This window comes from Mucilaginibacter sp., assembly GCF_028287845.1.
Taxonomy (GTDB): domain Bacteria; phylum Bacteroidota; class Bacteroidia; order Sphingobacteriales; family Sphingobacteriaceae; genus Mucilaginibacter.
In genome coordinates this window covers 1-49,701 of record NZ_JAQBOW010000132.1, presented here as the reverse complement: position 1 = coordinate 49,701, position 49,701 = coordinate 1, and the positions used below count along the sequence as shown (strand labels likewise).

The 49,701-nt window shown below is 37.9% G+C and carries 44 protein-coding genes; 21 read left to right on the top strand and 23 right to left on the bottom strand.

Features of this window, described 5'->3' with window-relative positions:
- The 3 genes from JWP71_RS13375 to JWP71_RS13365 form a co-directional block, all read left to right on the top strand.
- The coding region (locus JWP71_RS13375; RefSeq protein ID WP_299500849.1) for an electron transfer flavoprotein subunit beta/FixA family protein at positions 1-728 on the top strand (728 nt) is incomplete at its 5' end.
- A gap of 23 nt (positions 729-751) precedes the next feature.
- Complete coding sequence (locus JWP71_RS13370) at positions 752-1,729, top strand: electron transfer flavoprotein subunit alpha/FixB family protein (RefSeq protein WP_299500846.1); 978 nt, start codon at positions 752-754, stop codon at positions 1,727-1,729.
- Positions 1,730-1,757: 28 nt separating this feature from the next.
- Entirely contained in the window at positions 1,758-2,357 is a 600-nt protein-coding gene (locus JWP71_RS13365; protein WP_299500844.1) for a bifunctional nuclease family protein, read from the top strand.
- A gap of 112 nt (positions 2,358-2,469) precedes the next feature.
- Here the strand turns inward: JWP71_RS13365 and JWP71_RS13360 are convergent, their stop codons facing one another.
- Positions 2,470-3,189, bottom strand: a complete 720-nt coding sequence (locus JWP71_RS13360) for a pseudouridine synthase (protein ID WP_299500842.1) — start codon at positions 3,187-3,189, stop codon at positions 2,470-2,472.
- Between the two features lie 565 nt (positions 3,190-3,754).
- Here JWP71_RS13360 and JWP71_RS13355 point away from each other — a divergent pair.
- Positions 3,755-4,231, top strand: coding sequence for a hypothetical protein (locus JWP71_RS13355; protein ID WP_299500840.1), 477 nt, complete (start codon positions 3,755-3,757; stop codon positions 4,229-4,231).
- A gap of 49 nt (positions 4,232-4,280) precedes the next feature.
- Here JWP71_RS13355 and JWP71_RS13350 read toward each other — a convergent pair whose 3' ends face one another.
- The 4 genes from JWP71_RS13350 to alaS all read right to left on the bottom strand — a co-directional run bounded on the left by JWP71_RS13350 (position 4,281) and on the right by alaS (position 10,896).
- Positions 4,281-4,970 (bottom strand): response regulator transcription factor, encoded by a 690-nt coding sequence (locus JWP71_RS13350; RefSeq protein ID WP_299500838.1) that lies wholly within the window; start codon positions 4,968-4,970, stop codon positions 4,281-4,283.
- A 97-nt stretch (positions 4,971-5,067) separates the two neighbouring features.
- Complete coding sequence (locus JWP71_RS13345; protein ID WP_299500836.1) at positions 5,068-6,198, bottom strand: TlpA disulfide reductase family protein; 1,131 nt, start codon at positions 6,196-6,198, stop codon at positions 5,068-5,070.
- Positions 6,199-6,259: 61 nt separating this feature from the next.
- A complete protein-coding gene (gatB, locus tag JWP71_RS13340; protein WP_299500833.1) occupies positions 6,260-7,726 on the bottom strand; it encodes an Asp-tRNA(Asn)/Glu-tRNA(Gln) amidotransferase subunit GatB in 1,467 nt (488 codons plus the stop codon).
- Between the two features lie 485 nt (positions 7,727-8,211).
- On the bottom strand, positions 8,212-10,896 hold the full coding sequence (gene alaS / locus JWP71_RS13335) for an alanine--tRNA ligase (RefSeq protein WP_299500831.1): 2,685 nt from the start codon (positions 10,894-10,896) through the stop codon (positions 8,212-8,214).
- Between the two features lie 185 nt (positions 10,897-11,081).
- Here alaS and JWP71_RS13330 point away from each other — a divergent pair, with 185 nt between their 5' ends.
- The 4 genes from JWP71_RS13330 to JWP71_RS13315 all read left to right on the top strand — a co-directional run bounded on the left by JWP71_RS13330 (position 11,082) and on the right by JWP71_RS13315 (position 16,270).
- Positions 11,082-11,417: a MerR family transcriptional regulator gene (locus JWP71_RS13330; RefSeq protein WP_299500829.1), complete on the top strand. Its 336-nt coding sequence runs from the start codon at positions 11,082-11,084 to the stop codon at positions 11,415-11,417.
- Positions 11,418-11,512: 95 nt separating this feature from the next.
- Positions 11,513-13,618, top strand: coding sequence for a ComEC/Rec2 family competence protein (locus JWP71_RS13325; RefSeq protein ID WP_299500827.1), 2,106 nt, complete (start codon positions 11,513-11,515; stop codon positions 13,616-13,618).
- Between the two features lie 76 nt (positions 13,619-13,694).
- Positions 13,695-14,333, top strand: coding sequence for a DUF4412 domain-containing protein (locus JWP71_RS13320; RefSeq protein WP_299500825.1), 639 nt, complete (start codon positions 13,695-13,697; stop codon positions 14,331-14,333).
- Positions 14,334-14,446: 113 nt separating this feature from the next.
- Positions 14,447-16,270, top strand: a complete 1,824-nt coding sequence (locus tag JWP71_RS13315) for an LTA synthase family protein (RefSeq protein ID WP_299500823.1) — start codon at positions 14,447-14,449, stop codon at positions 16,268-16,270.
- A gap of 90 nt (positions 16,271-16,360) precedes the next feature.
- Here the strand turns inward: JWP71_RS13315 and JWP71_RS13310 are convergent, their stop codons facing one another.
- The 4 genes from JWP71_RS13310 to JWP71_RS13295 form a co-directional block, all read right to left on the bottom strand.
- The gene (locus JWP71_RS13310) at positions 16,361-16,966 is read right to left on the bottom strand and encodes a hypothetical protein (RefSeq protein ID WP_299500821.1); all 606 of its coding nucleotides are present in this window, start codon (positions 16,964-16,966) and stop codon (positions 16,361-16,363) included.
- A gap of 270 nt (positions 16,967-17,236) precedes the next feature.
- The gene (gene bioA / locus JWP71_RS13305) at positions 17,237-18,502 is read right to left on the bottom strand and encodes an adenosylmethionine--8-amino-7-oxononanoate transaminase (protein ID WP_299500819.1); all 1,266 of its coding nucleotides are present in this window, start codon (positions 18,500-18,502) and stop codon (positions 17,237-17,239) included.
- The gene (locus JWP71_RS13300) at positions 18,499-18,939 is read right to left on the bottom strand and encodes an NUDIX domain-containing protein (protein WP_299500817.1); all 441 of its coding nucleotides are present in this window, start codon (positions 18,937-18,939) and stop codon (positions 18,499-18,501) included. Before JWP71_RS13300 ends, bioA begins: the two co-directional genes overlap by 4 nt.
- A complete protein-coding gene (locus tag JWP71_RS13295) occupies positions 18,939-19,910 on the bottom strand; it encodes a cation diffusion facilitator family transporter (protein ID WP_299500815.1) in 972 nt (323 codons plus the stop codon). The genes JWP71_RS13300 and JWP71_RS13295 overlap by 1 nt, the downstream gene beginning before the upstream one ends.
- A gap of 160 nt (positions 19,911-20,070) precedes the next feature.
- Here JWP71_RS13295 and JWP71_RS13290 point away from each other — a divergent pair, with 160 nt between their 5' ends.
- Positions 20,071-21,264 (top strand): pyridoxal phosphate-dependent aminotransferase, encoded by a 1,194-nt coding sequence (locus tag JWP71_RS13290; protein ID WP_299500813.1) that lies wholly within the window; start codon positions 20,071-20,073, stop codon positions 21,262-21,264.
- A gap of 80 nt (positions 21,265-21,344) precedes the next feature.
- On the opposite strand, the gene JWP71_RS13285 is transcribed toward JWP71_RS13290, so the two are convergent.
- The 4 genes from JWP71_RS13285 to JWP71_RS13270 form a co-directional block, all read right to left on the bottom strand.
- A complete protein-coding gene (locus JWP71_RS13285; RefSeq protein ID WP_299500811.1) occupies positions 21,345-21,905 on the bottom strand; it encodes a hypothetical protein in 561 nt (186 codons plus the stop codon).
- A 387-nt stretch (positions 21,906-22,292) separates the two neighbouring features.
- Complete coding sequence (locus JWP71_RS13280; protein WP_299500809.1) at positions 22,293-25,463, bottom strand: multidrug efflux RND transporter permease subunit; 3,171 nt, start codon at positions 25,461-25,463, stop codon at positions 22,293-22,295.
- Between the two features lie 28 nt (positions 25,464-25,491).
- Complete coding sequence (locus JWP71_RS13275) at positions 25,492-26,634, bottom strand: efflux RND transporter periplasmic adaptor subunit (RefSeq protein WP_299500806.1); 1,143 nt, start codon at positions 26,632-26,634, stop codon at positions 25,492-25,494.
- A gap of 65 nt (positions 26,635-26,699) precedes the next feature.
- A complete protein-coding gene (locus tag JWP71_RS13270) occupies positions 26,700-28,028 on the bottom strand; it encodes a TolC family protein (RefSeq protein WP_299500804.1) in 1,329 nt (442 codons plus the stop codon).
- A 356-nt stretch (positions 28,029-28,384) separates the two neighbouring features.
- Between JWP71_RS13270 and JWP71_RS13265 the strand changes: the two genes are divergently transcribed.
- The 12 genes from JWP71_RS13265 to JWP71_RS13210 all read left to right on the top strand — a co-directional run bounded on the left by JWP71_RS13265 (position 28,385) and on the right by JWP71_RS13210 (position 40,905).
- Entirely contained in the window at positions 28,385-29,593 is a 1,209-nt protein-coding gene (locus tag JWP71_RS13265) for a pyridoxal phosphate-dependent aminotransferase family protein (protein ID WP_299500801.1), read from the top strand.
- A gap of 80 nt (positions 29,594-29,673) precedes the next feature.
- Positions 29,674-30,792, top strand: coding sequence for a GNAT family N-acetyltransferase (locus tag JWP71_RS13260; protein WP_299500800.1), 1,119 nt, complete (start codon positions 29,674-29,676; stop codon positions 30,790-30,792).
- A complete protein-coding gene (locus JWP71_RS13255) occupies positions 30,789-31,775 on the top strand; it encodes an NAD(P)-dependent oxidoreductase (RefSeq protein WP_299500799.1) in 987 nt (328 codons plus the stop codon). The genes JWP71_RS13260 and JWP71_RS13255 overlap by 4 nt, the downstream gene beginning before the upstream one ends.
- Before the next feature lie 29 nt (positions 31,776-31,804).
- On the top strand, positions 31,805-33,127 hold the full coding sequence (locus JWP71_RS13250; RefSeq protein ID WP_299500798.1) for an inositol-3-phosphate synthase: 1,323 nt from the start codon (positions 31,805-31,807) through the stop codon (positions 33,125-33,127).
- 3 nt (positions 33,128-33,130) lie between these two features.
- Positions 33,131-33,595 carry a phosphatidylglycerophosphatase A gene (locus tag JWP71_RS13245; protein ID WP_299500797.1) on the top strand — a complete coding sequence of 155 codons (465 nt, stop codon included), beginning with the start codon at positions 33,131-33,133 and terminating at the stop codon, positions 33,593-33,595.
- Between the two features lie 207 nt (positions 33,596-33,802).
- A complete protein-coding gene (locus tag JWP71_RS13240; RefSeq protein WP_299500795.1) occupies positions 33,803-36,361 on the top strand; it encodes a DUF5686 and carboxypeptidase-like regulatory domain-containing protein in 2,559 nt (852 codons plus the stop codon).
- A gap of 25 nt (positions 36,362-36,386) precedes the next feature.
- On the top strand, positions 36,387-37,103 hold the full coding sequence (locus JWP71_RS13235) for a CDP-alcohol phosphatidyltransferase family protein (protein ID WP_299500794.1): 717 nt from the start codon (positions 36,387-36,389) through the stop codon (positions 37,101-37,103).
- Positions 37,104-37,115: 12 nt separating this feature from the next.
- Positions 37,116-37,685, top strand: a complete 570-nt coding sequence (locus JWP71_RS13230; RefSeq protein ID WP_299500793.1) for a DUF4833 domain-containing protein — start codon at positions 37,116-37,118, stop codon at positions 37,683-37,685.
- A gap of 7 nt (positions 37,686-37,692) precedes the next feature.
- Positions 37,693-38,313 (top strand): sterol desaturase family protein, encoded by a 621-nt coding sequence (locus JWP71_RS13225; RefSeq protein WP_299500791.1) that lies wholly within the window; start codon positions 37,693-37,695, stop codon positions 38,311-38,313.
- A 2-nt stretch (positions 38,314-38,315) separates the two neighbouring features.
- Positions 38,316-39,254, top strand: a complete 939-nt coding sequence (locus JWP71_RS13220) for a phosphatase PAP2 family protein (RefSeq protein ID WP_299500789.1) — start codon at positions 38,316-38,318, stop codon at positions 39,252-39,254.
- A gap of 116 nt (positions 39,255-39,370) precedes the next feature.
- On the top strand, positions 39,371-40,204 hold the full coding sequence (locus JWP71_RS13215; protein ID WP_299500787.1) for a hypothetical protein: 834 nt from the start codon (positions 39,371-39,373) through the stop codon (positions 40,202-40,204).
- Positions 40,205-40,338: 134 nt separating this feature from the next.
- Positions 40,339-40,905 carry a CAP domain-containing protein gene (locus tag JWP71_RS13210; RefSeq protein ID WP_299500785.1) on the top strand — a complete coding sequence of 189 codons (567 nt, stop codon included), beginning with the start codon at positions 40,339-40,341 and terminating at the stop codon, positions 40,903-40,905.
- Between the two features lie 3 nt (positions 40,906-40,908).
- Here the strand turns inward: JWP71_RS13210 and JWP71_RS13205 are convergent, their stop codons facing one another.
- The 10 genes from JWP71_RS13205 to JWP71_RS13160 all read right to left on the bottom strand — a co-directional run.
- Positions 40,909-41,115 carry a DUF1456 family protein gene (locus tag JWP71_RS13205; RefSeq protein WP_299500783.1) on the bottom strand — a complete coding sequence of 69 codons (207 nt, stop codon included), beginning with the start codon at positions 41,113-41,115 and terminating at the stop codon, positions 40,909-40,911.
- A 24-nt stretch (positions 41,116-41,139) separates the two neighbouring features.
- Positions 41,140-42,441: a DEAD/DEAH box helicase gene (locus JWP71_RS13200; protein WP_299500780.1), complete on the bottom strand. Its 1,302-nt coding sequence runs from the start codon at positions 42,439-42,441 to the stop codon at positions 41,140-41,142.
- Between the two features lie 147 nt (positions 42,442-42,588).
- The gene (locus JWP71_RS13195; RefSeq protein ID WP_299500778.1) at positions 42,589-43,959 is read right to left on the bottom strand and encodes a putative oxidoreductase C-terminal domain-containing protein; all 1,371 of its coding nucleotides are present in this window, start codon (positions 43,957-43,959) and stop codon (positions 42,589-42,591) included.
- A gap of 13 nt (positions 43,960-43,972) precedes the next feature.
- A complete protein-coding gene (locus JWP71_RS13190; RefSeq protein WP_299500776.1) occupies positions 43,973-44,521 on the bottom strand; it encodes a DUF4337 domain-containing protein in 549 nt (182 codons plus the stop codon).
- A 78-nt stretch (positions 44,522-44,599) separates the two neighbouring features.
- On the bottom strand, positions 44,600-44,884 hold the full coding sequence (locus JWP71_RS13185; protein WP_299500773.1) for a hypothetical protein: 285 nt from the start codon (positions 44,882-44,884) through the stop codon (positions 44,600-44,602).
- Between the two features lie 48 nt (positions 44,885-44,932).
- Complete coding sequence (locus JWP71_RS13180; RefSeq protein WP_299500770.1) at positions 44,933-45,610, bottom strand: pseudouridine synthase; 678 nt, start codon at positions 45,608-45,610, stop codon at positions 44,933-44,935.
- Positions 45,611-45,613: 3 nt separating this feature from the next.
- Positions 45,614-46,084 (bottom strand): nucleoside triphosphate pyrophosphohydrolase family protein, encoded by a 471-nt coding sequence (locus JWP71_RS13175; RefSeq protein ID WP_299500768.1) that lies wholly within the window; start codon positions 46,082-46,084, stop codon positions 45,614-45,616.
- 92 nt (positions 46,085-46,176) lie between these two features.
- A complete protein-coding gene (locus JWP71_RS13170; RefSeq protein ID WP_299500766.1) occupies positions 46,177-46,413 on the bottom strand; it encodes a hypothetical protein in 237 nt (78 codons plus the stop codon).
- 207 nt (positions 46,414-46,620) lie between these two features.
- Positions 46,621-48,786, bottom strand: coding sequence for a DUF5703 domain-containing protein (locus JWP71_RS13165; RefSeq protein ID WP_299500764.1), 2,166 nt, complete (start codon positions 48,784-48,786; stop codon positions 46,621-46,623).
- 234 nt (positions 48,787-49,020) lie between these two features.
- Positions 49,021-49,701 (bottom strand): DUF1080 domain-containing protein (locus JWP71_RS13160; RefSeq protein ID WP_299500762.1); only part of this gene is annotated, 681 nt, incomplete at its 5' end.

The following is a 49,701-nucleotide window of genomic DNA, read 5'->3' as shown; positions in this document are numbered from 1 at the left end:
TACTTGTTTGTATAAGTAATGTACCTGATACCACGACAAAAATAACCTTTACTGATAACAACACCCAATTTAATACAAATGGGGTGCAATTTATATTAAACCCTTATGACGAAATAGCCCTTGCGCGTGCTATTGAGTTAACCGAGGGCACCGGTACAGTAACCGTTATAAATGTGGGCGAGGCTAATACAGAGCCCACTATACGCAAAGCGCTGGCTATTGGCGCTACCGACGCGGTACGTATTAACGCAAAACCGCACGATGCCTGGTATGTGGCTTATCAAATAGCGCAGTATATTAAAGCAAATCCTTTCGACCTGGTTTTAACCGGGCGCGAATCTATAGACTATAACGGATCAAAGGTTGCCGGGATGTTGGGCGAATTGTTGGACCTTCCGTCGGTTTCTATCATCAAAAAACTGGATGTGGATGGCAATAAAGCAATCGTTGAGCGCGAAATTGAAGGCGGCAAAGAAGTATTAACTATCCCCCTCCCTTTTATAGCCGGTACTGCCGAGAGTGTTGCCGAACCTAAAATACCTAATATGCGGGGCATCATGTCTGCCCGTACCAAACCGTTGACTGTTATTGAGCCTGTTGAAGTAAAAACAAATTCAGAGATAATTAGTTATGAAACACCGGCACCCCGCGGACAAGTAAAGCTTGTACCGGCAGATGATGCCGCTAAACTGGTAGAATTGCTGCATACAGAAGCAAGAGTTATATAATTTATTAATAAGATAAGTAAACTATGTCAGTTTTAATATATGCGGAAAATGCCGGCGGAAAATTCAAAAAATCAACTTTTGAAGCAGTAAGCTACGCCCGGGCAATTGCCGACCAGAATAACACCGGCCTTATTGCCATTTCTATTGGCGATGTTAGTGCCGACGAATTAAATGCATTAGCAAAATATGGGGCCGAAAAAATATTAAATGTATCTAACGCCAAACTAAAAAACTTTGTTAACCAGGCTTACGCTTCTGTTATTGCCGAAGCTGCGAAAAAACAGGGTGCAGATATTGTAGTACTATCAAATTCATTTTCGGGCCGTGGCTTAGCGCCAAGATTAGGTGTTAAGCTGGAAGCAGGGATAGTTGATGGCGCTGTATCATTGCCAGATCAGAGTGGTGGCAAATTTCATGTTAAAAAAACGGCATTTTCGGGTAAAGCGTTTGCAATGGTCGAATTAACATCGGCCAATAAAGTAATAGCGCTTACGCCAAATTCTTATAAAATAGTTGAAACCGCAAAACCCGCACAGGTTGAAGATTTTAGCGTGGAAACTAAAGAATCAGACTTTAAAGCAATGCTGAAAGAGATAGTACGCTCTACAGATAAGGTTTCTTTGCCTGATGCCGAAATAGTAGTATCAGGCGGGCGCGGCTTAAAAGGACCTGAAAACTGGGGCATGATAGAGGAATTAGCCGATCTGCTAGGCGCTGCCACTGCCTGCTCCAAACCGGTATCAGATGCCGGATGGCGGCCGCATAGCGAACATGTTGGGCAAACCGGCATAGCTGTCAGTCCAAATTTGTATATTGCAATAGGAATTTCGGGCGCTATACAGCATTTGGCGGGTATAAGTTCATCAAAGGTGATCGTAGTTATAAATAAAGATGCAGAGGCTCCCTTTTTTAAAGTAGCCGATTATGGCATAGTTGGTGATGCCTTTGAAGTGGTACCAAAATTGATAGCAGCAATTAAAGAACATAAAACCTTAGCATAAAATAGGATCTGTTGTGATGGGTAATAATATGAAAAAAATAAAGCTCGATATTGTGGGTTTGTCGTACAGTCAAACCCAATCAGGGGCGTATGCACTGGTTTTGGGGGAAGTTAGCGGAAGGCGCAGGCTCCCTATTATTATAGGAAGCTTTGAGGCGCAGGCTATTGCTATTGAAATAGAAAAAATGACCCCAAGCAGGCCGCTCACGCATGACTTGTTTAAAAGCTTTGCCGAGGCCTACCATATAATGGTTCAGGAAGTTATTATATATAATTTGGTTGATGGAATATTCTATTCAAAATTGATCTGTTCTGACGGGAAAAAGTCAATGGAAATTGATGCCCGTACATCTGATGCCATTGCTATAGCGGTAAGATTTGACTGCCCTATTTATACTTATGAATTTATTCTGTCAAGCGCGGGTATTGTAATTGAGGGTAATGATTTTGTTTACCTGGAAAATATCACAGAGACGCCCGAGGAGGTTAACCCTGTTACATCAGCTTCGGGCTTTTCTTCTTTAAGTACCGACGAATTAAAAACCAAATTACAAGAGGCCATCACAGAAGAATCATACGAAAAAGCCGCTAAAATACGCGATGAACTAAATCGCCGTAAAGCGTCGTAACCCTGTCAGACTTGCGAAGCTCATTAAAAACTTCGCAAGTCTTTAACGTCATTTCATCTTCAGAATTTCGTGAAATTTATACTAAGATAGTGACGTGGTGGTTTATTTTGGTCTAACTATCAAACTTCTCCAACAACTTCAGCAACGTTTCAAAATCCTTTGGATATGGAGCATGAATGGTGACAGCGGTGCCATCCATTATTTTAAAGGTAACCTCATAAGCGTGCAGCGCAAAACGCTTCATAATGGGCAGCTCTTCCTGATCCTTCCCTAAATGGTATTTGCGTTTGATAGAAGACAGAAAAACCGGCTTGCCTTTATACATTTCATCACCTGATATGGATGCACGCTGTGTAGCTAAATGTATACGTATTTGGTGCATACGGCCGGTTACAGGCCGGCATTCCACCAAGGTATAATGTTTAAAGTATTTTATGGATTGGAACCAGGTTTCGGCACGCTTACCTTCCTGCCTGCTTATAGTTACATTGCCTTTACCTACGTTAAGTATCGGCAGATCGACCAATAATTTTTCGAACACATGCGTGCCGTCAATTACAGCATGGTATACTTTATTAACCTGTCGCCTCTCAAACTGCATGGACACAGTACGATATGCTTCCGGGTTTTTAGCTATAATTAAAGCCCCTGAGGTTTCTTTATCTAACCGGTGGCATATCTGCGCATCTGCCGAATAATCTTTAGCTAAACGCAGTATATTGATCTCGCCGCCTTCACGTTCATCAAGCGAGCTTATAAAAGCTGGCTTGTTTATTACAATAAGGTCATCATCTTCAAAAAGTATCAGGTCGGCAAATTTGGGAATCTTCATGTATTAAATTGTAGGCGGCAAAAATACGGTTTTTAAATTTAAGGGTTAGCACCCCTATTCCGAATTGTCATTTAGGAGCGTTCGGAAGATTTTAGTTTTTTTTTAAAAAAGCCATCGGCTCGGATAAATCTTGTAACAACGGGTTTTAACCCGTTGGCAACTGATCCCACATGGGCAACGAGTGCAGTAGGCACGATACATATTTGATTTTAAATGGGCCGAACCTATGGTTCTTTACTTATGTGTTTTTTCATACCCAACGGATTAAAATCCGTTGTTACAATATAGGCCGAGGCTATGCCTCTGATTGCAATGTCCTTATTATTTAAACGATGCCTGTTGAGAATTATAAATCTTTCGAACACATCTGATTGTCATTCCAAACGAAGAGAGAAGTCTATATAAGGCAAGGTGGCCCAACTTGTGTATAGATTTTTTCGCTATCGCTCAAGAGATAGTTCTCCTCGTTCCTTCGAAATGACATTAAATTTTTTACGCTCACAAACAAACTTAAACTGGTTCGGTTATTATCTGAAACAATACAATAAACTAATTACTGAACATTATGAGTAATAACGCAACCAAACCTGAAGAAAAAGGATTTTTCGAAAAGGTAAAAGAAACAATTGAAGAGCTTTGGGATGGTACCAAAGACAAAGCCGAAGACATAAAAGATACAGCCGAAGATAAATTCAAAGATCTGACAAAAAAAACAGCACCTGCTAAAAGATCAGCAGCTAAAAAAGCAACTACTGCTAAAGCAGCGGTTAAAAAAAATGCCGCAAATACTACTGCCAAAGCAAAAACTGTTGCAAAAGATGCAAAAGCTAAAGTTGCTGATGTTAAAACAAAGGCCGATGCAAAAGCAAAGGATATCACCGCTAAAGCAAAAAAAGCAGCTGATGGTGTAAAAGCAAAAGCTGCTACAAAAGCTAAAGCTGTAACGGCTAATGCAAAAACCGAAGTTGCACATGCTAAAAAAGCAGTTGATGCAAAACCAACATCAACTCCAATTAAAGCCAAAAGAAAACCGGTATTCTAAATTTAAATTTCACAAAATAACAAAGGGCCCCAAATCGGGGCCCTTTGTTTTATGCTTCAAATTTGTAGCCTACACCTTTTACGGTGGCAACTATATCATCGCCCAGTTTTTCACGGAGCTTGCGTATATGTACATCAATAGTACGATTAGTAACTACTACAGAATCTTCCCAAATATTTTTCAGGATGATCTCGCGGGTATAAACCTTGCCGGGTTTTGATGCCAGCAGGTATAACAGTTCAAACTCTTTTTTAGCTAATACAACCTTTTCGCCTTTTTTGAAAACAAGATAAGCTTCGCGGTCTATAACCAGGTCGCCAATTTCCAGCTTGTTATCGGTCATATCTTCGGCAGGAGCATTTCTGCGTAATATGGCGTTGATGCGGCTAACTAATGCACGTGGTTTAATTGGCTTTGCAATATAATCATCAGCCCCAACGTTAAAGCCGGCAATTTCTGAATACTCTTCACTCCGTGCTGTTAAAAACACCATAAAGGTATTTTTAAACTCGGGCATAGTACGCATAATACGACATGCTTCGATGCCATCCATTTTAGGCATCATTATATCTAGAACAATCAGATCAGGTAATGATCTTTTAGCTTCGGTAACTGCTTCCTGACCATTACGTGCTAAAAACACCTGGTAGCCTTCTTTTTTTAAATTATACTCAATAAGCTCCAAAATATCCGGCTCATCATCAACTATAAGTATCTTCTGTTTTGTAGAGTTGTTCATGAACGATTCTTTTTTTGTTATAAAAGTATGTACTTAAAAAAAGCTTACAGTAAATTTAATATTAACAAATTGTTAAGTAGTGTTTTATCTTAACATTCTATTGAGGCTTTTTAAATGTTTTGTTTAAAAAATCTTCAAGCGCCGCACCTGTTAAGTTCTTTGCAACAATAATTCCCTCGGGGTTAATAATGAAGTTTGCAGGTATAGCTTGTATATGATACAAAGCTTCGGTGGGCCCGTCAAAACGTTTTAGGTCTGATGCATGGCTCCATGTTAATTTATCCGCAGTGATTGCTTGCTGCCATTCTTTTTTACCTACATCAAGCGATATGCCTAATATATTGAATCCTTTATCTTTAAATGCAGCATAAGCTTTAACCACATTAGGATTCTCTGCACGACAAGGGGCGCACCATGATGCCCAAAAATCAAGCATTACATATTTGCCTTTATAATCTGCTAATTTAACCGGCTTATCATCTATGCCAAGCGTTGTAAACTCGGGCGCTTTATGCCCTATTGATACCGGCTTAACTTCCATCATCTGGCGTATAAAACGCTGTACACCGGGGTTATCACTAAAAGTACCTTTGTCTTTTAACGTATCAGCATAAGCAACTAATTGCTGCTCATACTTCATCGGCTCTAATGATGACATGGCATAAAAACTCGCCAACGATGTTTTATTTGAATCAACAAAGCTTAAAATAGCATGGCTATAGTCTGACAAGTTTTTAAGGAAGCGCGGCATGTAAACTGCCATTAATGAATCTGATTGTTTACCCAACTGCCCTGCTTTAGCCTGATATTCTTCAACTACCTTGCTGTTTTTATCGCCATAAAAATTACTTAGCTTGTTGAATTGCTGTATTTTTTCGGAATTTTCAGACCCGCTGATCACATACGTATGTGCCTTATCATTCAAATCGGTTGTAAAATCTATAACATCTCCGTTTTTTGCTATCAGATCAAAAATATTACTGCTTACTCTTAATTTATATAAGTTGGTATAAGGGGCAGGATGTTTAAATTCAAACTTGCCGCTTTCGCTTAAATTGGTCGAATCAATAACGCTTACCTGTACGCTATCAGCTTCAAGCAGGTACACCTTTTTAATGTTTCCGGGATTTTTAACTGTGCCTGATATTTTGAATGCCGAATCATCTTTGCATGAAGCAATTAAAAGAACTAAGCCAATAAGGCTATAAACTACTGAACGTGTTTTCATTATTTATGATTTGCTTTTTAATGGTAATGAAGCTCGTTTTGAGCGGCTGCTCATTATGGTTTCATTTTGATTCCAACTGTTTAATTAATAACCGGTTTGTTGCCTGCGGATCTATTTTTCCTTTAGAGCTCTTCATGATCTCGCCCATAAACAAACCCAAAACGCCTTTTTTACCTTTTTGGTACTCTATCACCTTATCCGGAAACTTAGCCAACGCGTCTTGTATATATTGGTTCACGTCGTTACTATCTGTGGTAATTAACAAGTTAAGTTCGCCTGCAAGCACATCCGCGCTTTTGCCCGGAGATTTTAACATAGCAGGAAATAACTTATGTGAAGCTACAGAATTATTGACAGAACCGGCATCAACCAGCTTAATTAATCCGGCAAGGGTTGCGGGTTCAACAGGCAGGTTGGTTATTGGTAAACCGGTTTCGTTTAAATATGATTTAACTGCACCCATCATTAAGTGGGCCGCGGCTTTATAGTTTGCTGTATGTTTAATCAGTTCTTCAAAATATAGGGCCACTTCCTTATCGGCAGTAATTACCGAAGCATCATAATCTGATAAACCCAGGTCTGTATATTTTTTATAAAGCTGATTAGGCAAAGCTGGTAATGATTTTTGTATACTATCTACATAAGCCATATCTAATACTAAAGGTACCAGGTCGGGCTCAGGGAAATAGCGGTAATCGTTTGCCATTTCTTTTGAACGAAGAACAGATGTTTCGCCGGTATCAGCGTTAAAGTTTAATGTATTTTGGTCGATGTGTCCGCCGTTTTCAATAACTTTTATCTGGCGGGCAAATTCATGCTCGATAGCCCGTTGAACGTTACGTATAGAGTTTAAATTCTTCACCTCGCAGCGATTGCCATATTCTGTCGCTCCTTTAAGCCTTACGGATATATTGGCATCGCAACGCATGCTCCCCTCTTCCATATTACCATCGCAAATATCAAGGTAACGAAGCAGTTTACGTATTTCAGTTAAAAACTGACCTGCTTCTTCGCTGCTGCGCATATCAGGTTCTGATACGATCTCGATCAACGGCACTCCTGCCCTGTTCAAGTCGATCAAAGAATCTTCATGATGATTATCATGCATGCTTTTGCCTGCATCTTCTTCCATATGGATATGGTGCAGCGCCAGATTTTTTGTGCTGCCATTAGCCAATCTTACCATAACAGCCCCCCCTAAACAAATAGGCATCTGATCCTGGGTTATCTGGTAACCTTTGGGCAAATCAGCATAGAAATAGTTTTTGCGGGCAAAGCTATTTTTAAGGTTGATACTGCAATTACAGGCCAGGCCCATTTTAACGGCATATTCTACCATACGTTTGTTTATGCGTGGCAAAGTGCCCGGATGCCCTAACGATATAGCGCTAACATGATGGTTGGGTTCGGCACCAAAAGCTGCAGAATCTGATGAGAAAGATTTACTTAAAGTAGATAATTGAGCGTGAACCTCTAATCCAACAACTAACTCATATTTTTCACTGATTTCTTCCGATAGAAGTGTCATATACTAAAAGATCAACAATATTTGCGTTAACCAACGCCAAATATATAAACTATTTAGATTTGACAACTTTTTAAAAGTTGTCAAATCTTTATTACGCACAAAGCTTTTCGCTTTATTAATATCGCATCTAATTAAAATTACGCAGCAAATGGTGACGCTATATTTTGTCAGTAATTTTGTTTCATCTTGTCAAATACTTTGTTACACCACTTTTAAAAGTGGTGATTTGTAATTATTTGATTATCAATTAACAAACCTAAGATTACGCTTAAAAAAACTGACGAATAAGTTGTTACATTTTGTTACATCACTTTTTCATAAATTACTGTATTTCAATTTGTTAAGCCAAAATCTTGTTTCACTTGTTACATTTTGTTTCACTCTTGCGTGTAACAAACAAACACGTTATTAGCCCCCTCTAAATCTCCCCCGGTTGGGGAGACTTTTATTTTCCGCATTTTAAAGTCCTCCCTACCGGGGAGGATTTAGGAGGGGCTAATAAACGTTTTGGCCTTAACCAATACCGCATCCAATCCATTTACATCTTTGCCGCCAGCCGTAGCAAAAAATGGCTGACCGCCGCCGCCGCCCTGAATCTCCTTAGCCAGCTCGCGTATAATGTTGCCGGCGTTAAGGCCTTTTTCTTTTACTACGTTCTCGGCTATCATTACAGTGATGTTTGGTTTACCGTCAATAATGGCAGTGAGCACCAGGTAAAGATTGGGTACAATATCCTTTAACTGATAAGCCAGGTTTTTTACCGCATCAGCATTTGGCAACTCCACTTTTTGAGCGATGAAGTTTACGCCGTTAATAAATTCAGTCGTTTTGGCCAACTCATCTTTTAAGCCGTGTGTTTTCTCGAGTATGACCTTTTCTATTATTTTCTTTAAAAGCGTGTTCTCTTCTATCAGGCTTTCAATGCTTTTGGCAATGTCTTTAGGGTTCTTCAATAATTCTTTTACCTGACTAACCAGCTTGGTTTGCTCATTAATAAAATTCTCTGCACCTACACCGGTTATAGCTTCGATACGGCGCACACCTGCAGCAACGGCACTTTCTGATATGATTTTAAAGTAACCAATAGCGCCCGTAGCTTTTACATGCGTACCGCCGCAAAGCTCTTTGCTGAATTTCTCATCAAAGGTTATAACGCGCACAAAATCGCCATACTTCTCGCCGAACAACGCGGTAACGCCGCCGTTTATAGCTACATCATAAGGCACATCGCGTTCTTCTTGCAGAGCGATATTTTCGCGAACCTTTTCATTTACAATTGCTTCAATCAAAGACAATTCCTCATCGGTAACCTTTGCAAAATGCGAGAAATCGAACCGCAGGTAGTCACTGTTAACCAATGACCCTTTTTGATTAACGTGCGATCCTAAAACCTGTTTCATAGCGGCATGCAGCAAGTGCGTAGCACTATGGTTGTTCATTATATTATTACGGCGCTCATCGTCGACAATAGCTGTTAAAGCATCATCAATATCCTCGGGCAGTTTATCTACATAATGCACAATAAGGCCGTTCTCTTTTTTAGTATCGGTAACATTAACCACCTCGCCATCCGGGAAAACCAGCTCGCCGGTATCTCCCACCTGGCCGCCGCTTTCTGCGTAGAACGGCGTTTTATCCAGTACCAGCTGGTACTGCTCTTTGCCCTTTGCGGTTACTTTACGGTATTTGGTTACGTGGGCTATGGTTTCGGTTTCATCGTAACCAGTGAATATGGTATCCTCATCTCTTAGCGTAACCCAATCGCCGGTATCAACTATGGATGCAGCACGGGAGCGGTTTTTTTGGGCTTGAAGAGCGATTTCGAAACCAACGGTATCTACGGCAAATCCTTTTTCTCGGGCCATTAATTCCGTTAAGTCTAACGGAAATCCATAGGTGTCAGATAACTCGAATGCAAACCTTCCATCTATTACTGACCCTACTTTGTCCCCGTCTACATTTAAAAGCGCAAAAGGTTCCTGTGTTTTACTGCCCAAATATCTTTCAAAGCGAAAAAGGCCACTTGACAATGTTCTCAAGAAAGAAACCTCCTCCTCCAAAATCACCTTCTGCACAAAATCCTTCTGATTATACAATTCATTAAAAACACCTTTAAACTGTTCGGCCAATAAAGGCACTAACGTATTTAAAAACGGGTCTTTAAATTCCAAATATTGGTATTGATACCTAACTGCCCTACGTAATATCCTGCGGATAACGTAGCCTGCTTTATTGTTTGATGGCAATTGTCCATCTGCAATTGTAAAGCTTACCGCACGGATATGATCGGCTAATACACGCATGGCAACGGCTGTGTTCCAATCGGCATCACCGGGTGTGGCAGCGGCATTATATTTTTTTCCTGATTTTTGAGCGATGAACTCAATGGTAGGTGAAAACACATCCGTATCATAGTTGGATGATTTCCCTTGTATTACCCTTACCAAACGCTCAAAGCCCATGCCTGTATCCACATGTTGGGCAGGTAGCACCTGCAATGAACCATCTTTAAGGCGGTTAAACTGCATGAACACGTTGTTCCAAATCTCAATAACCTGAGGATCATCAGCATTAACTAAGTCAGAACCTTTTACCTTTAACCTTTCACCTTCCGTCCTGTTATCATAATGTATCTCAGAACACGGGCCGCATGGGCCGGTTTCGCCCATTTCCCAAAAGTTGTCTTTTTTGTTTCCTAACAGGATGTGAGCCTCTGGCACATATTGTTTCCAGAAGTCATAAGCTTCCTGGTCCTTAGGTAAACCGTCTTTATCGTCACCTTCAAAAACGGTAACGTATAAGCGGTCTTTATCTATCTTTAATACATCCGTCAGCAGTTCCCAGCTCCACTCGATGGCCTCCTTCTTAAAATAATCGCCAAAACTCCAATTGCCCAGCATCTCGAACATGGTATGGTGATAGGTATCAATACCCACCTCTTCCAGATCGTTATGCTTGCCTGATACCCGCAAACAACGCTGTGTATCAGCCACTCGCAGTGATTTTGCGGGCGCTTCACCTAAAAATATATCCTTAAACTGGTTCATACCTGCGTTGGTGAACATCAGCGTTGGGTCGTTTTTAACAACAATAGGTGCAGAGGGTACTATGGTATGCCCTTTAGAAGCAAAAAAATCAAGAAAAGCCTGTCGTATTTCGTTAGCGGTCATAAAGCAAAGGTAATTATTAGTCGGAAAGTCCGAAAGTTTGAAAGGCGGAAAGTTTGTCTGAACCGCTGATTAAATTGATTTTGGCATTTCGCTGGATAACAACTAAATTTATATCAATACGAATCAAAATAATATTACATCCGAAATTGAAAATCTAAATTCGAAATTAACCCCTACATTTGTACATGCCTCAGAAGGAACACGAGATTAATAAAATGTATTATACCATGGGCGAGGTAACGGCTATGTTTGATGTGAACGCATCATTAATACGTTATTATGAAAAAGAGTTTGATGTTCTACAACCCAAAAAGAACAAGAAAGGTAACCGACTGTTTACTCCAGAGGATGTCGAGAACCTAAAGATCATCTTTAACCTGATAAGAGACAAGGGCTACACCCTGCCTGGTGCCAAAGAATATTTAAAAAGCAACATGGCTAGTACTAAAGACAGCCAAAAGGTTATCAATTCGCTTGAAAATTTAAAGAAATTTTTATTAGAAGTTAGGGATCAACTATAACACGATTTTAGGATTTAAGGATTATTTTGATTAAATTAGTAGATCATAATCGTAATACAATCTAAACTTATAAATCCTAAAATCGTGTTCAGTCGGTGATAGCGAATCATAAAGGCGAAATACCATTTGTAATTCTTATCATTCCTTTTTTGTTAGGGATTACTGCGGGGCTGACCTTTATATTTTCATTACATTACTTCAATTGGCTAACTATAATCCTGCTGTTTTTTAGCTTAATCTTTATAATCCTCAATATTAATTATGCCCGCTTTGGGTTGTATAAAGTAAGATGGGTCGGCGGGTTATTAATGACCTTCATTTTATTTTTAACCGGATGGGTTAGCATTATCCGCTATAATGAATTAAACAACGAACAACACTTCTATAAAACACCTGCTCAATACCTTATCGTAAAGATCAACAACGAACCTACTATAAAAAACGGATTAGTACGGTTTACTTCAATTGTTGAACAACAAGTTAATAATGGCAAAAGTGTCAATACAACCGGCACACTGCTTATCGCCATAAAAGACACTTCGGCAAACAAGCTTTATTATGGTGATGAATTACTGATACCGTCGCGATATAATGTAGTTGAGCCACCCTATAATCCGGCAGAGTTTAATTACAAGCGATACTTAGCTAACCAAAATATTTACCATCAGGCTTTTCTTTATCCTAAACAATTTATTGTCCTGAACAGGAATGCAGGCAATTCAATTGTAGCTTATTCTTTACGATTGCGGCAACGACTTGTGGAGAAATTAAAGCAAAACATGCACGATACTTCGGCCATAGCTGTTGCATCAACCCTAATATTAGGTTACAAAGCCGATTTGAGCAATGATATATTGCAAGCTTATTCAAAAACCGGCACTATACATATACTCTCGGTTTCGGGTGGGCATGTGGCTATTATTTATTTATTGCTTAATCTGGCGTTCGGTTTTTTAGGGCGATACAGATATGGGAAGGTTTTTAAAGCTTTAATCATTATTTCACTTATCTGGTATTATTCATTACTTACCGGTTTTTCGCCAGCTGTATGCAGGGCCGCGGTAATGATATCCTTAATTATTATTGGCAAAACTTATAGCCGGTATATTAATACATTAAACATACTGGCCATATCCGCATTCTTCCTGTTATTGTACAATCCATTCTTTATTACTGATGTCGGTTTCCAACTCTCCTACCTGGCAGTTGTTGGGTTGATCGTTTTCCAGCCGGTGGTTTATAAATGGGTTATATTTAAAAATAAATGGGCCGATAAATTATGGGCGCTCTGCTCCGTATCCATAGCCGCGCAGGTGATAACCTTTCCGTTAAGTGCGTTTTATTTCCACCAGTTCCCTGTTTATTTTTTGGTTAGCAACTTATTTATAACGGTACCCATATTGATCATTATGTACACCGGTTTGTTTTATTTATTGATACCTCAATTGCCTTTTGTATCTGCAGCATTGGGTTATGTGCTGGAAAAATCAATTTTGATAATGAATAAGGTATTGACACTGATAGAGTACTCGCCATTTGCAAGCATTGGTAAACTATGGTTAACCACGGCCGAATATATACTGGCCTATATAATTATTATCTGCCTGTTTTATTTTTTGTTTGACAGAAAGACATGGCTGTTAAAAGTAAGCTTATTGCTTGTGCTTTTATTAGGAGTGAGCATTAGCGCGAAGCGCATTAATACTTTGCGGTCAGACAGTATCACATTTTTAAATCTAAAGAAACACCAGGGACTGGTATTTAAAACAGGCGATAAAGCTGTGATATTATCAGATATTAAAGCCGATGATAAGAACTATCAATACTCCATACAGCCTTACCTTGATAGCTGTAAAATAGCTGATACCGCTTTATATAATTTAAAGCAAAATATTAATGCCGCTTTTTTAATGAAAAACAAGAACCTTATTCAATTCAAAAATAAAAAAGTATTGCTATTTAATAAGGATATAGAAAGCAAGCAACTGGTTCATAAATTAAAAGTAGACTATCTATATATAACCGGCAATCCACATACAACTGTAAATGAGCTTAATAAAAACTATGATTACGCCATGCTGGTTATAGATGGCAGCAATACCAATAAACTGGTTAATGATTTAGAAACGCAAGCCCAATTAATGCAGATAAAATATCAAACAATAAAGCGTAACAATTCGTTAATGATATCATCTAACTAAAAATACATTAAAAAAACAGCGAAAATTTGCTTGATAAACGATAAACAAGTAAATATGTACTTATAAACAAATCAATATGAATATTAAATTTTTTAAAGTTGCATTAGGCCTGGCATTTGCAGCTATTGCATTTAACGCCAGCGCACAAAAAACTTATACACAAGGTATTGCTATTTATGGTTTAACAACAGCTGCAGGTGATGTAGACTCTAAAATATATTTTACTGCCGATTCAAGTGCAGCCGTTACAGTACAAGGCCCTGCAACTATAAAATTGCTTAGCAACAGTAAGGGTACTTATTTTGCTGTAGTAATTGATGTTCCGGTAGCGTCAATAAAAAAGGCAGCTATTTTAACTCCTGATGAAATAGATCAGTTTGCAGCTGCTGCACCAAAGTTCACCTTTACTGCAGGCACCGAAACAAAACAGATAAACGGTTTTAACTGTAAAAAAGTTACCGTAAAAGATTCTAAAAGCGGCAGTACTTCTACTGCATGGGTAACTAAAGATATAACTGCCCCGGTAAATAGTTTAACAAAAGCTTTTGCAGATGCAGGCGGGTTCCCTGTACAATTTACCACTACACAACAAGGGCAGTCTGTTGATGTTACCTTAAAATCAATAAGTGATACCAAACCACCTGTAGGGACATTTGGTATTGCAGGTTTTGAAAAAATATCACTTGATGATCTTAAAGCAATGGGCGGACGATAGGTCAATTATATAACATTTTTTAAAAGGCTTCTTAACCATACCGTGAAATATTTTACTTTTGCCACCCGATGTTAAGAAGCCTTTTTAGTTTTATAAGATTTTTTATTTTTTGGATGTTGTTCTTTGCAATAACAAGGGCCACATTTGAAATATATTTCAGGTATAAGCTTCATGGTGTTACCGTGGGCGATATAGTAAAAACCTTTTTATATGGCATCCGGATGGATGCATCTGCAACTGCTTATATTGCACTGATCCCCTTATTGGTATTTATAATTAACTGGTTCACAAGCAAAAAACTTTTTAAAACTATCTGGTTAAAAACGTACACCTGGTTCTGTTTATTTTGGATAAGCCTGATCTGTATTGTTGATTTGGGTTTGTTTACAGAATGGGGATCAAAAGTTAGTTTCAGGGCTTTTGATACTTTGTATAACTCTCCAGCAGAGTCTATGTCATCAACTGCCTCCTCGCCTGTTGCACTACATCTGACCATTGGAATATTCCTATTTATCATCGGTATTATATTATCAAATTTAATTATTGATTATTCTTTTAAAAAGCCTGCCGAGACTAAACAAAACAAAATAATCTATTCGGTTTTGTTAGTTGGAATTAACCTTATAATACTTCGGGGCACTTTATCTCCTGACCCGATAGATCAAAGCGCGGGCTATTTTTCTGATAATCAAATTTTAGATATAGCAGCACAAAATACCGAATGGAACCTGGCCAATAACGTGTTTGAAAATCTGCGTCGTCCGTATAACCCCTACATTTTTCTGCCTGCAGCTCAGGCAAAAAATATAGTAGATGAAACTTTCAAAGTTAAAAAGGATACTACCATACATGTATTAAATACCGATAAACCTAATGTGGTTATCATCCAATTGGAAAGTTTTACGGCTGATGTTATACAATCATTAGGCGGCGAAAAGGGCGATGCGCCTAATTTTGAAAAGTTTATTAAAAATGGCATCCTGTTCAATAACATCTATTCTGCCGGCGACCGTACCGATAAAGGTATAATTGCTATTTTAAGCGCGTTCCCGTCGCAAGCTATACGTACTATTGTCATTGATACAAATAAGCAAAAAAAACTACCATCGTTATTAACAGAATTTAAAGATAGCGGCTATACTACCTCTTATTTTTATGGCGGAACAAGTGAGTACATGGATTTTGATAATTATATGGCCGATCATAAAACAGACCATATAACAGATGAGCGCATAATACCAAAAAACGAGGTGGGCTCCACCTGGGGGGCGCATGATAATATTCTTTTTGCCAAACATGTGGAGTATCTTAGCAAGCAAACCAAGCCCTTCTTTTCGCTTATACAAACGTTAACTAACCATGAGCCATTTGTATTGCCTGTGCCACCGCATTTTAAAGGCAAAGACATAGCAGATCAGTTTAGAAGCACAACATGGTTTACTGATTCGTGCCTGAACGCTTATTTTGAAGATGCAAAAAAACACGCATGGTATAAAAATACGCTGTTCATTTTAGTGGCCGATCATGGGCACCGTTTGCCGCGAAAAACTTCCGCTGCTTATGACCCGGTTAAATATCATATTCCATTGCTGTTTTTTGGCGATGCTATAAAACCCGAATATCGCGGCACTACCATTACCAAATTGGGTAACCAGACGGATATTGCGGCAACCTTATTGGCCCAGCTTAATATGACGCAACAAAAATTTAAATGGTCTAAAAATTTATTAAATCCGTATGCGCCGGCATTCGCTTTTTTTGATTGGGACAATGGCTTTGGTTTTATGCTCCCGGAGCAAGCGGTATCTTTCGATAGCTCTGGTCAAAGGATGATATACACTAAAAATAAAAATGCCCCTAAAGCAGCAACCGATAATGCCCTGCTACACGGCAAGGCATTTATGCAACAGATATTTACAGAGTATTTGGCTTATTAGCCATCAAAGTGTCCCTGGGACAGGTGAATACACCTGGGACACCTGGGACATTTACAAAGTTTTAAAAAACATTGTAAGTCTAAATCTATTCTAATTAACTTCCTTACTCAACGCAACAACCCAATCATTAAATAGGCGTGTTTCCATTTTCACGGCTTTATCAGCATGTAGTTGCCATTGCGGAGAGAATTTTTGAAGCTGATTTACCATTTCTTCCAGATGTCCCTCCTCTTCTAAAATAATCGACTTTACATTTATTTTACTACCGGCATTATCAAGCGCATCTTGGTATATAGGGTAAAGCTCATCGGCGCGTACTTCAATAGCGTATGTAACCAGCAGATAGGCAGCAAAACGCAGTTCCTTACCTGCCAGGTGCAGGTCTTTTTTAAGGTAGCGGCATACTTCTACATCCAACATATTTAAATAGTACTTGCTATATGCTGATGCTACTAAATATTCATCAGCATAAGTGTGGCAATCTGTTCCTGTTTTCTCAATTTGTTTTTTTAGGTAGAATGCATGACGGTGCTCTTCGGCAGCATGTTTTAATATAATATAGGTAACGGTAACCGGGTCCTCGCTGGCAGATATTTTACGCGCACCGGTATTTTCCATCAAAGACAGGGTATTTAACCAACGTGCATGCAATTCATTATCAGCTATTATAGCAGGTAGTATGTTATTCAGATTCATAGTTAAATTATTATTCAAAAAATTCACACCCTCTACAGGGATATTATATTAACGTTTCCCTCCGGGTCAGGCTTTCCGCTCATACTGCACAAGGCCTTAGCCACGGGCCGGTATCCGCTGCAATCCTTAACGCGTCAACTCACCCGGTCATTGCTTCGCTTGACCACCCTCTTTTCGGCAAGCCGGAAAGAGGGCTATTTAAAAAACTTCCAACCCTCTTTCCGCCAAAAGAAGGTCGCGCACGAAGTGCCGCGGGGTGAGTAATCGTCGCTATATCTCTTCAAGCGCCTGCTCAATTTTGCTGTAAATGTAGCTCAAGTCTTCGGTGGTAATGCAATACGGAGGTAAAATGTAAATAATATTACCAAGCGGGCGCAAAATAATGCCTGCATCCAGGAAATATTGATACAGCTTATCGCGTAATGAACTAAAATAGGATGTATTACCCCCCGTTTCCCATTCCATTGCTATAATGGTACCGGTTTGCCTTACCTCTTTTATTTTTGGATGATCTTTAATTTTCAAAGCAAACTGAGTATGAAGACCCATTATTCTTTGTACATTCTTATTAGTATCTTCAGCTAAAAAAAGATCTAAACTTGCCAGCGCTGCAGAACATGCTACCGGGTTGGCGGTAAATGAGTGCCCATGAAATAAGGTCTTTAAGCGGTCATCAGATAAAAAAGCATCGAATATTCGCTGTGTACAGGTAGTTAACCCTAACGCCATAGTACCGCCTGTTAAGCCTTTAGAGAAGCACATAATATCTGGTTGCTCCATAACATGGTCGCAGGCAAAAGCTTTACCGGTACGGCCGAAACCGGTAAATACTTCATCAGCAATTAATAGCACGTCTTCTTTACGGCAATGTGCCATCAGTTCATTTAAATATTGTGCTTCATACATCAGCATCCCGCCAGATCCCTGTATCAATGGCTCGAATATAAAACAAGCTAATTCAGATTTGAGATTTGAGATTTGAGACTTGAGACTTTGTATGTTGTTAATATTGGGCAGATCAATAAATTCAACTTCGAACAATAACGAATCAAAAGCAGCCGTAAAAGCGCTGCGGCCACTCACCGCCATGGCACCAAAGGTATCACCATGATAAGCGTTTTTAAACGCCAGCATTTTTGTACGTCTGTTACCTCTATTGTTCCAGTATTGAAGGCACATTTTTATAGCAACCTCCACAGCGGTCGAGCCATTATCAGAGTAAAATGCTTTTTGTTGGTTAGCGGGTAATAACTTCAGCAGCCGCTCAGCCAATTCAACAGCTGTAGGGTGCGTAAAGCCTGCAAATATTACATGTTCTAACTTAGTTAACTGCTCTGCAACTTTTTGGGCAATGTAAGGATGCGAATGCCCGTGAATATTAACCCACCAGGACGATACCGCGTCTATATATTTTTTACCATTCTCATCATATAAACAGGCGCCTTCTCCCCTTATTATAGGTATAGGTGGCAACGCGGTTTTCATTTGGGTGTAGGGGTGCCATATTACTTTCAGGTCGCGCTCAACTAAAGTCATATACTATCAATTAAAAGTTGTGCAACATATTGATCTGTTGGGAAAGTGAAGTCTTCTGCTTTCAAATCAACTAATTTAATCCAACGAAAAGCTTGTAATACCGGGCCCTCGCCTTCAAAATCAAACGGAATTATTTTTATCGATAAATTTAAAGGCGAAGTGTTTTTAACCAGATAATACACACTTATTATTTGCGAATCGTTAAATGCTGACTTTACAAAAAAATCAGTTGTATAAAAATGACTAAGAACTTCAACATCTGCATCACATTCCTCAACAAATTCACGCTTTAGTCCGTCCGTCAATCCCTCACCATACTCTAAGCCGCCACCCGGGAACTTGGTAAATTGTATGCCATACTCCTGTTCGTCGCTTATCAGTATTTCCCTGTCATCATTAATTAACAGGCCATAAACACGTACATTGAACTGATACATTATTCGAAATGTTTTTTATTACGGATAACCTTGTCCAGGGTCCATATTATATCCTCGGTTTTAGGTTCAAACCTTACAGGGCAATTTGGCATGCTACAATAATGGCAGCAATTGGGCAGGCATGGATCGGCATGTATAAAAAGCTCTGTTTCGGTAACCTCCTTGTTTATCATTTTATCAACCAATGATACTTCTTCATGCACCCGGTTAAGGTCAAAATAATAAGGCAGCGTTAAATGGCAATCAATATGCAGTTCATTACCATATTTTTGAGCACGAAAATTATGAACATCTATCCATTCTTCACGCCGCTTATCATTTAAAATTTGCACCACTTGGGTAACAACATCAAAATCGGCCTCATCCATTAACCCCCCAACAGATTTGCGAACCAGTTTATAACCAGTAAATATAATATATAAGCCTACCAGTATAGATAATACACTATCAAGCATTAATATTTTAGTAAAATGTATTAATAATAAACCAACTACTAAACCACTGCTGGTAACCATGTCGGTTATCAGGTGCCTGCCATCAGCTTCAATGGTTATGGATGGCAGCGTTTTGCCTTTATTGATCATATAATAACCCAATGCGCCATTGATAACTCCGGTTATACCAATAATTACAGCACCAACTAACAGATCATGTATAGTGTTTGGATAAAATATACCATAAACAGATTTAATGATAATAACCGTGCCCGCAACAAATATTAATATACCTTCTACAAAAACCGAAAAATATTCAATCTTTCCATGCCCATAAGGATGATTCTCGTCTCTGGGTTGTGATGAAAGGTATATACTAAAAAAAGCAAATGAGCTGGCAATTACATTAACAATACTTTCGGCAGCATCTGTTAAAACAAAATTAGAGTTAGTTAAGATGTAGGCAACAAACTTCGTCAGCATTAATATAATGCCTGTAATAAGAGAAATAAGTATAATCTTTTTTTGTTCTTTCAAAGTAGCTTTATTATGCGCCAAATTTATACTAATTAAAACATAAAGGAGAAAGCAAAAAAACATAAAGTAATATTATACTTTTCTATAAAAGACTTCAATTTTAGACTGCCCACTTGGTATAGAATTTCTATATTTGCCACATTAACAATAAAAAACAACTATGAGTGCATTAAGTAACAGGATCAACAACCTGTCAGAATCAGCTACTATGAAAATGGCCAAATTGGGCCGCGAACTTGCCGCTAAAGGTGTTGATGTGATCAACCTTAGCTTTGGCGAACCGGATTTTAATACGCCTAAGTATGTAAAAGAAGCCGCTAAGAAAGCAATGGATGATAATTATACTTATTACACCCCTGTTTCAGGTTACCCGGAACTAAGAAAGACTGTTGCCGCTAAATTGAAAAAAGAGAATGGATTGGATTATGATTTTAGCCAGATAGTTATTTCAACAGGTGCCAAGCAATCAATAGCTAATGTTTTATTGTGTTTGGTAAACCCGGGCGAAGAAGTTATCATACCTACCCCCTATTGGGTTTCATATTCAGAACTTGTAAAATTGGCCGAGGGCAAAAGTGTTTTTATTGAAACAACTGTAGATACTGATTTTAAAATCACTCCCGAACAGTTAGAAGCTGCTATTACGCCAAAAACAAAATTATTTATGTTTTCGTCTCCCTGCAACCCAACAGGAAGCGTTTATAACAAGAGCGAATTAGAAGCATTGGTTAAAGTGTTTGAAAAACATCCAAACGTTTACATAATGTCCGACGAAATATATGAGTATATAAATTTTGTTGGAAAGAACGAATCAATAGCACAGTTTGACAGTGTAAAAGATCGGGTAATTATAATAAACGGATGGTCAAAAGGCTTTGCAATGACCGGTTGGCGCTTAGGCTACTCGGCCTCGAATAAAGAAATAGCAATAGCCTGCGATAAATTACAGGGGCAAATAACATCAGGCGCGTCGTCTATCTCGCAACGTGCGGGTATTGCTGCTTACGAAACCGAGTCAGAAAGCGTGGCTGAAATGCTCAAAGCATTTAAAAAACGCCGCGATATTGTATATAAATTAATGACAGAGCTTGACGGCGTAAAAGTAAATCTTCCAGATGGCGCTTTCTATTTCTTTCCGGATGTGACTTACTATTTTGGCAAAAGCTATAATGGCAAAACTATTAATGATGCGGATGAATTAAGTATTTATTTGCTGGAAGAGGCGCACGTATCAACCGTAGGCGGCGATTCATTTGGCGATAAAAAATCTATCCGTATGTCATACGCTGCTTCCGAAGAGACGTTAATTGAAGCTATGGCGCGTATTAAAGAAGCTTTGAGCAAATTGAAATAACAGGTAAATACATTACCAACAGAAAGGCCCATTTGTTTATACAAATGGGCCTTTCTGTTGGTAAAATGCTTTGTAATTTATTATAATCCAAATCCATAAGCTAAGCGTAAACCAACTAAACCATAGTTATTGCTTTGTCCTGAAAAGTTTTCATAACGCACCCCTACATCCCAATGTTTACTGGCATATCCAAGAGCCGGCGATACGATCAGTTTGGTATCCTTAGCAACAAAATCCTGATTTACGCCTTGGGGTAAAAATGTTTTGGTTTCAATACCCGCACCCACTTCGGCACCAAAATAAAGGTTTGGAGTAAAAAATGCTTTAATACCGCCTTTAATTGGAACCATACCTAAAGATTGATAGTTTACAGTACTATTAGGTTGTTGTTTTCCAAAAAAATTATAGTAACCAGAGGTAAGTGTAAGGGCCAGGTTATTTGACAAACCATATTGTAATCTTGCTGTACCACCTAATTCGGTATTTGAATAATTATGGGCATTACCAGTTACCAACCCCCCTTCTACACCAACGCCAAAGCGAAGCTTATTTGGAGTAATTATTTGTGCTTTTACATTGCTTCCGATTAATAGCGCTACGCCAGTTAAGGCTGCGGCCGCTAATTTTGTTAACTTTTTCATTGTTGTGTTCTTTTAGTAAATAAGTAAATAGATGTAATTATTAATTATCAGCACCTAAACAAATACTTTGCCAGTGTGCCAAAACTTTAATTATTTAACATGTTATTCGCCTATAGTTACATTATCCGTTATTAACAATTGTTAATACCTTAACAACTGATAATCAGCTAAGAAATAACTAACAATTTAAAAAGTTTATAATAAATTAATTTCTGTTTGATTTTTTATTCAACCAATTAATATTGGCTCTTTTAGCATGCATTATGTATGTTATAAACTGCCTTTTTTAATAAAATAACTGTACCACTATTAATCCTGAGTCATAAACAACTATAATTTTGACAAATAAACAAGAAAGCCTTTAGTTTTTGCTAAAGGCTTTCTTGTTTATGTCTGAGGGTCATGTTCGGGATCAGGCTTGTAATTTGCTTCCAGTTCTGCCAGTTTATTTTTACCATAAGCAAAACGGGTTATCAGGAAAAATAATACAGGCACTATAAAAATAGCCAATGACGTTGCTGCAAGCATACCTCCAAATACGGTCCATCCTATTGTTTTACGTGCTACCGCGCCTGCGCCCGATGCAAAAACAAGCGGCAGCACCCCCAATATAAACGCCATTGACGTCATAATGATCGGCCGTAAGCGCAGCCGTACAGCCTCCAGCGTAGCTTTTTCCAATTCCATACCTCTGTCTACACGTTCTTTGGCAAACTCAACTATCAGAATAGCATTTTTAGCAGCGAGGCCAATGAGCGTTATTAAACCTATTTGCGCATATACGTTATTATCCAAACTCTTATTAAAGGTTAAGAATAGTATCGCCCCAAATGCCCCAAGCGGCACTGCTAACAATACCGAGAATGGCACAGACCAGCTTTCATATAAGGCAGCCAGGAACAGGAATACAAATCCTATAGATAAAGCAAAAATGTAAACGGTTTTTGATCCGGATAATTTCTCTTCACGGCTTAAGCCTGAAAACTCATAACCATAACCTTGCGGCAGGGTTTTAGCCGCAACTTCTTCCAACGCGTTTAAAGCGTCGCCGCTACTATAGCCGGCTTTAGGATTACCATCAATTTCTGCTGCCCTAAATAAGTTATAATGCGATATTAACGGTGCATTTTCAATCATCTTATAAGATGTTAAAGTGCTTAATGGCACCATTGTACCTGCTTGGTTACGAACAAAATACTGCCCTATATTTTGGATATTGGTACGGTAGTTTGTATCAGCCTGGGCCACCACACGGAACGTACGGCCATATAGGGTAAGGTCATTTATATATGCACTACCCATGTAAGTTTGCAACGCGGAATTTATATCAGATAACTGCACGCCTAATCTTTTTGCCTTTTCCCTGTCTATAACCAATTGGTAAGCCGGTGTGCGTGCGGTAAAGAAAGAAAACGCTTTACCAATTTCTGGGCGCTTATTTACTTCGGCAATAAAGTTCTTTAATACGTTTTCAAAGTTTTTAATGTCGCCCCCGGCTTGCTTTTCTTCTAAAATAAAAGAGAAACCTGCCGTACTACCTAAGCCGGGTATAGCCGGCGGCGGAATTACCACCACATTGGCTTCTTTAAACCTTGCTAATTTAGCCGTCAACACCCCTACCAGTTCCTGCGATGTTTTTTCGCGTTCATCCCAGGGTTTAAGCTGCATAAATATGGTGGCACTGTTTGATTTGGTTGCAAAACTCACAACATTCAATCCTCCTAATGCGGCATAATGCCCTACTTCGGGTATGCTGTCAAGAACACTCATCATTTGATGTAAAACAGCTATAGTTCTTTCTGTTGATGACGCTTCAGGTAAGTCATAAGTAATATAGATACGTCCTTCATCCTCGGTAGGTATAAATCCGCTTGGCTTACCTTTAAATAACAATATGGTGCCTATTACAATACATACCAGTATTACAATAACAAATTTTGAGTTTTTAATACCCCGGTGAACACCGTTACGATATTTGCCCGTAACACGCTCAAACCAGCTATTAAATTTAAAGAAGAATTTATCAATACCCCTTGACTTATTATCAAGCTTATGTGGTTTTAATATTAACGTACATAGTGCGGGTGTTAATGAAAGCGCCACAAATGCAGATATTAGTACAGATATAGCAATAGTTATAGCAAACTGTTGGTAAAGCCGCCCTACTATACCCGGTATAAAACCAACCGGCACAAATACTGCAGCCAGGATGAGCGCTATGGCAATAACCGGCGCTGATATATCCCGCATGGCATTTTCGGTAGCTTCCTTTGGCGACATGCCTTTTTCGTCCATATAATGCTGTACAGCCTCAACCACCACAATGGCATCATCTACTACAATACCAATGGCTAACACGAAACCAAACAAGGTAAGCGTATTAATGGTAAAATGCAACGGTATAAAGAATATGAAAGTTCCAATAATAGAAACAGGTATAGCCAATACAGGTATAAGCGTTGTGCGCCAGCTTTGTAAAAACAGGTATACTACTATAATTACCAATAACAAAGCAATTAACAGCGTTATAATAACCTCATGTACTGATACTTTAACCACCGTTACAGACTCGAACGGAACCGAATAATCAATATCCACCGGGAAAGCTTTTTTAAGCTCGTTCATGGTGGCGTATACATTGTCCGCGGTTTCCAGCGCGTTACTGTTTGGTGCCTGGTAAACTAAAAGGTATGATGCCGGCCTACCATCAACATACGAGTTACCTGCATAGTTAAACTTACCTAGTTCAACACGGGCAACGTCTTTTAAATGCACTACAGCACCACTATTGGGCTGTGTACGTACAATTATATTTTCAAATTCGGATGGTTTGGATAGCCTGCCTTGTACAAGAACAGTATACTCAAACGGCTGGCCCTTCTCTTGCGGAGTTGAACCTACAGTGCCGGCTGCCACCTGTGCATTTTGCTCTTGCAACGCAGCGGTAACATCAGCAGCACTCATGCCTAAAGCGGCTAATTTATCTGGCTTAAGCCAGATACGCATACTAAAATCGTCAGCACGGCTAAATACGTCGCCCACACCCTTAGCACGCAAAAGCGCATCTCGTACAAATATATTGGTATAATTATCTGTAAATGGTACGTTATGAGTACCCTTTGGCGAGTATATAGCTACCAGCATTAAAATACTGGGGTTACGTTTACGTACGGTTAAACCCAAACGCTGCACTTCTTGCGGTAAAGTTGGTGTGGCAATACCCACCCGGTTCTGAACGTCAAGCGCGGCTATATTAATATCTGTACCTACCTCAAAATTAGCGGTCATGCTTAAAGCACCATTGCTGGTACTATTACTTTGCAAATAAGTCATGCCGGGTGTTCCATTTACCTGGATCTCAATAGGCGTTGCAACCGTTTGTTCAACCGTTAATGCATCAGCACCTGTATAGTTGCCGGTTATATTTACTGTGGGTGGCGTAATTTCAGGATACTGGCCAATTGCCAGACTGGTAATAGATATTATACCAACTATAACTATCACTAATGATATAACAATAGCTGTAACTGGTCTTCGTATAAAGGTATCTGCGATCATTCTTATTGTTTTTTATAAAAAACCCGGGTTACTTTGCTTGTTGCTTTGCCTGTCCGGCCGGGGCCGTTTGAGCAGGGATGCCTAAAGTAATTTTACCACCATCGCGCAAGCGTTGAAAACCTTCGGTAATTATTTTATCCCCGGCTTTTATTCCATCCAGTATTACAACGTTGGTTCCAACACGCTGACCCAACTTAACCTTTTGTTGTTTTGCTATGGTATCTTGCGATAAAAACACAAAGAACTCGCCCATTTGTTCAGAAACTGCCTTGTAAGGAATCTGTACACGATTACCGGATTCGTTATTCAATACTTTTAAAACACAACTCATACCATCTTTTAGTAAAGCCTGATCATTAGGAAACTGCACGCGTACTTTTATAGTACCCGTTTGGTTATTCACTCCCCTATCTATAGCTAAAACTTTACCTGGTTTATTATAAGTGGTCACACCGTCAGATAATTGGAGTTTAAAGGTAGAATCAGTACTTCTTCTTTGCAGGTTATAAAACCTGTTAATGTCCTGTTCGTTAATAACAACATCAATACCTATAGGATTCTCGCTCGATACAGTATTTAGCAATGTTGAGCCTGCTACAACCTGCGAACCTAATCTTACCTGCGATATACCGATACGCCCGGTAACCGATGCGGCTATAATTGAATAAGAAAGATCTGTTTTTGCTGATGAAACAGCAGCTTTGGCAATTTCTACCTGGCCTTTGCTTGTTTCGAAAGTAGCAATTGCCTGATCAACCGTTTGGCGTGCTACCGCGTCGTTTTTCAACAACATAGTATAGCGGTCAACATCTTTTTTAGCTTTATCTAAGTTGGCATTTGCACTATATAAATTTGCCTGTGCCTGGGTTAATGCATCCTGGAATTTGCGCCTGTCAATTTCATACAATGCCTTACCTTTTTGCACCACCTCACCTTCTTTAAAAAATATGCCGGTTATAAACCCGGAAACCTGGCTGCGCAGCTCCACCGTATTTAGTGAAACAACAGTTCCCTGATACTGGTCATAATAAACAGCATCAGCATTTACAGCCATGGCAATATTTACAGGAATGGGCGGTAACACAGCATCTTGTTTTACCTTATTATCTTTACATGATGCCCATACTAACATTGCAACAGGGGCTAACCAAAATATATACTTTTTTCTCATTAGTAGAATGTAATAATTGTCGGGTGTTTTTATTTACTGCATTACTGCAGGTAGTTGTTTATATTTTACTGGTCGACACTAAGTATACCTAATGCCTTTTTTAAATCAATTTTGCTTGATAATAACTGAAAAAGCGAATTATAGTAATTAAGCTCAGATGTCCGCAGATCTGATTGCGCTACTATTACATCCAGATAGGTTTTAATACCCTCCCGGTATTGTAAGCTCACTACTCTGTATACGTCTGTAGCCAGATCTACGTTTTCTTTTAGTATTTGCCAGTTCGTATAACTACTCTTATAACTTGCCAATGCCTGTATGTATTCTGTATTAATAGTATTTTGTGAATTAACTATATCAAGGTCGGTACGTTCAACCTGTAACCGGGCCTTACTCAAATTTTGGAGACGTTTACCTCCCTGGAATATAGGCAGTGATAAGCTTAAACCCGCATAAGCGCTTGGGTAAGAATTATTATACAGATCAGAGAACCTGGTGTTTAAGTACACCAGATTATAACTGCCAACGGCAGATAATGATGGTAAAAACCCTAAACGGTAATAGTTAACATTTAAATTCTTTAAATTCTTTTCGGTTTGCAGTTGCTGATATTCTATGCGGTTATTTACATTGAGGGTTTGATTGGTATCTATATAAGCTTCCTTTTCATAACCCGTAGAATCATAGACTAAGGTTATTTTAGCCTGCGGATTTAAACCCATTATTTGTTTCAGGTATGCCATCTTACTATTAATAGATTCGGCAGTTTGTTTACGGGTAGCCAGCTCGTTATTAAGTGCTATAGTAGCTTGCTTATAGTCTATCTTATCAACTACACCGGCCTGATACCTATTATAAGCATCTTTTAAACTTCTTTGCAGCCTTACAATATCTTCATTAATAATATTTAATTGCTTTTGCGACAGTAACACATCAAAAAATGCTTTACTAACATCAGATACTACATTTATCTGGCTGCTTAGCGTGTTTTGCTTATAATATAAACGAGAGTAATTTGCCGTTTTTGCTGCCAGTAACACATCATTATTATATATAACCTGGCTGGCTTGTAAACCCAGGCTTGAATACTCATCAATATTTGATACTACACCCGGAGTTGTAGAAGTAATCGGACTGCCTTTAAAATAATGGTCATACACACCAGACGAATTAACCTGCGGCAACCAACCTGCTAAACCTATCTTTATATCTCTTTCATTAATCTGTTGATCAATAGCTGCCTGCCTAACCACCGGTTGATTGCGTAATGCAAAAATTACACCTTGTTTTAAAGTGATAACATTAGGTATACTATTTGTGCCTGTTTGGGCAAAAAGAATAGTAGGTAAAATTAATGTTAAATTAATTATTAACAATAAATGTAGTTTTTTCATAGATAATAGAGTGATCATAAGATCTGTAAACAAAAAACGCAGAGAATAGGTTTCTGCACTTGTTTAGTTTTAATTATTAGAGACTACTAATATGAAGCATTTATGTTTAATTAAAAATGAACCACAATATTTTTACGTAAATACTACATAAACCTATCAATAAGCATGTTTTTAATAGTTTTTTAAAAAAAATGCAAAATAGAGGCAGTAAATAAACAAAAAATTTAATTAATTTGCCGTGTGGGAATAACACTACATTTTTTCAAAAAGAGGAATGTTTAAAAAAATTACATACTAAATATAGGTTATAAACTTATTCATGGTATTTTTACAAAAAATTTAAGCAGGGTTAATACATGGTTAAAAAACTACATGAGAAGATTGCTCAATTTAAAGATGCAGCAATGATCAGGGAGAAAGGATTGTATCCTTACTTTAGACCTATTGAGTCTGGACAGGACACCGAAGTTATTATAGATGGCAAACGCGTGTTAATGTTTGGTTCAAACTCATATCTGGGTCTAACTAATCACCCAAAGATCAAAGAAGCCTCAAAAAGAGCAATTGACAAATATGGTACGGGATGTGCGGGATCAAGATTTTTGAATGGTACGCTTGATATACATATAGAATTAGAAAACAGGCTGGCCACTTACGTAGGCAAAGAAGCTGCTGTGTTATTTAGCACAGGCTTCCAGGTTAATTTAGGTGTTTTATCCTGCGTTACAGGCAGAAATGATTACTTGATATTGGATGAATATGACCATGCATCATTAATTGATGGCAGCCGCCTTTCATTTTCAAAAGTAATTAAGTATGCCCATAATGACATGGCAGACCTGGAGCGCAAGCTAAGCATGTTGCCCGAAGAAGCTGTTAAAGTTATTGCTGTTGATGGTATATTCAGTATGGAAGGTGATATTGTTAAATTACCTGAGATTGTTGAAATAGCAGATAGATATGGTGTTAACATTATGGTTGATGATGCGCATAGTTTAGGTGTTATTGGTCATAATGGTGCCGGCACTGCATCCCATTTTGGTTTGACTGATGATGTGGACCTTATAATGGGTACCTTTAGTAAATCATTAGCATCATTAGGTGGTTTTATAGCTGCCGATCATGAAACTATTGATTACATGAAGCACCGTGCTCGTTCATTAATGTTTAGTGCGAGTATGACACCGGGATCTGTTGCCAGCGTTATTGCAGCATTGGATATTATAGAATCTGAACCCGAACGTATTCAAAAACTTTGGGATAATACCAACTATGCCATGAAGCTTTTACTTGATGAAGGCTTTGATCTTGGCCCAACAGAAAGTCCCATCTTACCTATATATGTTAGGGATAATGATAAAACCTTCCTGGTTACCAAACACCTGCAATCATCGGGCGTATTTGTTAACCCGGTTGTATCGCCGGCAGTACCATCAGACTCATCATTACTGCGTTTTTCATTAATGGCTACTCATACTTTCGAACAGATTGATGAAGCTGTTGAGAAAATTACTAAAGCGTTTAAAGACGTTGGTGTGGTAATGGGTGTTAAAGAAAGAATATAATATAAAATTATCTAAAAGTGCGGCTGTTTGATAAATAGCCGCACTTTTTATATATCGCCTATAAAATTCCCATCATCTGCATGAAAAAGATAATACCCGTAAATTCAAAACAAGAACTTACAGCATTTATTGATTTTCCGCATGATCTTTACAAAGACGACCCAAACTACGTTCCTGAATTATTTATAGCACAACGGGACCTGTTAACCAAACATCCTTTCCATAAGCATAATGTACTTCAAGGCTTTTTAGTTTATGAGGACAATAAAATTGTCGGCCGTATTGCTGCTATATTAAATAACAGCCATAACGAGTACAATCATACCAATGATGGTTTTTTTGGATTTTTTGATTGTATAAATGACCAGGAAACAGCCAAAATGCTTTTTAAAGTAGCTGCGGATTGGTTGAAAGACAAAGGTGTAACAGAAAAATTTATAGGTCCGGTAAATTTTTCTACAAATGAAGCTTGTGGATTATTAATTAAAGGATTTGATAGCCCGCCGGTTTTAATGTTTACCTATAATGCCCCTTACTACGCTGATCTGATTGAAAACTTAGGATTTTCTAAACAAATAGACCTCATTGCCTGGAATTGGAAAGGGCAAGCTTATGATGATAAATCAGTAAAGTTATTAGATGCGTTGCAGGAGCGTTTAAAAAGAAGCAATATCATCATCCGCAAAGTAAGTCTGAAGAATTTTAAGCAGGAAACCATTAACCTACGGGAAGTATATAATAATGCCTGGGATAAAAATACCGGGTTTGTGCCGTTAACCGATGAAGAATTTGATTACCTGGCAAAAGACCTTAAATTAATACTTGACCCCGATTTTTGTTTAATTGCCGAGCAGGAAGGCAAAATTGTAGGCTTCGGCATAGCCTTGCCCGATTATAATGAAATATTTAAAACTATTAAAAAGGGGCGCTTACTGCCTACCGGCATATTTAAACTACTATTTAACAAAAGCAAAATAACCGGGATAAGAATATACGCGCTTGGCGTAATTGAAGGTTACAGAAAAATGGGTATAGAGGCCTGTTTATACGGTACTATTATTAAGGAATATAAACGCAAAGGTTATACCACAGCTGACGCCGGATGGACATTGGAAAATAACGTGATGATAAATAAAGCAATCGAAGCTATTAAAGGTAACCCCTACAAAACATACCGGATCTACGAAAAGGCGATATGAAAGAAAGGGTTTTAATAACCGGGGCGAGCGGCTTTGTTGGATACCATCTGATCATTGAAGCATTGCAAAATAATTTAGAAGTATTTGCAGCAATACGAAAAAGCAGCTTGATAGATCACTTAAAAGTTCTTGATATTCAATATACTTATTTAGACTATGCTGACCTACCGGCTTTAAAAAAAGAATTACAAGAAAAACAATACAATTATATAATACATGCCGCGGGTATTACCCGTGCAACATCTGCAGCCGAATATGAGTTAATAAATGCTGAATACACCCTTAATCTGGCAAAAGCGGCTGCTGAATTGGGCGATAATTTTAAAAAGTTTATTTTAATAAGCAGTCTGGCTGCTGTTGGACCGCTTAAAACTTTAACTGGTATTATAACTGAAGAAACAAAACCCAATCCCATCACATCATACGGCAAAAGCAAACTATTGGCCGAAAGAAAACTAAAAACTATTGTCGGTTTAAACTATACTATATTAAGGCCAACCGCCGTTTATGGTCCGCGAGATACTGGGATATTTTTATTTTTTAAGCAATTAACAAAACATATAGAACCTTACATTGGCAAAACACAACAAAAATTAAGCTTTATATACGTTGCAGACCTGGCAAAGGCAAGTATAAGGGCGTTGTATCGTGGAAATGGGCAAACTTACAATTTATGTGATGATAATTTTTATGACAGGTATGAATTGGGCCATATGGCAAAAAATATATTAAGTATAAAAACCATTAAGTTTCATCTTTCGGTAAACTTTGTAAAATTAATAGCTGTGATATCAGAAAAAGTAGGTTCTTTGAGGAACAAAGCTCCCATTTTAAATATTGAAAAACTTAACGAGCTTACAGCGGTTAATTGGTCATGCAGTATCGCGTTGGCTAAACAAGATCTGGGCTTTTATCCGCAATATGGGCTTGAAAACGGCCTATACGAAACACTTAAGTGGTACAAAGAAAATGAATGGCTTTAGAATAACAAATTAATAGATAAATTCACACAATGAAAAAAAACATTAAACCCGCTCAAGGCAAACTGGGTATTTTAATTCCGGGATTAGGTGCAGTAGCAACCACATTAATTGCCGGTGTTGAAGCGGTAAGAAAGGGCATATCACAACCAATTGGCTCTGTTACACAAATGGGAACTATCCGTTTGGGTAAAAGAACAGAGAACCGTCGTCCAAAAATTAAAGATTTTGTTCCATTGGCAAACTTAAATGATATTGTTTTTGGTGGATGGGATGTATATTCAGATAACGTTTATGAAGCTGCAACAAATGCAGCGGTACTTGAATCGGCATTGTTGTCAAAAATAAAAACCGAGTTGGAAGCAATTGTACCAATGAAGGCTGCCTTTGATAAAAATTATGCAAAAAACCTTATAGGTACCCACGTAAAACAAGGCACACGTTATGAGCTTGCACAACAAGTTATAGCCGATATTCAAAACTTTAAAGAAGCAAAAGGCTGCGACAGGATAGTTTTGGTTTGGTGTGGTTCAACCGAGATCTACTATGAGGCTTCTGATGTTCACAGCACACTCGAAAAATTCGAGCAAGGTCTTAAAGACGATAATAAGCTGATATCGCCAAGTATGATCTATGCATATGCTGCTTTAAAACAAGGTATACCTTTTGCTAATGGCGCTCCAAATTTAACTGTTGATATTCCGGCTTTGATAGAACTGGCGAAGTTAACAGAAACACCTATTGCAGGTAAAGACTTTAAAACCGGCCAAACTTTAATGAAAACCATATTAGCTCCTGGCCTTGCGGCACGGGCATTAGGTGTTAACGGATGGTTCTCTGACAATATTTTAGGTAACCGTGATGGTTTAGTATTAGATGATCCGGATAATTTTAAAACTAAAGAAGTTTCAAAACTGGGTGTATTAGAAGATATTTTTAAGCCTGAAGATAATCCGGAACTTTATGGTAATATCTACCATAAAATACGTATTAATTACTACCCTCCGCATGGCGATAACAAAGAGAGCTGGGATAACATTGATATTTTTGGCTGGTTGGGTTACAAAATGCAAATCAAAATTAACTTTTTGTGTCGCGATTCTATATTAGCAGCGCCTATAGCTCTGGATCTGGCTTTATTTTGCGATTTGGCCAAACGTGCTAACATGAGTGGTGTGCAAGAGTGGTTATCATTCTATTTAAAATCACCGCAAACAGCACCGGGCTTACATGCAGAGAATGATATTTTTAAACAACTTATAAAGTTAGAAAATACACTGCGCCACATGATGGGCGAAGATTTGATAACCCACCTGGGCTTAGATTACTATGAAGAGTTAGCTGAAGCAAAATAAATAATGCTGTTTCATAAACTGGCCGCTACTGTTTTTGGCATTGGTTACTTAGGTAAGGGTGTCGGGACAATAGCGGCTTTTGTTTCTTGTTTGTTTTGGTATTTGATTTTTCATAAAACCTATTCTAACTCAACTTCAATATTAATTACCTTCGGAGTAATTGCATTAGGCATATGGTCTGGCAATAAAGTTGAACCAATTTGGGGCAAAGATCATAACCGTGTTGTGATTGACGAAGTGGCCGGCATGTTTATCAGCCTGCTTTTTGTACCGGTAACTTTACCTTATATTTTAATTGCCTTCGTCCTATTCAGATTTTTTGACATTTTAAAACCTTTATTCATAAAACGCCTCGAATTGCTACCCGGTGGATGGGGCGTAATGATGGATGATATACTTGCGGGAATATATGCTAATATAATACTCCAGGCAGTTGTGTGGTTTAATTTATTCAATGTCAAATTTTAGTAAAACCTGTTAAATTTTTTTGATAAGCATTTGTTTATTTGACTTTTTGACCACAGAAGTCTATTGGATTTCTGTACCTTTGCTGCCTGTTACCAAACATAACTGTAGCATTATCCCGGCTTAGTAATTATAATTTATCCTGTGTTAAAATAGGTTAAAAATACACCGGCATGATAGTTACACAATAAGTTTGTATTTGATAATTACATGGATCTTAAAAATTTATTCGGGAAGCTTTTATTTGTAGCTTTCTTATTATTTTTCACCTCATCATTATTTGCGCAGGCCACCCGCGTTACCGGTATAGTAACAGATGGCAGCACAAAGAATAATGAACCAATGCCGTTTGTAACGGTTGGTTTTGCAGGCAGCTCTAACGGCGGTCCTACAAATAACGATGGCCGGTATTCTATTAGTGCTGATAAGCCCTACACTCAGTTAAAAGCTACTTTTATTGGATATAAAGATGTATTGATAAAAATCACTCCGGGCGTATCGCAAGTTGTTAATATAAAAATGAGGCCTTCAAACGAGGAACTTAGCGAGGTTGAAATTAAGGCCGGTAAAAAACCAAGATATAGAAACAAGGGTAACCCAGCTGTAGAATTAATACGCCAGGTTATAGCACATAGAGAACAAAACCGTCCCGAGCATTATAATTATGTTGAATACAAAGAATATGACAAAATGCAATTTTCTATTGCTAACCTGTCTCCTAAGGTATCAGATAAAAAATTCTTTCGTAAATATAAATTTGTATTAGATAACCGTGACAGTACTACAGTACCTGGCAAATCATTATTACCGGTTTTTTTAGATGAAAAACTAACACAATACTATTATCGCAAAAATCCCGAAAAAGAAAGATCAGAAATATTAGGGCAAAAAAATGTAAATTTTGGTGGATCTATTGATAACGAGGGCATAACTCAATTTTTTAAATACATGTATAATAAGGTTGACATTTATGATAATAATATCAACCTTATCACAAATAATTTTTTAAGCCCTATTGCAAACGGTGGGCCTACATTATACAAATATTTTATTACGGATACCATTATTACCGAAGATAAAAAGAAACTGGTTGAGCTAAGCTTTACGCCACGCAATACGCAGGATATGCTTTTTGAAGGTAAAATATACATTACCCTTGATAGTAATTACGCCGTACAAAAAGCTAAACTTGGTATCAATAAAAACATCAACCTTAATTTTGTTAAGTCAATGACTGTTAACCTGGATTTTGAAAAAAATCCGGATGGCCGTTATCATTTAAGCAAAAGCAACACGCTGGCAGATTTTGGTATAACCAAAAATAAATCAGGCGGGTTATTTGGTATCAGAACCATTACTTATAAAAACTATATAATAGACAAGCCGCGTGCTGATTCAACCTACGTTACCCGCAATAGTGATTTAGAGCCCTCTGATGAAGTTACACATAGAAGCGCCGAGTTTTGGGAGGAAAACAGGTTAGATACTTTGACCTTAGCCGAATCTAAAGTTTATAAAAATGTTGATAGTTTGCGTAATATGCCGTCTTTCAGACGCACACTTGATATTGCTACACTGGTATTAGCCGGCTATAAATCATTTGATAAATTTGAACTTGGGCCCGCAAATACATTTTATAGTTTTAACCCCATTGAAGGCTTCAAGCTACGTATTGGCGGCCGTACAACTCCTGAATTAAGCAAGCGGTATTATTTTGAAACTTACGTGGCTTATGGTTTTAAAGACGACCGTTTTAAAGGCTTTTTAAGCGCAACTTATTCGCTTAATGATAAGTCTATTTATAAGTTCCCTCAAAATTATATAAGGGCCAGCTTTCTACGTGATACTAAGATACCCGGCGCAAACCTGCAATTTGTGCAAGAGGATAACTTTTTGTTATCATTTAAACGTGGTGTAAATGATAAATACCTGTATAATGATAATTACCGGTTTGATTATGTACATGAGTATGAAAATCATTTCTCCTATAAATTTGGATTTAACAAATGGACACAATCACCTGCCGGTTCTTTATATTTTAATGATCAGTTTGGCAAGGTTAATGACCTAACTACTACAGAATTTACCGTAGGCATTCGTTATGCTCCGCATGAAGGGTTTTACCAGGGCAAAATATACAGGGTGCCTATACCAAGCAAGTACCCAATATTAGGCCTTGATTACACACAGGGTGTTAAGGGCTTTTTGGGTAGTACATACCAATATGGAAATTTACATGCCCGTATAGATAAAAGAGTTTATTTATCGCAGTTTGGATTTTCAGATGTTACTTTAGAAGGTGGTAAAGTTTTCGGGCAAGTTCCTTATCCATTATTAACTATTTTCCGTGCAAATCAAACTTATGCGTACGATATTTATTCTTATAACTTAATGAATTTTTTAGAGTTTGTGAGCGACAGATATGCAAGCGTGAATATAGACCAACACTTTGTAGGTTTCTTTTTTAACAAAATACCGCTATTAAAAGAACTAAAATGGCGCGAGGTTGTTACGTTTAAAGGAATATACGGGGGATTAAGTGATCAAAATAATCCGGCATTGCATTCTAATTTATTTCAATTCCCGGTTACAGGTACGGGGCAACCTATTACTTATGCTTTAGGGAATACACCTTACATAGAAGGCAGTATTGGTATCGAAAATATTTTTAAATTAGTACGCGTTGATCTGGTAAGAAGGTTTAATTATTTAGATCACCCGGAGGTCTCTAAATACGGTATTCGCGCAAGGGTAAAATTTGATTTTTAATAACAAGCTAAGCTGTTCATAATTAATGGAGCAACAAACATCTGTACGCACAAGTCTTCAATTAGGTATCTATAAGGTTATTGACCCGATTGTAAAAATTTTAATAAAACTGGGCCTTACCCCTAACGCAGTTACTTCTATTGGCTTTGTATTAAATATTGGCGTAGCAGTTATATTTATTATTGGTGGAGAAGAAGGTAACAGAAACGATCTTACATTTGTTGGATGGGCGGGCGGATTAATTTTATTTGCCGGTTTGTTTGATATGCTTGACGGACAAGTGGCCAGGTTAGGCAACATGAAATCAACCTTTGGCGCACTATATGATTCTGTATTAGACAGGTATAGTGAGTTAATAATGTTTTTAGGCATTTGTTATTACCTTGTAGCACATCATTATTTTTTAAGCTCCATATTTGCTTTTGTGGCCATGATAGGATCTATGATGGTTAGCTACGTGAGGGCAAGAGCCGAAGGTTTAGGTATTGAAAGCAAAGGCGGCTTAATGCAAAGACCAGAGCGTGTTGTAACTATTGGATTATGCGCTATGTTATGCGGCATTAGCTCCCTATACATTGGTGGCGATTATAAAATATATGTACCGGGATTTAAGTTTCATATTTTTGAAACGATGTCAATATTCACAATACCTATTACCATAATGGCTGTATTAACAAATATTACCGCATTTAACAGATTAAGAGATGCCAAGAAAAATCTTGAAAAACAAGAAAAGAATTAACATTGCCAATTGATGAGATTATCTATACTATTACTATACCTTTTTTATTCTTATTTACCTGTAAGTAAAACACCGAATAAATCCATTTATAAAACGTTTGTTACAGACCCCGCACAAGATGATAAATTTGCTGCGCCGTCTGAAAATATTGGCCGACTGTTTTACATGCAGCGCACATCAAACTCAAATACACTTATTTATGAGTTAAATGCAAAAAACGGACAGCTTGATGATGAAAATCCGATGCATGTTTATTGGTTAAGGTATGCTGAAAAAGGACAGAAAGAGGAATTAAATTATATTCAACGTAAATTTGCATATGGTTTGGTCACTAAAAAAATAAATAATGATCAGTATGATGTCAGATTTGTATCATACAAGAAATTTCCGCTGCTTTTGATGAAGGCAAACGACGGAAAATATCATATATTCGCAACTATTGAACAGAAACAAATGATGCTTAATCGTGTCTTTATTAAAATTGAAGGCGGCTCTTTTTGGCTCCCCAATATTATTTATATAGAATTAAAGGGTATCGACCCATCAACAGGCAGAGAAATAATACATCGTTTTAAACCCTGATATAGCCATGGCAAAGAAGTATATATCAAATTCACAAGAATCAGTAAGAATGTTTAAAAGCGACCTTTTGGAAGCTTTATCTAAGGTTCATTTTCTGGTACCTGTAATTATTTTTGTACCTGTTATTGGGTATTTTATATATGAAGCGTTTGAAAAAAACATAGGATTGCTTACTTTTTTTGAAATGTTTGCGTTAGGTCTATTTATATGGACATTAGTTGAATATGTAATGCACCGGTTTTTATTCCATTATACACCACCCAATAAACCATGGGCTTTAAGGCTGCATTTTATTTTTCACGGAGTTCATCATGATTATCCAAGCGATGCCAAGCGTTTGGTATTGCCGCCATCGGTAAGCATTCCTTTAGCTACCGGTTTTTACTTTTTATTTAATGCTATATTACCGGTAAATGATATATATGGCTTTTTTCCAGCTTTTTTATTAGGTTATCTTTTTTATGATGAATCGCATTACGCTATACATCACTTTAACTTTAAAGGCAATATCTGGAAAAAAATCAAACAGCATCATATGCTGCATCATTACCAGGATCCGGATAAAGGGTATGGAGTGAGCTCTCCGCTTTGGGATAAGATTTTCCGCTCAGATTTTATAAAAAAATAAAAATGAATGGTGCTGTTCATCAAGGCCCGGCAATTAACGCCAGATCTATATTAACCGTTTCGTTCCTTTCTATTACTTATTTATTACTTTCTTCATGGGTAATCGGCTATAAATCAGACCAAGTAGCTTTATTGGTTATTTTCAATATACTGTTTTATCTATCAGCTATTACCCGCAAATTTATTGTAGGCTTCTCTGTTTTTATTGTTTATTGGATAATATTCGATTACATGAAGGCATTTCCTAATTACAATGTTAATACTGTCCATATAGCCGATCTGTACAATTTTGAAAAGCATCTTTTTGGTATAAAGTTTAATGACCGGCTATTAACTCCAAATGAATACTGGAAATTAAATGCCACTACCCCTTTAGACATAATTGCGGGCCTGTTTTATATATGCTGGATACCTGTACCACTTAGCTTTGCAGCTTTTTTATTTTTTAAAAACAGGTGCGAGTTTTTATCATTTGCTTTAACTTTTTTAGTGGTGAACCTACTGGGCTTTGTAGTTTATTATGCTTATCCTGCTGCACCACCCTGGTATGTACAGGAGCATGGGTTTATTTTCCATGCCGCAACTGCGGGAAATACAGGTGGACTTGTCCGGTTTGATAATTATTTCAACGTTCATATTTTTCAGTCTATTTACCAAAAAGGATCAAACGTTTTTGCAGCGATGCCTTCTCTACACTCTGCCTACCCCATTATTGTAGTATATTACGGCTTAAAAAATCGTTTAGGTTTTATAAATATAATTTTAGTTGTAGTAATGGTTGGCATATGGCTTACTGCTATTTATACCAGCCACCATTATATTTTAGATGTGCTGGCCGGCATGCTTTGCGCGGTTATCGGCATTAATCTTTTCAATTTTCTGTTCACCAGAGTTGCTTTTTTACGAGAATTTTTAAACCGCTACGAAAAGTTAATTCAATAACGGTCACTTTTTTGTACTGTTTACTATACTATATCTTTTTTGTAAATTATTTATTTTAAATTTCCATACCTTATCACAGTTAATTCATCTTAATCTCAAATAGTTATAAACAAGGCATGCTATTTGAATATAAGGGATGGCTGTATAAGGCGGCTATTTTTATGAAGAAACTTACTATACTTATCATCATTTTATTTTACGGATTAAGATCATCGGCATTTAATGCGGTCATTGATACTGCTACCCAAAAATCAAACACAGCTAGTACCCTGTTAGATAGCTTAAAACAACAATTACAGCTTACTGAAAGCGATTCGGTTAAATCGCCTATTTATACCAAAATTGCTGCAGAATATTTAAAATATGATAGCATAACAGATAAAAGGATTAAACTTTTTTATCAGAACCAGGCGCTTAATTATACCTATTTGGCGTTGCATTTATATTCAAGATATAATGATACTATAGGTGAGCGTACATGTTTTAATAGTTTAGCCAAGGTGTATCGCTCACAAAAAAAATATACGCAGGCTAAATGGTTTATTATACAATCAAATTCGTTATCACGCGATAAAAAAGACATTCCTAATATAATGGCTTCGCTTATTGAAATGGCTGCCATCAAAATGGATATTAAAGATTACAGCTTAGCTATGCGCGATTTAAATGAAGCCCTAAAACTATCTACAACTAATCATTTTCCACGAGTTGAATCAAAAGTACAGCTTAACTACGCATTGTTATACAGTCACTTAAATAAATACGATAAAGAAGCAGTTGCATTAAAAAGGCATGAATTTATTGATGATAGCATTCATAAAAAAGAAGCAGCGGCCCTAATAGCCAAAATTACTGCACAGGATTCTTTGCAGATCAAAAAAAAAACCAATTCAACGACCAACAAAAGAGCTTACAGAGCAAATTACTCCAGAAGGATAGCCTCATTGTAATACTGATACTAATAATTACACTCATAACAATATTAGTTTTATTTAGGTACAGAAGGCGTAAAAGAAGGATAAGACATCCGCACAGCAAAAACAATAATTAAACTTCCATATCTATCTGTTGTCTAACCAATAATATGAAATATTTAATTTTCACTTTGGTATTTACGCTGAGTGCATTAACCACAGTTAACAGCAGGCAAACTTACAGCGACCAACAATTTAAACAAGAATTTTTAGATAATATTAATCGTACGCGAGCAAAGGGTTGCAAATGCGGCATTACACGCATGCCCCCTGCCGCTCCTTTAGTATGGAATGAGCAACTTGAAAAAGCTGCAATAGGCCATGCAATAGATATGGCTAACAAAGATTATTTTAGCCACACTAGCAAAGACGGCCGCACCTCGTTTGACAGGATTGAAAATACAGGGTACACTCATAAAGGGTACAGGAGCTTTGCAGTTGGCGAAAACATTGCTCAAGGTCAGGAAAGTATTGCGGAGGTTATGGCGGGCTGGTTTAAAAGTGAGGGCCATTGCCGCAACCTGATGAACACTGATTTTAAAGAAGTGGGGGCTGCCACGTATAACACGTACTGGGTACAAGATTTTGGCGGCAGGGAAGCATTCTCTACAGAAATGCAAAAGATGATAAAAAGCGGAAAAGTAAAAATTATTCAACGATCCGTCCCGGCGCAATAATTATTATTGGGGTTTAGGTCCGCGTTTATAAATTATTAGGCCGTTTAAAAAATTGCGAAGTATTTGATCGCCGCAAGGCTTAAAATTTGGATGATCTTCGTTTCTGAAGATGGCACCTAATTCGGTTTTAGTGATCCTGAAATTGGCCAGTTCTAAAACCTTTACAATATCATCGTCGGTAAACTTCATAGCTACCCTAAGTTTTTTCATAATATCATTATTGCTCATATTATTCTATCTTGATATTTCGATTTTAACTTTCTTATTTTTTATCTTTTCACCTTTAAGCTTTTGTACTATATTTTCTATTTGTGTACGTTTTACAGCTGCATATGAGGTGTTATCCAAAACTTCTATTAAGCCCAGGTCATCTTTGGGTAATTCGCCTTTTTTAAGTAATAACCCAACTATATCCACTTTGTTAATCTTATCCTTTTTACCGGCTGCAATGTACAACGTGGCCCATGGAGTTATTTCAGGCAGCTTTAAATCTTCCGGCAATTCCTCTATCTCTGGTTTTTGACGAAGATACTCCTGCTTTTCGTCTTCATTCAATATCAGGTAAGCGGTACCTTTTGCATGCATTCGCGCTGTGCGGCCATTACGATGTGTAAATGCCTCTTCGTTATGTGGTAGTTGATAATGTATTACATACTCAATTTCAGGAATATCCAGTCCGCGCGATGCGAGATCGGTAGTGATTAATAACCTATGGCTGCCGTTCCTGAATTTTAATAAAGCGCGTTCTCTGTCGTCCTGTTCCATGCCGCCATGAAAAATATCATGAATTATTCCCCTGTCCCAAAGCAGATCACTAATACGTTCTACAGCTTCGCGATGATTGCAGAAAACCAGTGTGGACTTATTTCCTATTTTACAAATAAGCGAAAACAAAGTATCCAGCTTATCGGCCGCTTCGGATATAACGGCTTTTAATTTAATATCAGGCGCATTGGTTTTATTATTCAGGAAATCCAATTCTATAGGATCAGTAACCCCGGTAAAATCAGGTATATCTTTCATTCGTGTGGCCGAAGTTAAGACGCGCTTGCCCAAATGCTCCAGCTGGCGTATTATCACCGTCATATCGGTTTGAAAACCAAACTCTAACGATTTATCAAACTCATCTAATATCAATGTATGGATAGCCTCTGTACTAAAGCTACCGTGACGCAAATGATACGCTATACGGCCAGGCGTACCTATTAAAACAACGGGTGGTTGTGAAAGATTATTCTTTTCTATCTTAGTAGAGTGCCCGCCGTAACAGCAATTTACTTTAAAGCCGCTGCTTATGGTTTTAAATACCTGTTCTATCTGCAAAGCCAGCTCTCTTGAGGGCACCAGGATAAGTACCTGAACCATATTAATATCAGCCTGTAATGATTTTAACAATGGTAATAAAAAACCCAATGTTTTGCCGGAACCTGTTGGAGAAAGTAAGATGAGATCCTTTTTGGGATTGGCGCTTAATGCCGCGTTTTGCATTTCGTTCAATGCCGTGATCTTCAAATTCTCCAGCGCTTTTTTTATCATGGGGGTAAAGATACGGCTAATTGTGAGCTATCGTAATAACTCCTGTCATTTCGACGAGGAACGAGTAGAAATCTTATACGCTTTATAGATCGTCTGCATATCGTATAAGATTTCTCACTATCGTTAGAAATGGCATGGCCTTTTTAGTTATTTCCTACCTTTTGCCAGCGCCAATGCGGTAGTAGTGGTATAATACTTAGCTATCATGTTGGGCACTTCCCATTTAGGCATATCCCCTTTACGCAGATAATCTAAATATTTCTCGGTCACGCGCCCAAAATGCGCCTCGTGGCCATCTTTGTATTTTTCGGGGATAATAACTTCCCAGCCCTTAGCCTGTTTTTTTAGTTCAACACCGGGATATTTGTCCTGAATTACTTTTAATTTTTCAACCAGCAATTTCTCATAAGCAGCACTTTCATTTAGTGGTTCGATATATAAAGCAGGGATATATTTTTCGGTTGCCCCTTGTCTTACATACAGATCGGCCTTAGTGCCATGCAATACGGAATACTGACTGTCTCCGCCAGCAACGGCAGAATAAGCCCATTTAGCTGTTAATTTAACATTAGTACCAAATAATTGGTAATTAACCGAGCCATTTGCATAAACTTTCAGGATAGTATCTTTTACCACGTTTTTCTCTAAAAACGCCGGGAAGCCGTTTAATTTAGTAATAGCGTTAAACTGACTCAATGTAACATCAGATGCCCATCGTTTAGCACTATTAAATTTTATATCTTTTTTGTAATTGATGATTTTTTCAGGGAAACATTCCCATTGGGTAAGATCTACCAAATGTACACCTACGTCTTGCAGGCCCTCTCCTTGTTGTTTAACATCAAAGAACCAAGCCGGCCGGCTAAGCACACTGCCCGAAACAGATTTATAAAAATAATGCACACTCTCCATTTCAACACCCGGATGTTGCGGCGTACCTTTTTTAAGCTGGCCAAATACTTCAGGAATACCGGCAAACTCACGCTGTAAGGCATTGGTGATTTCGTAACGCTCGGTCATGATATCATACAAAACCAGCTTCTTTTTTGCTGCATCAGTAAATGCACTTTTTAGCATTTCAAAATGCTGGTTGTCAATAGCCATGGGCTTATCGCCCAAAACATTAAAACCGGCATCGATTGATCTTTTAATATATTCTGTTTTCTTTTGATTATTGCCCGCCATAACTACTACATTACCGCGTTTTTCGGCTATCATTTTATTAAAGAAATCATCGCCGGTATAAACCAGCTCTTTCCAGTGTGTTGGATCGGCAGCGCGATGATTATAGGCATTGATTTTATCAAGGTGCGATTGTACATCCTCCCCTTTAGGTGCATAAACATAAACATCGGGCTCAATATCACTCAGCATGGTTTTTTGCACCAATGCAGCATGAAAATGACCGGGATCTAAAGTAATAAGCCTAACCTTGTCGTTCTTTTTTGTTTGACCTTGAGCCGAAAGCCCTAAAAAAGCTGTACAAACAACTGCACAGCTAAATACAATACCTTTCATAAATTTTGATGGATTAAAACCAAATACCCTGAATTAAAAAGAAAATACCAATACATGCAAACCCTATACTTACCAGCCACAATCCTTTTCGCTTCACAATGATAGATATAGCGCCTATGGCGATGGAGATTTGAAACAAGGTAATACCACGGGCAAATACGCTATGTTTTGCAACATGCACATCAGATTCTTTTTGAAACTCTTCTGCCTGTTTCTTAATTTCTGCCTGCTCTTTTTTATTCGCATTTATTTTATCTTCATCTGTGGCAATTGGGGTTTTACCAAATGCAAGCAATAATTTATTGGTTTGGTTTAATGTTTCTGATTTTATACCCTTAGCCTGGTAATATGCCCATTGGTCTGACGCGTGTATCTGGGCCAGCATGGCTTCGTCAGCATGCTCTCCGGCCAATAATCCTGTTATTGCAGCCAACACTGCAATTAATGCCGTAGAAAGCGCTACAAACAGCACCCAACGCTCTTTTCCTTCTGAGAGGATATGATGGGCATGCTCATTACTTTGTTCATGAATTTTTTCCGAATAGTTTTCAATCTCGTCCATTAGGTTGTAATACTATAAATGGTTTTTTGGTAAAGATAAAATTAGAAATGGTTACCTGCAATAGTTATCAAAAACAGATTATTGTATTGGATTATCAGTATCGATACCGGCAAGGTTATTGTTTTTGATAAAGCTTGCTATTTCTGTTGCTTCGCGGTGCGAAAGATCGCCCATGCCGGTATATTCCCACTCGCGCATATTATCATCAAATACAATATCGCCCAAGCCTACGTTTCCTTCTGTAAGTCTAAATACACCTTTTACATACAGATCACCTCCGGGTATATTTTGATTGACAGGAGTTATCGTTATATTATGTTCTTCGCTGTTTTTATAAAGCTTATAATTTATCGGGACTGTCATGAATTTACTACAAAATTAGCGTTGCATTGTTTGACCGTGAATATATAACTACCAGCGCATTATTTGTATAACCCGTTTAAATTCTGCCTGTAATGGTGCTTCAATAACAATATGCGCGTTCATAACCGGATGATTAAATGACAGTTGCGAGGCATGTAATAACAAGGTTGTCATATTCCACTTTTCCTTAAATAATTTATTCTGCTTATTACACCCGTGTGTAGTATCGCCAATTATAGGATGAAAAACGTGACTCATGTGCTTCCTTATCTGGTGCATTCGTCCCGTTGTTGGTTTAATTTCTATTAGCGAATATCGTGAAGTATCATGTATACCAAGAGGAACCGGTATTTCTGCGCGATTGAGTGTTTGGTAAACAGTGAATGCTCCCTGTAGCACACCATTTTCTTTTCTTAATGGATAATTTATTTCTTCGCTATCCGGAGTATAGCCTCTGACAATAGCTGTATATTTTTTATTTACCAAATTATCAGAAAATTGCTGTTGCATTGCTATTTCTACCTCCTTGCTCAATGCAAATAATAAAATACCGCCGGTTGCTCTGTCCAAACGATGCACAGGATTAACTTTTAAACCAACTTGGTCTCTTAATAGCTGCAAGGCAAACTCTTCTGCATCTGCAGCTATCGATGAGCGATGCACTAATAAACCATGCGGTTTGTTTATAGCAATCAGGCAATCATCACGATAAAGGATATCTAACATTAATTATCCTAATATGGCGCGCAGGTCGGCAGGCGAATAGTTTACTGATTTTAAGGTTTTATCATCAGGCATTCTATATACCAGGTATAAGCCATCAATTTCTTTAAAGTATGATTCTGTATTGCCTTTGCTTTTATAGTAATCAATAGTTGCATTAGCTTCTTCTATAGTCTTACATGCCTTACTCATGTTTGAGCGGTGAACTTCATCAAATAGTTCTTTAAATTTCTCGCCCAAGCCAAATTCTAAAACAGCTCCGGAAAGTACATATTGCAGGTCGCAAAGGGCGTCGGCAATTTCCACAAGATCATTATCGTTAACCGCTTGCTGTAATTCCTTTAATTCTTCGGCCAAAAGCTCAATACGCAGCTTACAACGCTCCATTGATGGGATAGACGGCATTGGTATAATGGGATGTTTAAAAGTAGTATGAAACTCTGCTACCTGGTTTAATGAGTTTAAATCTTTTATCATGAGATGCAATGGAATTTATAGTCATTGTCGTATTGCAATAACATTGCTAAGTTATAAATTACCCGGTACATGTCAATAATTCAGGAGATAATTTAAGGCGTATATACAGCTCCTTTTTTTAAGGACGCATTATATATTGCCTTAACAGTAAAATAGGTATCATCGGCATCAATAAGTGTTAAGATAACATATTCTGGATTCCATTGTCCAACAGCAAATACATGGTAGGGTTGTTTATACTGACTTGTAGTGTTAGTACTAGTAACTATTTTCTTTGGGGCAGCACATGAAAATAATAAAAAACTGAAAAATAAGGGGATCTTTTTCATGCAATAATGGTTTAAACCTGTATAAACATAAGTATTAGTTATATTTAAATCAAAATATTTACGCTAAAAAATTTTATAATATTGTAAATTTTTTTGATTGTGGTTAAAAAAGCATCATTTTATGATAATATTCGATTAAGCCTCAAATAAAAAATGCAAAGCGTAGGATAGCACTTTGCATTTTTTTAAATAATTAGTAAAATATTATTATTTTGACATATCAATAATATCTGCTTTGCGGGAAGCCGGTGTAACAACCAGGTCAATTAATTTACCATCTTTAACCCTACCCTGAACAGTTGTATTAAATGGCGCATTTAATTTAAACTCTGTATCTCCCCATTCTTTTGGCCAGGCCGGTAATAACATAATCTTTTTACCATTTATCTGCATCAGCATTTCTTGCAGGCCATTTTCACCATTACCACCGTTATCCTCATCGGGTGCATAATCATGCCCGGTGGCCCAAAATGCAGGGAATTTTAGCGTAGGCTCTTTACGTGCAAAATTGTAGGAAACATATACCTTGGCAACATCGGACAAACCAAGCATAGCGGCCTGTATGGGATCCTGAATCCAACAACCTTTATCTTTAAATTTGCGCACCTCAAAGGTGTTTTTTGCCAAATCAAGATCGGGCCTGCCTAATCCATATATACGGAAAGGATAAATAGCGTACAACTCGGGGTTTTCTAAATTATGCCCCTTTACAGTTTGCGGGCCCGTGTAGGGTAATAATACTTGTTTACCATCTTTATCACCTACAGGTAACGGGGGCAATTCGTCATAAAATCTTTTCCAGTTAGCACGTTCTTTTTCATCTACTATACCAGCTGGCAAAGTAATTAGCCTGCCAACAACCGCATGTAAACCTGCAATATCCGGTGCCGGATTATGTGCCTTCCAAAACATTTCGATAGAGTTATCCGGGTCAAGCAATAATTTCCCTTGTGCATCACGACCAAAATGGTTATCAAAAAACTCTACTGCTGCCGATGCAATTGGCAGCAATGTTTCTTTAGCAAACTTTTTATCACCGGTATACTCATAGTAATCAAGCATCATCATGCTCAATTCCAATATCGGGGTGAAATAATGTGCTGTCCAGTTTTCCTTAACTTCGGGGCCCATATAGGGTAAGCCACCCCAAAAAGGCTGTGTTTCCTGAAAATAAGCACCGCCATGATTATAGTATTTCTTTACCTGTGCAGCATTATCAGGCAGTATTTTAGCATACATTTTAAATAGTGGCAGCATTTCATCAAAATCGCCGGCCATTAAACGCGGCCAGTACATTGGCCTGGTGTTTTGAAACCAATATTGGCCGCCCCATTCGCGGTAATCGGCATCAATACTTATTATTTTCCTATTTTGCTTATACTGCGGATTATCTACCACGAAGATAGAGCCATTAAATTTTATAGGATATGCACCTCTGCCGGCACATGCGGTAATATAGCGCTGTAAAATATAGCCCTGTGTATTTTTTGCTGCAGCCTCATCGCCTTTTATAAATATCCAGCTTCTATGCCAGAATTTATCCCACCATTGCTGATGAGCCAGGCGTGTTTGTTCTAACGGAAGCGCATCAATTTGGATTATTTTTTTGTTTAGTTGAGTTAACCATTCATTAGTAGTAATATCCTTTGTAGTTAACGGGTAAACAGAGATCAATTGAGTAAGTGACGCTTTCGATTGCAATGTGGTATCATCTTTAGTTACTAATCCTTTACCTTTAATTATTCCTCCAAACATTATACCCTGTAAATGAATGTCTGCATCTTTTGGGTTTTGATGATACCATGCGATTTTATTTGCCTGGTTTGCCATTATTATATCGCCATTGCCAGCGCGCCAATTATCTAAAGTTACTTTTACCGATACAGGCTTAGTGCTTTTAGATTCAACCCTTATAACCGGGTTATTTGCATCCACCCATACCCTAAGCTGTGTATCGCCTTCTTTAACTAGTATCTCACTGTTATGCAGCTTAAGTACTTGTGTAAATGTGGCTCCTTGAGTTAGAGGAGTTGGGCTTAATGATACGCGCACTTTGCCTAATTTCATTAAAATCCCGCCGTCTTTAATCCAGTTATTCTTTTCAGTAGCAGAGGCTGCTCCCCATGCATCGGTTTTACCTATAAAAAAGCAAAGATCACCGTTTGGTTCAACCCATACATTAAGACCAATGTCCCCATTACCTATTGGCATTGATTGTGACGACGTTGGGCCCGGGCTATCCCAGCTTACATTATAGGCATCCAATAATGGACTAATATTAAATGCTGTTTTTTTTACCTGGCTATTAGCAGTTGTACTTACCAGTACAGCTAATAATGCGGATAGTACCGCTTTAAAAAGCTTCGTATTCATTTGTTTAGGATTTATATTGGTGTTATTGGTTTATTAGTTAAGAATAGCAATTACAATCGATTGCAGCAAACCGCAATCAATTCTTTCAAAATATGATTAACAATAACGGATTTATAAATTGGTTAAAACTTACCAACTAATGTATTGATTAACTACGTCTAATAAATGTAAAAAGTACGTTACCTTGCAATGTGTAATTTGCTTGGCAACATACTAATAAATCTAAACGACTAATTATAATCCCCTAACCCAAATGTTACGGTAGCTTATTGGTTCACTTTTATCGCCATGCGCTTGTAACTTAATAGGTGCAGGCCCGTGCTTTATGCTGTATGATGGTTTACCAATATATTGAGTCGGGCCTAGCAACGATACGTTGTTTTGAACCAGTATACCGTTGAAAAAAATAGTCGCTCTGGCTGGTGTGTTAACGGTACCGTTGTCATTAAAGGTTGGCGCGGTCCATACTATATCATAGGTTTGCCATTCGCCCGGTGGCTTATTGGCGTTAACCAAAGGGATAAATTGTTTGTAAATACTTCCCGCCTGGCCGTTAACATATGTTTTATTTTTATATGAATCTAATATCTGTAATTCGTAGCCCGCGTCACCTTTACCTAACGACGCTAAAAAGACTCCGCTATTACCACGCGCCTGGTCGGTACCGGTTATGTTAGAAGGTATTCTCCACTCTATATGTAACTGGTAGCTTCCAAACGATTTAACAGTTTCAATATTTCCTGTGCCCTTTTTTACAGTTAAAATACCATCAGCAACGGTCCAGTCAGCGGGCGTGCCTCTTTGCTCTGTCGATGTCCATTGATCTAAATTTTTACCATCAAATAATATAATAGCGTCTGACGGTGCATCGCTGTTAGTTTTACCGGGTGTTACTACATTCGGAACGGGTTCATA

What these genes read in the sequence shown, in the direction of transcription:
- JWP71_RS13220 (WP_299500789.1), top strand. Translation starts at nt 38,316, where the DNA reads ATGAATGGTGCTGTTCATCAAGGCCCGGCAATTAACGCCAGATCTATA.
- JWP71_RS13275 (WP_299500806.1), bottom strand. Translation starts at nt 26,634, where the DNA reads ATGAGAAAAAAGTATATATTTTGGTTAGCCCCTGTTGCAATGTTAGTA.
- JWP71_RS13170 (WP_299500766.1), bottom strand. Translation starts at nt 46,413, where the DNA reads ATGAAAAAGATCCCCTTATTTTTCAGTTTTTTATTATTTTCATGTGCT.
- JWP71_RS13360 (WP_299500842.1), bottom strand. Translation starts at nt 3,189, where the DNA reads ATGAAGATTCCCAAATTTGCCGACCTGATACTTTTTGAAGATGATGAC.
- JWP71_RS13210 (WP_299500785.1), top strand. Translation starts at nt 40,339, where the DNA reads ATGAAATATTTAATTTTCACTTTGGTATTTACGCTGAGTGCATTAACC.
- JWP71_RS13250 (WP_299500798.1), top strand. Translation starts at nt 31,805, where the DNA reads ATGAAAAAAAACATTAAACCCGCTCAAGGCAAACTGGGTATTTTAATT.
- JWP71_RS13330 (WP_299500829.1), top strand. Translation starts at nt 11,082, where the DNA reads ATGCCTCAGAAGGAACACGAGATTAATAAAATGTATTATACCATGGGC.
- JWP71_RS13290 (WP_299500813.1), top strand. Translation starts at nt 20,071, where the DNA reads ATGAGTGCATTAAGTAACAGGATCAACAACCTGTCAGAATCAGCTACT.
- JWP71_RS13205 (WP_299500783.1), bottom strand. Translation starts at nt 41,115, where the DNA reads ATGAAAAAACTTAGGGTAGCTATGAAGTTTACCGACGATGATATTGTA.
- JWP71_RS13200 (WP_299500780.1), bottom strand. Translation starts at nt 42,441, where the DNA reads ATGATAAAAAAAGCGCTGGAGAATTTGAAGATCACGGCATTGAACGAA.
- JWP71_RS13260 (WP_299500800.1), top strand. Translation starts at nt 29,674, where the DNA reads ATGAAAAAGATAATACCCGTAAATTCAAAACAAGAACTTACAGCATTT.
- JWP71_RS13315 (WP_299500823.1), top strand. Translation starts at nt 14,447, where the DNA reads ATGTTGTTCTTTGCAATAACAAGGGCCACATTTGAAATATATTTCAGG.
- JWP71_RS13235 (WP_299500794.1), top strand. Translation starts at nt 36,387, where the DNA reads ATGGAGCAACAAACATCTGTACGCACAAGTCTTCAATTAGGTATCTAT.
- JWP71_RS13180 (WP_299500770.1), bottom strand. Translation starts at nt 45,610, where the DNA reads ATGTTAGATATCCTTTATCGTGATGATTGCCTGATTGCTATAAACAAA.
- JWP71_RS13255 (WP_299500799.1), top strand. Translation starts at nt 30,789, where the DNA reads ATGAAAGAAAGGGTTTTAATAACCGGGGCGAGCGGCTTTGTTGGATAC.
- JWP71_RS13245 (WP_299500797.1), top strand. Translation starts at nt 33,131, where the DNA reads ATGCTGTTTCATAAACTGGCCGCTACTGTTTTTGGCATTGGTTACTTA.
- JWP71_RS13280 (WP_299500809.1), bottom strand. Translation starts at nt 25,463, where the DNA reads ATGATCGCAGATACCTTTATACGAAGACCAGTTACAGCTATTGTTATA.
- JWP71_RS13370 (WP_299500846.1), top strand. Translation starts at nt 752, where the DNA reads ATGTCAGTTTTAATATATGCGGAAAATGCCGGCGGAAAATTCAAAAAA.
- JWP71_RS13175 (WP_299500768.1), bottom strand. Translation starts at nt 46,084, where the DNA reads ATGATAAAAGATTTAAACTCATTAAACCAGGTAGCAGAGTTTCATACT.
- JWP71_RS13230 (WP_299500793.1), top strand. Translation starts at nt 37,116, where the DNA reads ATGAGATTATCTATACTATTACTATACCTTTTTTATTCTTATTTACCT.
- bioA (WP_299500819.1), bottom strand. Translation starts at nt 18,502, where the DNA reads ATGACTTTAGTTGAGCGCGACCTGAAAGTAATATGGCACCCCTACACC.
- JWP71_RS13190 (WP_299500776.1), bottom strand. Translation starts at nt 44,521, where the DNA reads ATGGACGAGATTGAAAACTATTCGGAAAAAATTCATGAACAAAGTAAT.
- JWP71_RS13365 (WP_299500844.1), top strand. Translation starts at nt 1,758, where the DNA reads ATGAAAAAAATAAAGCTCGATATTGTGGGTTTGTCGTACAGTCAAACC.
- JWP71_RS13350 (WP_299500838.1), bottom strand. Translation starts at nt 4,970, where the DNA reads ATGAACAACTCTACAAAACAGAAGATACTTATAGTTGATGATGAGCCG.
- JWP71_RS13310 (WP_299500821.1), bottom strand. Translation starts at nt 16,966, where the DNA reads ATGAATCTGAATAACATACTACCTGCTATAATAGCTGATAATGAATTG.
- JWP71_RS13300 (WP_299500817.1), bottom strand. Translation starts at nt 18,939, where the DNA reads ATGTATCAGTTCAATGTACGTGTTTATGGCCTGTTAATTAATGATGAC.
- JWP71_RS13270 (WP_299500804.1), bottom strand. Translation starts at nt 28,028, where the DNA reads ATGAAAAAACTACATTTATTGTTAATAATTAATTTAACATTAATTTTA.
- JWP71_RS13355 (WP_299500840.1), top strand. Translation starts at nt 3,755, where the DNA reads ATGAGTAATAACGCAACCAAACCTGAAGAAAAAGGATTTTTCGAAAAG.
- JWP71_RS13185 (WP_299500773.1), bottom strand. Translation starts at nt 44,884, where the DNA reads ATGACAGTCCCGATAAATTATAAGCTTTATAAAAACAGCGAAGAACAT.
- JWP71_RS13215 (WP_299500787.1), top strand. Translation starts at nt 39,371, where the DNA reads ATGCTATTTGAATATAAGGGATGGCTGTATAAGGCGGCTATTTTTATG.
- JWP71_RS13165 (WP_299500764.1), bottom strand. Translation starts at nt 48,786, where the DNA reads ATGAATACGAAGCTTTTTAAAGCGGTACTATCCGCATTATTAGCTGTA.
- JWP71_RS13225 (WP_299500791.1), top strand. Translation starts at nt 37,693, where the DNA reads ATGGCAAAGAAGTATATATCAAATTCACAAGAATCAGTAAGAATGTTT.
- JWP71_RS13240 (WP_299500795.1), top strand. Translation starts at nt 33,803, where the DNA reads ATGGATCTTAAAAATTTATTCGGGAAGCTTTTATTTGTAGCTTTCTTA.
- JWP71_RS13345 (WP_299500836.1), bottom strand. Translation starts at nt 6,198, where the DNA reads ATGAAAACACGTTCAGTAGTTTATAGCCTTATTGGCTTAGTTCTTTTA.
- alaS (WP_299500831.1), bottom strand. Translation starts at nt 10,896, where the DNA reads ATGACCGCTAACGAAATACGACAGGCTTTTCTTGATTTTTTTGCTTCT.
- JWP71_RS13265 (WP_299500801.1), top strand. Translation starts at nt 28,385, where the DNA reads ATGGTTAAAAAACTACATGAGAAGATTGCTCAATTTAAAGATGCAGCA.
- gatB (WP_299500833.1), bottom strand. Translation starts at nt 7,726, where the DNA reads ATGACACTTCTATCGGAAGAAATCAGTGAAAAATATGAGTTAGTTGTT.
- JWP71_RS13285 (WP_299500811.1), bottom strand. Translation starts at nt 21,905, where the DNA reads ATGAAAAAGTTAACAAAATTAGCGGCCGCAGCCTTAACTGGCGTAGCG.
- JWP71_RS13195 (WP_299500778.1), bottom strand. Translation starts at nt 43,959, where the DNA reads ATGAAAGGTATTGTATTTAGCTGTGCAGTTGTTTGTACAGCTTTTTTA.
- JWP71_RS13320 (WP_299500825.1), top strand. Translation starts at nt 13,695, where the DNA reads ATGAATATTAAATTTTTTAAAGTTGCATTAGGCCTGGCATTTGCAGCT.